Below are 57,671 nucleotides of genomic sequence, written 5' to 3'. Positions count from 1 at the left end.
AATCACTGCGCCCATATTCATATTTTGTTGACCAATGATCTGTTTATAAACATCCAAAGCCATCATATTAAATGAGCCACCAATGACTTTGGGAATACCAAAATCGGTAATGACATAAGTAAATGCCACCAAACAGGCACTGACCAAACCATAACGGATCGCAGGTAAAGTCACTGCCCTATGCGTTTGCCACGTATTTTTGCCTAAAGAATGCGATGCCTCAATTAAACGCTGATCAATATTACGAAATGCGCCCATCATTAACATGACCATGGCAGGAAATAACCAAAAGCAATAGCTGATTAAAATACCAAGCGGACCATAAATTTCGACATCACCTAAAATACCTTTCAAAACACCTTGTTGCCCAAATAAATAGACTAATGCCAAAGATGGCAAAATAGAGGGTGCAAGAATTGGTAAAAATGCCACGGTTTTAAAAAAAGCTTTGCCGCGAATATTACAATTGGTCAATGCAAAAGCATAAACACTTGCCAAACTGACTGTGATCAACATCGCCGTCAAGGACACCCATATTGAATTAAAAATGGATGACATTAAGGCAGGATTGGCAAAATATTGAATAAAATTTTCTAAGCCTACAAATTGTCGTTGTTCATTTAAAAATGCGCTTTGCATCAGCATGAATAACGGTGCAATTAAACTTAAAGTCAATAAAATAGCAGCAACCGCAAGCACCAGACTTGAACGCAAGGAATAACGAGAACGCTGTGCTGTTTGACTTTTTAACAAAGCATCTGCCGCAGACTGATTTAACATCTTGCATGCCCTCGTGAATCAAACACATGTAAAGCATGCATAGGCACATATAAATACATATCATCTGCGATCGCTGCCATGTGCTGATGATCAATATCAACCTGAATGACAGTCGCTTTTTCTTGTAAATTTTGGTTTTTTAACTCACAAAATAAACGACGCTTTGCCCCTAAAAATTCCATATTTAATATACGAATGGGCATTTTTAAACCTGTCGCTTGTTGCTGCAAATCAGTCAGATCATGCTATGTAAATAACTTTATATTTTCAGGTCGAAATGCTATTTCAAAATGTTCACCTTGAACACATGTTAAATGTGGAAATTCCAGTACATCTTGCGCTGCAATTTTTAAACAATGTGCATCTACTGCTACTGCCTGCATAAAATTCATACTGCCAATAAACTGCGCCACGAAACGCGTTTGTGGTTTGTAATAAATATTATGTGGCGTATCCAGTTGTTCAATCACACCTTTATTCATCACTGCAACACGGTCAGAAATACTTAAAGCCTCCTCTTGATCATGCGTGACCATAATGGCAGGCAAATTTAACTGTCGTTGAATATTTCGAATTTTTTGACGTAAGTTTAAACGTACCAAGGCATCCAAAGCAGACAAAGGCTCATCCAACAATAACAAATCAGGTTTTGGTGCAATCGCGCGCGCTAAAGCAACACGCTGTTGCTGCCCACCTGACAATTGGTTGGGATATTTCTCAGCGATGTTTGGCAACTCAATCAAATCGAGCAGCTCAGTGATCCGTGCCTGAATTTGCGGTTTAGACCATTGTTTTTTATGCAAACCAAATGCAATATTTTCCGCAACTGTTAAATTTGGAAATAACGCATAATTTTGAAAAACAATGCCACATTTACGTTTTGCCGTATTAAAATGAGTAATGTCAATCTCTTGCTTAATGACTTTGCCATAATCTGGCTGTTCTAGCCCCGCAATAATGCGTAATAGTGTGGTTTTGCCACAGCCCGAAGGTCCTAAAAAACTAACAAACTCACCTGCTTTTAAATCTAAATTAATATGTTCTAAAACTCTGGTTTTCCCAAAAGATTTTTGAATATCAACCGCTTCAAGCACTGTTTTTGATTCTGTCATTTTAAATGTTCTAAGCGTTGCAAGCAGATGTCCTGCTGTGTTTGGCATGACATTCCCTGTTTGACTCTTTTGTAAATGCGATGGGATTTGCATATTGCACCTAAGACTGAAGACCTTATTTTGTATCAATGGCTCAACTACTTTTCAAATTGTGCTGACCATTGTTTTAGAATGGATTCACGTTGCTCGGCTGCCCAATAAAAATCATTTTTCACCAACTGCTGAGCAAGATTTTTAGGGAAATCTTGGTTTTGACTTTGCACATTTTGATGCGCAACCATGGAGAAATTTTGTGCATAAGCTTCATTTGCTGCTTGGCTCACTGTCCAATCAATAAATTTTTCTGCACTGCTGCGGTTTTTCGTCCCTTTCACAATCGCTGAAGCTTCCATTTCCCAACCTAAACCTTCTGTAGGATAAATAATTGCTAAAGGTGCGCCGCGTGATTTCAGCTTAAAGCCCGGATAACCAAATGAAATTCCGATGACTGCTTCACCTTGTGCAGCCATTTTGCAAGGCTTAGAGCCTGAATGTACGTATTGGGAGATATTTTTATCGAGCGCTTGCATATAGTGCCACGCTTGTTTTTCACCGAAAATTTGCATCCATGCAGTTACATCTAAATAACCTGTCCCACTTGATGCAGGATTTGGCATGACGATTAAACCTTTATAGATCGGTTTGGTTAAATCTTGCCATGTATATGGAATTGGTAATTTTTTCTTGGCAAGCTCAACAGTATTGACACATACTGCTGACTCCCAAGCGGTCATTCCTGTCCATGTTGGAATCTCTTTTTGACTATAAAAATCTGTTTTTAATTGTTCGACATTTTTAGGACGATAAGGCTGTAATAAGTCATTTTTTTCCATAACCAATAAACTGGTCAATGCCAAACCCATGACCACATCAGCTTGCGGATTTTTCTGCTCGGCTAATAATTTAGCCGTAATAACACCTGTAGAATCGCGCACCCATTTTACTTTTAATTCGGGATGCGCTTTGCGTAATTCCCATTGATAACGCTTAAGCTGATCCGCTTCCACTGCGGTATAAACGGTAATTTGCTCAACATCATTTGAGCTTGATGAGGTGGTACAAGCAACCGACAAACACGCTGCTGTAAGACTCATCGTTAAGCTAAAAAACTTTTTTTGATGCTGTTTGAAATACTGAATCATGTGACATTCCTAACGAATGCTGCTTCTTGATAAAGCGTATTTCAACAAAAGTTTGTGACAGTTTAATTAATCTGGTTTAAACCAGATTAATTATTTTTATACATTATTCTGATGCTTCAAAATGCAAATCAAGCACATCATGTAACCAATATTCTTGATCGACATCCGTAATTACACCATTTTGATCACAATTGGTACGGCAAATATATAAGCCCATACTGCCAACATTGACATGCAAAGCTTTTGCTTGCTGCTCTGAAAATGCAGTTGGATATAGGTTAATATGCGCACGTGTTAATTGACGCTGATAATGTTCAGCCATCAAGATGGTGATTGAATTTTCTAATGATTGTGTTAAAAAATCAGGAAATAAACGTGCATTTACACGCAAATGCTCCACAACAACAGGACGACCATTGATACTACGTCGACGCCAAATGGAATAGATCTCATCACCGACTGCAATATTTAAATGTGTTGCATCCCACTGTGTTGCTGGTAGTAACTCTGCTGAAATCAACTCAGTACTTGGTATGCCGCCTTGCTCTGTCACATATTGGTTAAAACTTTTAGTTGATTGTGGACGATAAATAATTCGTGGCGCACGTACAAACCAACCACGGCGGTCTAAACGATAGATTAAACCATCCATTTCTAAAGCTAAAAGTGCTTCCCGAACTGCAACACGTGTCGTTACAAACTGTTCAGAAAGCGCACGCTCAGAAGTGAGTTTAGTATTAGCAGTTAATTGCCCAGACTCAATTTCATGGGCAATCGCATCTCGAATGGCAATGTACTTAGGAATACGTGCAGCAGTGTTTTCACGAACAGGCATAAACATTTATTTTTTGAAAATTTCTTCTAATATACTCAAATATCATGTCCAAGCGATGAAATTTTCAAAATATTTATTTTAGATTTTAAGGCTATAGTGAATACAAAAATTAATACATCCCCATTGTGAGATAATCGTTTTTAAAACTTTGGTTAAATACATCTACAATCCGTTGTAGTTGCAATTCATCTTGCGTTGGCACCACCAACCAATACGGATTTTCTCGAAAAATAACCAGTAATGACAATTGTTTTTGCTCAGCAAAAAGCTTGATTTGATCAAATAAGATTTCTTCAACTTTTTGTTGTTGGCACACGATATCATTTGCATCGTCATCTTCATCATCATATTCAAATGACTCAAATAAGCGATCTATCTCATTGTCAATCGCTTGATTTAATGCCTCTGTATCCAGTTGTTTTTGTTTAAATATCGTACTTTCATCAATACCATTGGCATCATATTCTTTGATTTCAACATATTGAATAAAAGAATACTGTTGATTCAACCAATCTCTAAAAACGGTAAATTCTGTTAAATCATTAGGTAAATCTTGCTGTTTTAATTCAGGAATAATCTCTTGAAAAATTTCATAAATATTTTGGGTCATCATTTTTTTCTTTTAAATCAATAGATAAATAAAAAGTAAGTCTTAATTAAACAAACTTACATGAAAGAAAACAGTCATCTTTTTGTAAAAACTTTAATTTAAGTAGAGCGACTACATTGATACTTTTCATAATGCTCAATTTTAATCTCTTGATGCTTAAATTGCTTGCTAAATGCTTTACAAAATTTTTCTATTTTTGCTTCATCATCAGGGACAAGTAACCAATAATAATCTTCAGCATAAATCAGCAGCAATTCAAATTTGTACTGTTGTGCCAAATCTAAAATTTCTTCTAAAACAATATCTAATACTTGATCATGAACATTATAATAACGTCCAATCACATTTTTATGTTGCTCATAGTGCTCTAAAATAGGCTGAGCTTTGGCGATAATTTTTTGTTTTAAGCACTCAATGTCTACTCGCTCATCTTGAAAAATAGTCGATTTTTCAAGTTCATTATCAAAAAAATGATCAGGTTTCATTTTCATTAAATAACACTGATTTCCAAAAACAGCAGCATCCATCCACTGCAAAAAAGTTTCAAAACTTTGACGATCTTTTTTCTTCGGAACTTCTGCATTGCGAAGCAAAGGAAACCAATGCTGTAAAATTTTATAAATTTTTTTATCATCCATTTTAATGTACTCTTCTTCTGACTTTCTAGCGCTCTCTAGCCTAACCAAACTAACAAAAAATGTTTTAAATCTGATGACATTTAAATGATCCGAAGCACAAATAAGCTTTAAAATTGCAGGATGATTGTGTATAAACGACTTAATCTAATAAGAAAAACTTAAAAATAATATTAAAAAAAATAAATTCAATCAATTGATATTTATCTATTTTTTATTTAAATATCAATATCAGATTTAGGTGTTTACTGCTTTATCATGATCTATACATTGGCTGAACTTGGCTTTAAATATAAAATAGCCTGTGAAAATAGAAAATTGTCGATATTTTAAAAATCCATTTTATTCATTATTCTCAATAATTGATCTGCAATGGTAAGGATAGGTTAAATTATGGCACTGTTTGCGGTCATTGGTTTAGGTAGTTTTGGTGGCACAGTTGCGCTCGAACTTACTCAGTTAAATCATGATGTGATTGGCATTGATACACTGAAAAAAAATGTCGAAAATATTGCAGATCAACTTAGTCATGCGGTTATTGCTGATGCAACTGATGAACATGTACTTGCCGAACTGAATATTAAAAATTGTGATGCTGTTGTCGTTGCCATTGGTGATGATATTGAAGCCAGTATTTTATGTGTACTGCATCTGAAAAACTTAGGTATCAAGCAAATTTTAGTGAAAGCTAAATCTAAAGCGCATCATATGATTTTATCTCATTTAGGAATTGAGCAAATCATTCATCCTGAAGAAGATATGGGAATACGAATTGCGCAATCATTAAGCTACCCTATGGTTCGTCGTTATATGGCACTCAATAATGAACGTTACATTGTCAAAATTGAAATTGCTTCAAATTTACAAGGTGCTCAATTTCAAACGTTGATGGATGATAGCAATAATGAAATTCATACGTTATTGTTACAACGTGGTTCTCATGTATTGTATCAGATTGCACCAGGGACAATTTTACAGGAAAAAGACATTTTAATTGTCGAAGGTCCTGTAGAACAGTTAAGACAACTTTCAAATCGTTTCTTATAAAATGAAATTTTATAAAAAAGAACTTATTAATAAAAAGCACAATCAAATTAACTTAAGCCCACCAAGTTTACTTGCACTTGGTTTTTTAAGTTTTATTTTGATTGGGACACTTTTACTTAAATTACCATTTGCGCATCATGGTGATTTGCCGTGGATTAAAGCTTTATTTACAGCAACTTCTGCCGTCACGATTACAGGACTTTCTGTGGTCAATATCGGAGATACGTTCACTCTATTTGGGCAAATTGTGGTTATGCTGCTCATCCAATGTGGTGGCTTAGGCTTTATGACTTTTGCGATTTTGGCAGCACTGAGTCTTTCACCGAAAATTGGGCTGAAACAGCAAATCATGGCACAAGAAACCATTGGGCAAACCAGTCTTGCAAAAGCAACGTTTACAGTAAAAGGTGTACTGATCTATTCATTATTTTTTGAATTGATTGGAACTATTATTTTAACCATTGCTTGGACAGGACAATATGAGTTTAAACATGCATTATTTTATGCTGTTTTTTATAGTATTTCAGCCTTTAACAATGGTGGATTTTCCTTATTTCCCAATAGTTTAATGAGCTTTTCCAACCAATATATGGTCACTTTTACCATTAGTATGCTTTATATTATTGGAGGAATAGGCTTTTTAGTCTTAATGGATATTAAACGTGCAAAACGTTGGAAAAAACTCAGTCCCAATAGCAAGTTAATTCTTTCGACTATCGCAATTTTAAATCTTTTTGCTTTTATTGTGATTTGGTTATTAGAAGCACGTAATCCGCTGACTCTTGCTTCAATGTCGATCGGTGATCAAGCATTAAATGCATGGTTCCATGCTACCGTTCCGCGCTCCTCTGGCTTTAATAGCCTTGAAGTTGGCAATATGAGTAATGCTTCTGCCTTAGTGACAATGGTCTTAATGTTTATTGGTGGAGGATCTTTAAGTACGGCTGGTGGTATTAAAGTTGGAACTTTTGCCATTATGGTTTTAAGTGTTATTACCTTTCTAAGACGCTCCGATGAGCTAACAATTTTTAAACACTCTGTGTCCTATCAAGCGACATTTAAAGCCTTAGCAGTCATTGCGATTACTTCGATGCTCATTTTAATTGGCTTTTTTACACTTCTTATTTTAGAACCCAATAAACGCTTTTTAGATTTATTATTTGAAGCAGTATCTGCCGCCTGTACAGTGGGATTATCACGTGGTATTACCGAAGATTTACATGCAGGCAGCCAAATTGCTTTAATGTGTCTCATGTTTGCAGGTCGTTTAGGTCCTTTAACTCTTGCTTATTTAATCGCAACACCCAAGAAAAGTCGTGTTAGCCATCCAACCGCTGAAATTCAGGTGGGCTAAAATGGCAATAAAAAACCACTCTTTTGAGTGGTTTTTTATCATGCTGATCATCAATAAGCATTCATGAGCGATACACCTAAACCAACATAGGTTGCACGATGATTATAATCAATCAAGCTCTCACCATAACCATCAAAGAGTTGGAAATGCCCACGCAGTTTACCTTTAATTGGAAATGCCCAATCAAACTGTGCTGCACCATGTGAGTCATCACCACCTTTTAAAGAATGTCGTAACATCAAAGAAAATTCATTCTCTTTCCAACGATAAAATGCGGTTACATCGCCACGTCCAACATAATCTTTGATATCAGGATTATTATCATCTTTTGCATCTTCATCTAAGCGATACCAAGGACGCACCATTAGGGCAAAATTGTCCTTTTCAAAGCCAAGATTTAACATGACACGATTCCAACTTCGAGATAATGGATCAGAACGACCATTAGATTGATGATTAAATGTCAATCCAAGCAAACGTCCATGCAAACCTAAAATATCGTAATTGGTTCTAAAAATTAAACTGGCTTCTGGTTCATAATTTGTTTCACGGAAAGGACGTGACTCATCTTCGTTATACACTTGCCAACGTGAAGATTGTGTATAACCTAACCATAGATCACCATTATCACCAATTAAGTTTTCAACTGCTTTGGTTTTTAAAGAAATCTGAAATTTTGCTTCAGTTGACTTGAGGTCTTGAGCTTCATCAACAGTATTTTGTGGATTTGGGCTGTGTGGAAATTCATTTTTATTACTTGACCAATAGGCTGGTAGTAAATATACAGGTTGATGCGCACGAATATTCCATGTACCCAGTTTACTGTCTGGCGATAGTTCCCATCGTTTATCTAATAATGAGCTGTTAGGATCAATTTTTGCACCATGTACTGAAAATAAGTTTTCGACCTTATCTTCAATTTTAGCTTTAAGTCCCTGTGGTTCTTCTTTTACAACTTGTAATTCTTTTGCTGCTCGCTGCTCAGATACAACCACAGGTGCCTGTGCAGATGAAGCAGTATCTACCTTAAAAATTGCATCATAACAAGCTAAACGATCTGCATTTGATTCTAATGCGACACAAGCTTGAGTACTTGCAGGATTAATGGATGCCGTATCATCGGCACAAGCGGATGCCACCCAACCAAAACTGAGCATCATAAAGATGCTCAGATTCAATGGTGTGCGTTCAAAATTTTTGAACGACATAAAATTCTCCAAAAAATATTGGTTTTAATTCACTTTTTTGATTTCAAAACCTAATTGCTCTAAAGCCTCTTTTTTGGCGAATGGCGCAACCACTGCTTTTGTTGGCTTTTGACCGATTAAGTAAGTTTGTGCAACACGTTTTAAATCATCCAACGTCACACGCAATAAACGTTCACGCATTTGACGTCTAAAAGCAGGTGTACGACCATGCAATAAGGCATAACATGCTGTAATTGCCTCACCTGCTGGTGAACCAGGTTTATCCATACTCGACACTAAGCCTAAAATCGCTTCTTCAAGTTGATGCGGTTGCTGTTCAGTATTGATCAACCAATCTAAACTCGCTTCAAAGTCTGCAAATGTTTCTGCTAAACGTGGATCGCGGTAACTATAAAAACGGAAAGCACAGGCATTGCCATCATAACTTGCACCGCCACCATATGCACCACCTTTCTCACGAATGGCACTATGTAAGAAACCATTACGTAAATAACCTGCAAGCACCATTAATGGTGCAGCATCTGGATGTGCAACTTCCACCGTTTGATATGCAGAGGCACAAAATTGTACATTGGCTTGAATCAACCATGCTTCATCATTGTCACTCGATGACGGCTCAACTTCTGTTAATAAAACCGTTGAACGATCTACATCTAATTTATCCCAAACCGTTTGAATCTCTTCCAATAAACGATCAGATTGTTGCTCTTCACATACCAATAAAAACTGTTTTGGTGCAAGCATTAAGCCACGATGAATTGCTTTCAATTCTGCAATAAAGTCATTAAATGCAGCTTCATCTTTTTCAATACGTGTAACTAAGTCTACCAACCAGTTTAATGCACCTAGTCCTGTATTATCATAATCACGTTTTGCCAAAGCACTCATATTTCGTGATGCAATTTGCATCGCATAGCTATGACCTGAACCTGATAAACGCGCTGCCCAACGTGTTTTACGCTGTTGTAATAACTCTAAAATACGATCTTTTTCATCAAAACGTAATTTTTCAAATGCCAACTTGAGTAATTGAATTGCATCTAATTTATGAGCTAAAGATTTGGTTGTTAAAGTTAACCATGCTGTGATTTTGCCTTTATCATCGGCTTTAGAACGTAATGAAGCCCCCATTCCCAAACCACCACTGACCGCAGTTTGTAATTGTTGCAGCTCTAAATAGTCATATTGACCCGCACCAACCTCACCCATCAAAACGGACAACAAGTTAAAATAGGGTGATTTTACAATTTGGTCAGGAATTTGAATCAACACTTGTTGATAATAAATACCATTGGTTCCTGCATGATATAAATTTAATGGTGTATCAACTTGATTACAAATAATTTCACGAAGTTGACCTTGCACAATCGTCAAATCTGCGGGTACATCTTCTAAACCGACTTTTGGCAATAAATCTAAATCATCAGGGGTTTCTTGACGGATTTTTAATGCTTCTGTTTGTGCAATAATTTCTGCTTTTTCAGCCTCTGTTAATGCTGCACCGATTTTTGCTAAACGTGCTTTTTCTTCTTCAACATCTTGTACAGATTTATGTGCATCAGGCACTAAAGTCAGTTGTACACGGTGTGGATTATCCAAAAGATAAGTTTGAATCAAGTTTGACAACCACATTGGGTCTTTGAGTTCTTCTTTCACTTCAGCAATTGCAGTATCTACATCCCAAACATGTACTGGATCATTATGGTGTATTGCACTTGCTAAACCATTGAGAATCAACGACAACCCATAAGGGGTACCATCTCCGCCAATTTCTCGCTGATGCAATTCGATTTGATGCAAAATTGCTTCAACAATCTCAGGATCAGCAGGTTTAGACGCAGCTTCTTGTAAAATACTCAATACGCCATTTTTAAATGTTTCTGTATGTTCAGGATTTGAACCTTGTACTGCACAATAGAAAGTCATTTCAAAATTTGAGTCATCTACACCCATAAATGGACCTGTAGACTGTGCATAACCACACGTTTCCAAATAATGACGTAAAGGTGATGCTGAATTTTCTAACAAGACACCTTCGACTAAACGCATACCTAAACGAACTTTGATATTGCTCGCCTCAGGTAATAACCATGAAAGTACATGATAAGTCTTATCTTTTAAATCATCACCATCTAAAGCATAACTTTCTTGCACGGTAATTGGTGCTGTTAAACGTTGCTCAGGTTTTGAATATAAAGTTTCACCTTTGCTAAATTTTGCTAAGGCTAATTTTTCAAACTGCTCTTGTAACTCATAAGCAGAATGATTACCAAAGGTCATAAATACAGCATTACTTGGATGATAATGTGATTTATAGAAAGTCACCAATTCATCATAAGTTAAATCTGGAATATCTTTTGGATCACCACCTGAGTTGTAGTGATAGGTGGTTTTTGGAAATAAATGATGTGCCAACTGATGATAAAGCTGATCTGAAGGAGAACTCATTGCTCCTTTCATTTCATTAAAAACAACACCTTTATATACAGGTTCGCCATTTTCTAGCTCAATACGAATGCCTTCTTGTGCAAAATCTAATGGATTCAAATTCGCTGCAAATGCAGCATCCATATACACTTCTAAAAGGTTTTGGAAGTCCTTTTTATTTTGTGTTGCAAATGGATAAGCCGTCCAATCTGATGCGGTAAACGCATTCATAAAAGTATTGAGTGAACGGCGAATCATCAAAAAGAATGGATCACGTACAGGGAATTTTTCAGAACCACATAATGCAGTATGCTCTAAAATATGCGCCTCACCTTTAGAATCCATCGGTTGCGTACGAAACGCAACTAAAAATACATTTTCATCATGTTCAGTTGCTAAGTGAAAATGCACAGCACCTGTCACTTTATGTTTATATTCTGAAACGAAAATATCTAAAGCTTCAACATGGTGTTGACGTACCAACTGAAACGCAGGATGGACAGTTTGGGCTAAGGTTTCAGTGACATCTACAGTCATGTGATCTCCTAAATAATATGAAATATAAGACCTAATATGACATTATACATGCAGATTTCAATCTAATTCATCTAATAAACAACATACCATAGCAAAAATTCCGACTTATTCACTTGGTATTTTAATTTTATTGACCTTTCAAGTTTTCACGAGAATTTTAAAATGGCTAATATCAGAATGGAGATCATCTCTATGATATCCGCAAGTCAAATAAAATTCAGAAGCTCGCTCAGTATCGGTATATAAAGTCAAAACTTTAAAATGATGTATTGCGGTATCTTCGATTATTCGCAGCAATTTTGTTGCAATACCTTGTTTTCTATAATGAGAATGAATATAAAATCTTCGAATTGCCCAATTTCATCCAAAGGAATCATAGACTTAGGGTTACTTAGGCTATTTTCAAATACAGATCTTTGTCGATTTACCCCACCTATCCCTATAAGTTGTTCGTCCTTGAATACTGCAAACAATGCTTTACCAACCTGATCAAAACGATTTTCACACGTTTCAAATTCAGGTCGTATTTCAAAAAGTATGCTAATAGCATTTTATATTAAATACTAAATTCAACCTATAAAATCAAACTTAACGGAATATGCTATCGCAGGCGACATGGATGTCACCGTTGGGTAAGGGTGATAGGGACATCCCCTTTACCCAACAAAGGATTTTTGTTACTTTTTATCCTTAAAAAGTAAGACATTGCCTACGCAAATGAGTTTGAATTTTGCAATATAAATGAGGCAATGCAAAATAATATTATTCTACTGATTTCTTCAAGGATCAAATCAGCATACATTTTAGAACACTACCCAAATTCGGATTTTAAGCGTGCTAGAAAACGAAAACCTTCTTTTTGAGCGCACAGTATGAGTTCTTCTAATTGAGTAGGTAGCTGAGTAATTTGAATTATTTTTAACATATCGAGCTTCTCACTTTGGAAAGCTCGATCATAACAAAACTTTAAACACAATATTAAGAATGCTGTATTTGAGCCTGATTGAATTTTTTTGATAAGAAAATACAGAATAAAATCGCAACTAACAGCACCGCAGATGCAGCAAAACGGCTTAAATCCAAACCGCCATGATCTAATGGTTTATCTAAGAAATCGCCAACAACTGCGCCTAAAGGACGTGTAAGTACAAAAGCTGCCCAAAACAATAAAGTCCGTGATACTTTCGTCCAAAAATATAAAGCCACGATCACTGCCAATAAACCCACATATAAGAAAATACCGCCTGTATATCCTAATCCTGCTGTATCTGATGACCAATCTCCTAAGGCTGTGCCTAAAGTCTGTGAAAAAGTAATAGTCAACCAATAAAATAGTTCTGTACGAGGACGATCAATCGAATGCGGAGAAATTGTCCCTTCAACTTTGTACCAGCTATATAATGAAATCAGCACTAAACTGAGTAATAAAGTACTGCCTCCCAAATAACCAATGCCCAATGAACGATCAACAAAGTCCGCTAAAGTCGTCCCCACCGTCGTACTGGCAATAATGGTAAACCAATACAAATATGGCTGATAAGTTTTTGCACGGACTTGAAAAAATACAAAAGCAATGAAAATAAATGCAAAAATAAAAGTACTGACCAAGTAGCCCAAATTCATGGACATCGACACAGCATCACCTGCTGTTTCACCAAATGTTGTGGCAAATATTTTAGTGATCCAAAACAGCAAAGTGACTTGAGGAACTTTTGAAATAAGTTCGGATTTGAGATTTTCCATGACAGTATGCTAAACATCGAAGAAAGTCTCATCATTCGCTGAACACCTTAATCTGAGCTTAAGGCTTTCACAGCGTAAACATTTTTATTTTTAGCGTAATACACGCATCAAGATACCATCTATTATTCAACACCCCCTCATCCTACGCTTTTCCCTGCACCATAATGCTCGTTGCAAACTTTCTACAAATAAAATATCGATCATTTATTTTTTGAGTTGCGGTTTAACTGCAAAATTTAAGCTTTTAGATCAAACTGATCATTTCATAAATCAATAAACCACCTGAACAATGGCGATTGAGCTGAATTTTCTTCAACAAACTATGGTAAAACTGAGCATTCGTGTAAACTTTAGCTTTTTAAAACCCTAGATGTGATGAATAACATGGCTACAGTTGATCTTTTTGCAATTGGTAATGCACTCATTGACCAAGAATTTACAGTATCTGATACATTTTTAGCTGAACAAAATTTGCAAAAAGGCACCATGCAACTCACCGATGGTGAAACCCAAACTCAACTTTATAATAATTTAAAAGCCAGTCAAGTTTATAAAGGTCAAGCTTCAGGTGGTTCTGCTGCCAATACAACTGTGGCATTTAGTGCCTTAGGTGCTTCTGCATTTTATGCATGCCGTGTTGGAAATGATGAACTCGGTGCGATTTACTTAAATGGTTTAAATGAAGCAGATATTCAAACCTCAGAAAAGTCTATCAGCGAAGGTGTAACAGGAACCTGCATGGTTTTAGTGAGCGAAGACTCTGAACGCACCATGCATACCTATTTAGGCATCACGGCTGAATTATCAGATGTGCAAATGGATTTTGAACCCTTAAAAACAGCAAAATGGTTGTATATTGAAGGTTATTTATCAACAAGTGACTCTGCACGTGCAGCAGTCAAAATTGCTCGACAAATTGCCCGTGAAAATGGTGTTAAAATCGCACTCACATTATCTGATCCAGCTATGGTGCAATATGCACGTACAGGCTTAAACGAATTAATTGATGATGGTGTAGACCTCATTTTCTGTAATGAACAAGAAGCAATGATGTATACAGAAACTGATTCTGTTGATGCAGCTATGGCAAAATTGAAATTACTAAGTCATGACGTTGTCATTACATTGAGTGCTAAAGGTGCATTGGTTGCTAATCAAGAACAACAACTCCATGTTCAAGGTCGTAAAGTTGTTGCTGTCGATGCCAACGGTGCTGGTGATGCTTTTGCAGGTGCATTTTTGTATGCTTTAAATGCTGGAGAATCACTACAAAATGCAGCGCAATTAGCAATTTTGATTTCAAGTGAAGTGGTATCACGTTTTGGACCACGTTTAGACCTTGCAGATTACACGCTCTTGTTAGAAAATTTCAAAAAGGAATGTGCATAAAATGTCAGAAAAAATTGCTATGACGGAAGAAATTCCAGAACGTGAAGCACGTGCATTTGATACCATGACAGGTCATACTATTTTTATCACTCAACGTGATGGTGCATTTTACGCCTATCAAAATGTATGCCCTCACCTACAAACTGAGCTTGAGTTTTTAGAAAATCAGTTTTTAGATCGCGATGGTGAATACATTGAATGTTCAACACATGGTGCTTTGTTTGATGTTGAAACAGGTGAATGTATTTCTGGACCTTGCTTAGGTGATACACTTGAAAAGGTCAATATCAAAGTACATTCTGACGGTGGTATTTACATCGTAGAAGCATAATTTACGACTAGGGACAGCCATGCTTGCGTTTTTTTTAGAATATGACTTAATGCCTTTTCATTTAAGTGTTCTAGCGCTAATTTTATTAAGCATGGCTGAAACCATTGGTTATTATTTTGGGTTAAGACCCAGTACTTTTCTTAAAAGAATTTCTCCTGACTGGCTAGCCAATGCCCCATTACTACAAGTTAAATTTGCTAAAGTTCTTATTTTTGTATTTTTGCTGATTAATTTCAGTTTTGCAGGCTATTTTTTACAACTGTGTATTTTTGCAAGTCAGCAACAATTTTTTCCTTGGTATTATGTCATTTTACCTGCGTCAGTCATCGCGATTTTTTTTACTGTATTTATGATTCATTGCTTAGACCAAGTCATTAAACCTAAATTTACCCCAACAACTGTAAATTTATTAGGACGTTTAGCGACTGTTTCTAGTGGTAACGCACGCCCAGGATTTTCAGCACAAGCACGTGTTCGTGATGAATTTGGTCAACTACACTATGTACAAGTCGAGCCTGAATTTGGTGAACTCGAGTTCCAAGCACAAATTATTTTGATCCGCTTTCGTAAGTCACATTACATTGCCAAAAAAATCTCAGTATCTAATGATTTATTCAGTTCAGAGTAAGTCTTTTTTAAAGCCGATATGACTGAAAATATCATTTTTCATTGCTCAAAATACAAAAACACCTGATCTTTAGATCTGCTCAAATCTCGAATGTATGCTGTCTATAACTAAAAAATAAGAATATTGTTTAAGTCAAAAGAAATAGCGTAGGTCTTTAAAAATTTTCGAGATAAAAGACATAATTTGGCAAATTTAAAAATTTTTCATCTAAAAAATGCATCGTCATTTAGCGATGCACTCATACCGTTTAATAAAAAACTCGCGGTCAATTTTTATCTTTCCTCTACTTAATTTTTATTTAAATTAAAAATCAATTTAAGAATTATTTAGATTATTTATAAATTAAAAAATACAATCCAAAGGATTTTAGTTGGTTTTAAAAATATAATTCAAAGCATTTTACTCGACTTTAAAATATTATATACAAGTGTTTTAGTCAGATTTATTTTATTAAATCAAAGTATTTTAATCAACTTTAAGTAATGATAAATTTTAGTATATTTTTTAATTAAATTAATTATAAGTATTTGTTTTATATTAAAAAAACAATATATTTTTATTTTAATTGTTTTATCTATTTATTTTATGTTTATTTTTGGTTAATAATATAAAAAGAGTTTTCAAATAGGCATATGTAATGAGCTCAAAACCTAAAGATATAAACCAAAAATTAGTTAGAGAAATCACCATTATCTTAATCGTGAAAATCATTCTTTTATTAATTATTAAGAATATCTGGTTTGATGCACCAACAATTCCTAAAAATTTTGATAACCAAGTTGCTGAGCGTATTGCTGGCAGTCCTTCCCAAACTCAGGAGACACGTTGATGATTTCTGAAAGCGTGGTCGATCTTTCGCGGTTCCAATTTGCAATGACCGCGTTGTATCACTTTATTTTTGTGCCTTTAACACTCGGTTTAGCTTTTATTCTTGCCATTATGGAAACCACCTATGTGATTTCTGGTAAAGAAATTTATAAGGATATGACTAAATTCTGGGGAAAACTCTTTGGTATTAACTTTGCCTTAGGTGTCACAACTGGCTTAACCATGGAGTTCCAATTTGGTACAAACTGGGCGTATTACTCACATTATGTTGGTGATATTTTCGGTGCACCACTTGCTATTGAAGGATTAATGGCATTCTTTCTAGAATCAACTTTTATTGGTTTATTCTTTTTTGGCTGGGATCGCCTTTCAAAAGTACAGCATTTAGGCGTCACATGGTTGGTTGCACTGGGTTCAAACATGTCGGCATTATGGATTTTGGTTGCCAACGGCTGGATGCAAAACCCTGTCGGTGCAGAATTCAACTTTGAAACGATGCGTATGGAGCTTGTCGATTTTGGCGCGCTCATTTTCAACCCAGTTGCTCAAGTAAAATTTGTGCATACAGTGTCTTCTGGCTATGTCACAGGTGCAATTTTTGTTTTAGCCATTTCAAGCTATTACATGTTGAAAAAACGTGATTTACCTTTTGCACGTCGCTCATTTGCTATTGCTGCTATTTTTGGTCTAGCGTCAACATTGTCAGTCATTTTACTGGGCGATGAGTCAGGTTATGAATTAGGTGATGTTCAAAAAACTAAACTTGCAGCCATTGAAGCAGAATGGGAAACTCACCCTGCACCTGCACCATTTACTTTATTTGGCATCCCAAATCAGGAAGAACAACGTACCGATTATGCTGTTCGTATTCCTTATGTTATGGGAATTATTGCTACGCGTTCCTTAGATAAAGAAGTTACGGGGATCAAAGACCTGATGGTGCAACATGAAGCACGTATTCGTAATGGTATGGTCGCTTATAGTGAACTTGAAAAACTTCGTGCAGGTGATCGTTCTCCTGAATTAATCTCATCATTTAAAGAAAATCAAAAAGATTTAGGCTATGGCTTACTTCTTAAAAAATACACACCTCATGTTGTAGATGCCTCTGAAGCTCATATTCAAGCAGCAACAAAAGATACGATTCCTAATGTCACAGCATTGTTCTTCTCATTCCGTGCAATGGTGGCATCTGGTTTCTTAATGCTCTTATTGTTTATTTTAGCAACTTATGCTGTCGCAAAACGCAATGCTGAAAATAAACCGTGGCTCTTAAAATTTGCTTTATTTGGCTTACCTTTACCTTGGATTGCAACACAAACAGGTTGGTATGTCGCTGAAGGCGGTCGCCAACCGTGGACGATTGGTGAAGTTTTACCTACACATTTATCTGCATCGAGTTTAAGTACAGCAGATGTTTGGGGTTCTATCATTGCCTTGGCTGCATTTTATACAGTCTTGTTGATTATCGAGATGTATCTCATGATTAAATTCTCTCGTTTAGGACCAAGTTCATTACATACAGGCAAATATCATTTCGAAAAACTTGCTGCCAAAGAAGTACAAGTGAGTGAGGTTCAATCATGATCGAATATGAACTTTTAAAAATCATTTGGTGGGTACTTGTCGGTGTTTTACTGATTGGCTTTGCCCTCACCGATGGCTTCGATATGGGTGCAATGGCAATCATGCCTTTTGTAGGTAAAACAGATGATGAGCGTCGTGCAGCAATCAACACCATTGCACCACATTGGGACGGAAATCAAGTCTGGTTTATTACCGCAGGTGGTGCGTTATTTGCGGCATGGCCAATGGTTTATGCTACAGCATTTTCAGGGATGTATTGGGCGTTACTCCTTGTTCTCTTTGCCCTGTTTTTACGACCTGTCGGTTTTGACTACCGCTCTAAACTTGAAAATACGCAATGGCGTACATCATGGGATTGGGGTTTAGCAATCGGTGGGGCTGTACCTGCGTTGGTGTTTGGTGTGGCTTTTGGCAATATGTTTTTGGGTGTGCCTTTTAGTTTAGATGAAACTGTACGTTCAACCTATACAGGAAGCTTTTTTGCACTTCTTAGTCCATTTGCTTTAATTTGTGGTTTGGTCAGCCTTTCTATGCTCAATGCACATGGTGGAGCTTGGCTCATGTTACGTACAGATGGTGCTTTGCACCAACGTTCTGCAAAAGCAACACAATTCATGGCAATCATATTTCTGGTGTGCTTTTTAGGTGCAGGTGCATGGTTATATTTTGGTAGCATCGAAGGCTATACACTGGCGCAACCCTTTGATACCAATGGCGTTGCCAATCCATTAGCAAAAGAAGTGATTACCAATAACAATCATGGTTGGATGAATAATTACTCAAATTATCCCATCACAATGATTGCACCAATTATGGCAATTTTCGGTAGCTTAATCGTGATTGCTTCTGCGGCTAAGGCGAAGGCAGGTTTGAGCTTTCTAGGAACCTCAATGATGATTGTAGGCGCAATCTTAACCGCAGGTTTTGCATTGTTCCCATTCCTTATGCCTTCAAGCATTAACCCCGTTGCAAGTTTGACCATGTGGGATGCCGTTTCAAGTAAAAACACACTCACTGTAATGACGATTGCTGCATGTATCTTTGTACCTATTATTTTGTGTTACACCACTTGGTGTTATTACAAAATGTGGGGTGTGATCACGAGCAAGCACATTCAAGAAAATTCACACAGCCTATACTAAGGCTGTGTCATTGACACGAGGAATAACGTAATGTGGTATTTTGCTTGGATTTTAGGCATTTTGATGGCATGTTTTGCAGGTGTACTGAGTGCCTTATATATCGAACATCATCAAGATTTAGATGAGGAATAAGACCATGACAGAAATCGCAATGACAACTGAAGAACGGAAGCCTAACAAATTTGCTATGGCAATTTCATTTTTAATGGCATTGCCTTTGGCTACGGTTTTACTGCTCCATCCTGCAATGATGCTTGATGCCAATGGTCACTATAATCATACGGTTTTAATGTTGGTCATGATCGGGATCTCAGGTGGATTTATTTATGGCGTAGGATTTCTGCCACGGTTTTGGTTATGGAAATGGTTATTTAGTCCTTATGTGGCATGTCCTCTCATGTTGTGGGGTTATTACACTTGGTTCTTAACCTAATAACTTAAAAAGAAAACCCTGAATCAATCAGGGTTTTTTAACTTATATCTTTAATCTCGTGATATAGCGATGCAGTCAACTCGCCAATACATCTTTTACCCTCTAATACCTTAAAAACTAAGGCTCTAAATAACTAAATAGAAATTCTGATTTTGTTGATATATCTCATTTAATATCTCAATAAATCGCGCTAAAAGACTATTCTGATTTTGATCTATCGTCTTATGCTGTAATTCTGCTAATTTTTCTAAAACCAATGGAATCTCAGCATTGAAAAAAGTCAATGTTGATTCCTCTTCATCTACATAAAATTCTACTTGAATAAAATGATTATCTTTCAGAAGAATATTATGAATAAATAGTTGCTCATATATTTCTTGTTCTAATTCAAATTGTAATACAAGGTCATATTTTTCAAATGGATCTGTACCACTATAAATTGAATACATTTTCAAGCCTCATGAAGCTGTTTTTCGCATTTCAAGCAAACATAAATCGACCTGTGGAATTCCAACATCCGCATCCAATGGATAATCCTCCATCACACCTGTTTGCACATACCCTCGTCTTGCATAAAATGCGATTAATTCTGTACGCACATTGAGTACCCACATCACATATGTTTTCAAATCAGACTGAACATCTGTCGCATATTTTTCAGCATAGTCTAAAACTAATTTTCCCAAACCCTGATTTTGCCAATCAGGTGAAATCGCAAAAGTGCCTATTTCCACTGATAACGCGTCAAAAGTTAACCCAATACACGCCACAACTTGATTGTTTTGCTCAGCAACAAGTAAATGAAAATGACTATTTTGCAACTGTTGTAAAAGCTGAGAAGATGAAATACGCGCGCCTAAAACTAAGTCAGCTTCAGTTGTCCATGTATTCTCATTTTTTTGACGATAAGCTGCATTAATCAAATCAACCAAAGACGAAATATTCGTGAGATCAGCACGATAAAAACCCAATTTATTTAAATCATTCATTTTTTTAAAACTTTATGTATAAACCAAAATAGTATTTCATACAACACAACGTAACAACCTAAAATCGCTAAATAAATCAGTTCTCCATTTTGAGTTGCGTGACATCTTTGCCCTGTAAAACACTTAAAAGCGACATGAAAATAAGTACTGCCCCACAACCATACATACACACTGGTTAAAATGATAAAAATGACCTTCGCCCACACAGGATGAGCACTTTTCAGCATTTTGATACACTGATAAGTACGGATTTGAGCTAAAGCAAATCCCCACAGCCCACAAAATGCTAAACTGAATATCAAAATTAAAACAAAATCTACTTTCATGATCCATCTCTTAAATATAGAGCGTAATTTCGATGAAATTTTGACAAAATAATGCTTTGATCAAGATGTCATGTTTATAACCCCGCATTTTGTTTTCAATTTAACTATTTTGATCTGGTTTATTTTGACCAATTTGTCTAACAAAAACTCGCTTATTTATTACAATCAAGACTTAACACAAGCCTCAGTTCTGCTATGCTTAAGCTCATATATTGACTAAGCACGGATGAATCGCATGAGCGTAACTATTGGCACTCCTCTCCAATCTTCTGCTTTTAAAGTTCTACTTTTAGGCTCTGGTGAACTGGGTAAAGAAGTTGTTATTTCCTTACAACGTTTAGGTGTTGAAGTACATGCCGCAGATCGTTATGAAAATGCACCTGCAATGCAAGTTGCTCATTTTTCTTATGCCTTAAATATGGCAGACCCTGAACAATTAAAAGCATTGATTGAACAAGTCAAACCCAATTTAATTGTGCCTGAAATTGAAGCCATTGCAACGCAAGTTTTAGTTGAAATTGAAGAACAAAATATTGCAACGGTTATTCCTTCTGCAAAAGCAGTAAATTTGACCATGAACCGCGAAGGAATCCGTCGTTTAGCTGCTGAAGAACTCGGTTTACCAACGTCTGCTTATCGTTTTGCAAATAGTTTAGAAAGCTTCCGTGCAGCATGTGACGATATTGGTTATCCAAACTTCGTTAAACCTGTCATGTCTTCATCAGGTAAAGGTCAATCACGCGTTAAAGAGTTTGCTGAAGTTGATGCGGCTTGGGAATATGCGCAAACAGGTGGTCGTGTTAACCAAGGTACTGTCATTGTTGAATCACAGATTGATTTTGACTTTGAAATTACCCTACTGACTGTACGTGCTAAAAACCCAGAAACAGGCGAAGTTGAAACGCATTTCTGTGATGCGATTGGACACCGTCAAGATGCGGGTGACTATGTTGAAAGCTGGCAACCACAAGCCATGACAAATGCAGCTTTAGCAGAAGCACAACGAATTGCCAATAAAGTGACTGTGGCTTTAGGCGGTTGTGGTATTTTCGGAGTAGAACTATTTGTCAAAGGTGATAAAGTGTGGTTTAGTGAAGTTTCTCCTCGTCCACACGACACAGGTTTAGTCACGCTTGCCTCACAATTTCAAAGTGAGTTTGAGTTACATGCACGTGCGATTTTAGGTTTACCTGTAAATACCGAACGTCATAGTACTGCAGCAAGTGCCGTGATTTACGCAGGCGTAGATGCCACAAATTTATCATTTTCTGGCTTAAATCTTGCATTACAAAATCCTGCTACAGATTTACGAATTTTTGGCAAACCTGAAGGATTTAAACGTCGTCGTATGGGTGTGGCAACTGCACGTGCAGAAACAACAGACCAAGCACGTACATTAGCATATGAAGCAGCGTCAAAAGTCACTGTTCAATTGAATAAATAGTTTTAAAACTTGCGGACAATAATTTTATGATCAACACCTCTCCTCTGTTGAACTACGTCAGTAGTCTCCACGATATTAAAGCGATTAATCAATGGCGTACTGATGTCGAACAACAGCTACAAGAGGCATTTGATCAGGGTCAGCCGATCCGAGATATTATTCATTGTCGTTCAAACTTTATTGATGAAGCCCTCATTTTCCTTTGGGAACATGTTGGGCTGCATCAAACTGATCTCAGTTTATTTGCCGTTGGCGGTTATGGTCGCCGTGAAATGCTGCCTTATTCTGATGTTGACATTATGATCTTGTCTGAGTCTGAATTGAATACAGAACAAGAACAGATGGTTTCAAGTTTTATTTCTTCACTTTGGGATGTTGGTAATTTCAAACCGGGCGTCAGTGTTCGTACGATTCAAAGTTGTTTTGAACAAGCAACCAATGACTTAACTGTAGCTACAGCCTTGATTGAAGCTCGCTTGATTACAGGCAATACCCAATTGACCAAATGGCCACGCCGCGTGGTCTCACAAACATGGACAGATAAAACCTTTTTTGATGCAAAAATGGACGAACAAGCTCGCCGTTATGCACAACATAATCATACTGAAAGCAACCTAGAGCCAGACATTAAAAATGCACCCGGAGGCATCCGAGATATTAATCAAATCGGTTGGATTGCTAAACGACATTTTCGAGTCAATCGTATTTATGACCTAGTACATTTGGGTTTTATTTCTGAGTTTGAACTCGCAGTTTTAGAAAATGCAGAAAATTTTCTTTGGGAAATTCGCCATCATTTACATCGTTTAACCAAACGAGATGAAAACCGCTTATTATTTGACTATCAACGTGAAATAGCCAACATTTTTGGTTATAAAAAACAAGAAGGTAAACACATCAATTACCCGATTGAACAATTTATGAAACGTTATTATCGTACAGCTCAACAAGTGTCTACACTGAATGAAATGTTGTTGTCGTATTTTAATGAGTCAGTCATTACCCCACGCTTACCAAACTACGAACGTAAAATTGAAAATATTAATGAGAATTTTAAACTGGTGGATGGCAAACTTGCTGTACAACACCATAAAATTTTTGCAGAGAAACCAAGTGCAATTTTAGAAATTTTCTATTTATTGGCAAATCGTCCTGAAATCGAAGGCATACGTGCCCGTACCTTACGCTTACTGACTTTAGCAGCAAAACGTATTAATCAAAATTTCCGTGATAACCCTGCACACCAAGCCTTATTTATGGCAATTATTCGTTCACCACATCGTCTTTATGACACCATGGTGGCAATGAAACGTTATGGTGTACTAGGTAATTACATTCCTGCATTTGGTCAAATCATGGGCTTAATGCAATATGACTTATTTCACATCTATACCGTTGATGCACATACACTTTTACTCATCCGCAATTTAAATCGTTTTAAAGCACCAGAGTTTGCAAAAGACTATCCTGTGGTCAGTTCTGTATTTCAGCGTTTAGTACGCCGAGATATTGTTTTCCTTGCTGCTTTGTTCCATGACATCGCGAAAGGTCGTGGTGGTGATCACAGTGAATTAGGTGCTGAAGATGCGATTGTATTCTGTCGTGCACATGGTTTTACGGAACGCGAATGTAATTTAGTTGCTTGGCTGATTCAAAATCATTTATTGATGTCCATCACGGCACAGAAAAAAGATATTTCCGACCCTGATGTAGTGAAAGAGTTTGCTGAAAAACTGGGCGACATGGAGCATTTAGATTATCTCTACACACTCACTGTCGCTGATATTAACGCAACCAATCCTAAACTTTGGAATACTTGGCGCGCGTCTCTGATGCGTCAATTGTATACGCATGCACGTGATGTGATTCGTTCTGGTTTAGGAAGACCCGTTGACTATCAAATGCTGATTGAGGACACAAAGTTTTCAGCCAGTGAAGTATTGGTTGATGAATTCCCACTCGATCAAGTTGAACAAGTCTGGCAAGAACTTGGGGATGAATATTTCTTAAAAGAATCAGCCGATGAAATTGCATGGCACACGCGCGCTATTTTGCAGCATGGTGACAACCCTGCACCATTAGTGCTCATGCGTGCGCACCGTAAAGCAGCACAAGATGCTGTGCAAATCTTTATTTATACCCAAGATAAGCCGAACTTATTTGCAACGACAGTCGCTATTTTGGATCGTATGAATTTAGATGTTCAAGATGCTCGTATTATCACTGCAACCAAAGCATTTAGTTTGGATACTTACGTTGTTCTTGACCGTTTCGGTACACTGCTTACAGATCCTGAACGTGAAGAAACTGTAAAACAGGCATTGATCAATGCACTCAGTAATTCAGATAAATATCCGGGCTTAATGCAACGTCGCATTCCTCGTCAACTGCGTCATTTTGATATTGAAAATACTGTAGATATCACTTTGAATGAAGCTTTACAGCAAAACATGGTTGAGATTTCTACACTCGATCAACCTGGTTTATTGGCACGTGTGGGTGGTCTATTTATGATGCAAGGCTTAGATATTCATTCTGCACGTATCGCTACATTAGGTGAAAAAGCAGAAGATATTTTCTTTGTGACTAAAAAAGATGGTACGCCTTTAAATGATGCAGAATCAGAAATTTTTGTCGCGCAACTCAAAGCTGCTTTGGATGAAGCTTCAAATCAAATTTCCATTCAACATTAATACTTTGTTTTAACTTAATTTTTATATCATGGTAATTGTTTCATGAACTCTAGTTTGTCTTTATTACATCCATATCCGTTTGAGAAGTTAGCTCAACTTTTTAAGGATGTAAAACCTGCTGATTTCCCTTTAATTCCACTATCCATTGGGGAACCCAAGCATCCTGCACCAGAGTTTGTGAAACAAGCAATCATTGATAATTTTCAGCACTTATCAACTTATCCAAACAGTAAAGGTCTGCCTGAACTGCGCCAAAGTATCGCAAATTGGTTAACACAACGCTTTCAACTCAACACCATCAGCGCAGAAGAACAGGTTTTACCTGTGACGGGCACACGAGAAGGTATTTTCTCTTTTGTTCAAGCCTTGATTAATCGTGATGATGCACCTTATGTCGTCATGCCAAACCCTTTTTATCAAATTTATGAGGGTGCAACATTACTGGCAGGCGCAAAACCTTACTTTATCAATTGCACTGAAGAAAATGGCTATCTTGGTGATTTTGATGCAGTTCCTGCCGAAGTCTGGGAAAAAACGGCATTACTTTTTGTTTGTACACCAGGCAACCCTACGGGTACGGTTTTATCTAAAGAACAATTTAAAAAACTGATTGCCCTTTCGGATCAATATAATTTCGTCATTGCCTCAGATGAATGTTACTCAGAACTTTGGTTCGATGAAGCACCTGTCGGATTACTCGAAGTTTGTGCCGAAATGGGACGTGATGATTACAAAAATTGTGTCGTATTCCATTCTCTTTCAAAACGTTCAAACTTACCGGGTATGCGTTCTGGCTTTGTTGCTGGTGACGCCAACTTACTCAAACCGTATTTAAAATTCCGTACTTATCATGGCGCTGCCATGCCTGTACAACACCAATTGGCTTCAATCGCCGCTTGGAATGACGAAAGTCACGTTGAAGAAAATCGTAAATTATATCGTGCCAAATTTGAATTATTTCAAAGTGAATTAGGTCATCTTCTCCCTTTACAAAAACCAGATGCAGGTTTTTATTACTGGTTAAAGGTAGATCATGATGAAGAATTTGCCAAAATGTTAATGGAAAAAGCACACATTAAAGTACTACCAGGACGATATTTATCTCGTGATACTGCGCAAGGTAATCCCGGTGCAGGACATGTTCGTATGGCATTGGTTGCAGATATTTCACAATGTGAACAAGCAATTCAACGCTTAAAAGCGATTCTCTAAATTGTAACGCAGTTAATTCCGTTATTTTTCTTCAAAATAACCTGCAATAACTATCGCAATATATTGAATCCAATAAAAAGCCCATGCTGACTGTATGGGCTTTATTTTATGGAAAATAACTTGGGAATGTATTTTCTATCTTGCCAATGATTGTTGGCTTAGACATACTGAATCATCTCAAGGAATTTATAAATAAAAATGAAATCGCATGACCCTTTGCAGCGTAAAAGCTTCATTTCAAAATACTGGTTTATCATTGCTGCCATATTAATAATTTTGGTTGTCGCTTTTTTATTGTTTAAGACTGTAACGAAAAAAGAAAAAGTTACACAAGAAAAAACCTCAACAACTGAAACAAAAGCTGCTCTTACCGTGAGTGTGATCCAACCTGAACGACAAAATTGGAAGCAAACACTTACAGCAAATGGAAATATCGCAGCATGGCAAGAAGTCGTTATCGGCAGTGAACTTTCAGGACAACGGATCAGCAAAGTTTATGTCAATGTTGGTGACAGCGTAAAACGCGGGCAAGTACTGGCTGAAATTAACAATGAGAGTATTCGCGCAGATTTGGCTTCTGCCCAAGCCAATTATGCTGAAGCACAAGCCACACTGGCTGAGGCAAGCAGTAATAACAAACGTTTCCAACAACTAAAAGACACAGGTGCAATCTCTGCGCGTGAGGTGATGCAGTATCAAACTTCACAAAATACTGCACAAGCACGTTTAGATGCAGCAGAAGCCCAGATTGAAAGTAATCAATTACGACTAACACAAACGCATGTGGTCGCACCTGATCATGGGGTAATTTCAGCACGTACTGCAACAGTCGGTTCTCTCGCACAAACAGGACAAGAACTGTTCCGTATGATTCGTGATGATCGTTTAGAGTGGCGTGCCGAAATCACAGCCACCGACTTATATAAACTTAAACAAGGTATGACCGCACAAATTACCTCACCCGATCCTAGTCAGGCGAAGATTGTTGGAACAGTGCGTATGATTGCACCTGTGATCGACCCACAAACACGTTATGGCTTAGTTTATGTTGATTTACCAAATACAGATGCAGTTCGTATGGGTATGTTTGTTAAAGGTGAATTTGATTTAGGTGAAAAACCTGCTCTCACTGTGCCTCAGTCTGCTGTGTTACTCCGTGATGGTTTTGCTTATGTCTTTATTGTTGATCAAAATAATCGTGTCATGCAGAAAAAAATCACCACAGCACGTCGTTTGAATGATCGCATCGAAGTTCTAGATTTAGCTGATAATGTCAAATTGGTTGCTTCAGGAACAAGTTTCTTAGCTGATGGTGATTTAGTCAAAATTGGACAAGCGATTCCTGATACACCGCTTACACAACAACTCATGCCAAATCAGGAGAAATAAGATGAATTTCTCCGCATGGTCGATCCGCAATCCGATTCCCAGTATTTTATTATTTATCATGTTGGGTTTAGCTGGGTTTCTCTGTTTTCACTGGATGAAAGTTCAACAATTTCCTGATATTGAACTGCCTATGGTGACTGTGACTGCATCTCTCCCAGGAGCTGCTCCACCTCAGCTTGAAACAGAAGTTGCACGCAAAATTGAAAACTCGATTGCCAATATTCAAGGTTTAAAAAATCAATATGCAAGTATCCGTGATGGTGTCGTCACGGTTACCGCAGAGTTTCAACTAGAAAAACCGCTACAAGAAGCCGTCGATGATGTACGTAATGCAGTTTCACAAATTCGTTCCGATCTGCCTGCGGACTTACGTGATCCGATTGTCAGTAAAATCAATCTTTCTGGTTCTCCTATTCTGACCTATACCATTCAATCACCAAAAATGGATGAAGAGGCATTGTCATGGTTTGTTGACTATGACATTAGCCGTGCCATGTTACAGGTCAAAGGCGTCGGCGCTGTTTCACGTGTCGGCGGTGTAACACGCCAAATTGATGTGGAACTCGACCCTGAAAAGCTCTTGGCACTCAATGCAACTGCTACAGATATTACTCGTCAACTGCGTTTAACCCAACAAGAAGCATCTGGTGGTCAAACCAAAATTGGTGGTAGTGAACAATCTATTCGAACCATTGCTACAGTACAAACGGCTGCTGAAATTGCAGCGATGGATATCGCACTAAGTGATGGTCGCCATATTCGCCTCGACCAAGTTGCTACAATTCATGATGGAATCGCTGAGCGACGTTCAGCCGCTTTGCTCAATGGACAATCGGTAATTGGTTTTGAAATTACCCGTAGCAAAGGTGCCAGTGAAGTTGATGTAGAAAAAGGTGTCATACAAGCTTTAGATAAACTCAAAGCCAATCATCCTGATATCAAAATTACCGAAGCATTTAACTTTGTTAAACCTGTAGAAGAAAACTATAAAGGTTCAATGTCTTTGCTATATGAAGGTGCCATTTTAGCTATTTTAGTGGTCTGGCTATTTTTACGCGACTGGCGAGCAACGCTGATTGCAGCGACTGCACTTCCTTTATCGATCTTACCTGCTTTGATTGGGATGTACTATCTGGGTTTCACCTTAAATATGGTCACCCTGCTTGCACTCTCTTTAGTGGTCGGGATTTTAGTCGATGATGCAATTGTTGAAATTGAAAATATCATACGGCATCTCAGGATGGGGAAAACACCGTATGAAGCTGCGATGGAAGCTGCCGATGAAATTGGTTTAGCAGTGATCGCCACAACCTTTACGCTGATTGCAGTTTTTCTTCCCACTGCGTTTATGAGCGGTATTGCTGGAAAATTTTTCGTACAATTTGGTTGGACAGCAGCGCTTGCTATTTTTGCATCACTTTTGGTCGCACGATTACTCACACCAATGATGTCTGCTTATATACTCAAACCTTGGGTTGGCAAAATTGAAACCCATGCACATCTTGCAGATACACCACAACAAGATGGTGGTGATCAGGCATTAGCACAAGACCGTGCCCAAGATGGACGTGTCATGCAGCTTTATATGCGTATGGTCACTTGGTGTTTAAATCATCGTTGGATAACTATTTCGAGTGCTATTGTCTTTTTCATTGGCTCTCTGATGCTCATTCCCTTACTTCCTACAGGTTTTGTACCTCCCCCTGATACTGGGCAAACACAAGTACGTTTAGAACTTGCACCTGGTTCACAATTTATTGAAACTTTAAAAACAGCCGAATACGCACGCCTATTAATTAAAGACAATCCTGATATTAAAAGTGTCTATACCACCATTGGTGGCGGTGCAGCAGGAAGTGATCCTTTTGCAGGTTCAGCCTCTGAACCTCGTAAAGCAACTTTAACCATTCAAACGACAGCGCGTGCTGATCGTGATACAAGCCTACAAGATATTGAACTTGATATACGTAAACGCCTAGAACCTTTAGCAGGAGCGCGCGTTCAGGTTGGTATTGCGGGTAATAATAGCCAATATCAAATTGCACTATCAGGTGATGACCCTGAGACTTTAGTCAGTACAGCACGTCAACTCGAACGTGAAATTCGTACCATTCCAAATATTGGCAGTATTACATCTAGTGCAGCACTGGTACGTCCTGAATTGGTGATTCGTCCTGACTTTGCCAAAGCTGCAGACTTAGGCATTACCACACAAAATATTGCTGAAACTGTTCGCATTGCAACAGCAGGTGATTTTGATCAAAACTTGGCAAAACTCAATTTATCACAACGTCAAATTCCGATTGTCATTCAGCTACCACTTTCTGCACGTCAAGACCAAGACTTGATTAAACGCTTAATGATCACAGGTAGCAAAGGTCCTGTCATGTTGGGCAATATCGCCGATGTCAATATTGAAAGTGGTCCATCACAAATTGATCGTTTCAACCGCTTGCGTAATATCAACTTCAACATTGAGTTGAACAATCAACCCTTGGGGGATATTGCAGCAGCAGTTGACCAACTCCCTACGATGAAAAATCTACCACCTACAGTGAAACGTACCAATATTGGTGATGCAGAAGTCATGCAGGAACTTTTTGCAAGCTTTGGTTTAGCGATGCTGACTGGTATCCTGTGTATCTATGTAGTTTTAGTATTGTTATTTAAAGACTTTTTACAACCCATTACGATTCTGGTTGCACTTCCTCTAGCTTTAGGTGGCGCATTTGTATTACTTCTTTTAGCCAACAGCAGTTTTTCTATGCCAAGTTTAATTGGCTTAATTATGCTGATGGGAATCGCCAGTAAAAACTCTATCTTGTTGGTGGACTATGCCATTATTGCCAAAGATGAAAAGTCCTATTCAAGAATCAATGCCCTTTTGGATGCTTGTCATAAACGCGCACGCCCAATCATCATGACAACCTTGGCAATGGGTGCAGGTATGTTACCGATTGCTTTGGGTATCGGCACGGATCCAAGTTTTAGAGCGCCTATGGCGATTTCGGTCATTGGAGGATTAATTACCAGTACATTCTTATCTTTACTGGTAGTTCCTGTTGTTTATACCTTTATTGACGATATCAATCGTAAAATTCGAGGTCTAAAAAGATAAAAACTATCTGTAATAAACATTAAAAATCATGTTTATAAGATCACTCATCATCACTGCTGTCCCATAGTTTGATTTAAATAAAAAAGCCTGAGTCCAAATTGTTAAAATATAAGTGCCAACCAACACTTTAACGATAAGGACACGGGCTTTGTCACATCAGAATACTGTATTTCATCAATTACTCAAACCCATTTTAAGACAAGATTTTGAACGCCTTGCAAAACAACATCATCAAGGACAAAAACTAAGATCTGCGACTCGATGGGATCAATTTATTGCTCTATTAATGTCCCAACTATCATGTCGTCAAAGCTTGAGAGACATTGAATCCAATCTCGAATCACAACAGGAAAAGCTTGATCACTTAGGTGCCAAAAGAATTGCACGAAGTACGCTAGCTAGATTGAATGAAGAACAGCCTAGCAGCTTATATCAGCAATTGTTTAATCAGCTGCTCAAGCATTGTGAAAATTCAAAGGTTGCACATAAATTTCGGTTTAAAAATCCACTATATTCACTTGATGCAAGCCATATTGATCTTTCATTGTCATTATGTGAATGGGCAAAAGTACATGAATCCAAAGCCAGTATAAAACTGACTATTGGATTAAATCATAGTAATACCATTCCTGAATTTGTTGCACTTGGAGACGGGATTGAAAATGATATGGTGCAAGGCAGACGACTCAAATTTCCGTCTGGAAGTGTTGTAGTATTTGATAAGGGATATGTTGATTATCAGTGGTTTGCAGAGATGAGCAAAGAAAAGGTTAGCTTTGTGACACGCTTGAGACCAAAGACTGTTTATACGGTAAAGTCCAAACAAGATGTATTAGCTTGCAAAGGTATTCTTGCGGATGAATATATTGAGTTGAGTAGTGACTATGCAAAAAAGCGTGGTGCACCAAGACGACTAAGACGAATAGAATTCTATGATGCAGATAAGAAAAGGACATTTGAGTTTCTAAGCAATAACTTTCATTTGGCTGCATCGACCATTGCAGCAATTTACAAAGATCGCTGGAAAGTGGAGCTATTTTTCAAAGCAATTAAGCAAAACCTAAAATTAAAATCGTTTCTGGGTCGAAGCCGTAATGCAATACAAACACAAATATGGATCGCCTTAATTGCTTATTTACTGGTAAGTTTTGCACAACATATGGCACAGGAGGGATGGAGTGTTCAAAGATTATTAAGGATTATTCAAGTGAATTTATTTGAAAGAAAACTTTTAAAAGCTCTGTTTTTACCTGAAAAAAAGTGGAATAAACAACAAGAACCTCAATTGAGGTTCTTATTTTAATAATTGTGGGACAGCAGTGACTCATCATCGCCTTAAAGAGAAGTTCGCTTCTCTTTTTTTCTTACAGATTGCATTTTTTAACTTTGTTTTATTTTCAAAAACTAAACTCGACTCAATAAACCACTACAATTAAAAACATTATATTCTTTAATCACAAAGCTTGAATGTAAAGCCACGACAAACTCTATTTTACCAATACGTTTGAGCAAAATTTCACTATAATTTTCCATATCTTTAGCCACAACTTCAACTAAAAAGTCAGCAGACTGACCTGTCACCAAAAAAGCATTGATCACTTCGGGAATATTTTCCAATTCTTCTAAAAATTTTGCAAAAGTATCCGTATCATGTTTACTTAGAGAAACCTGTAAAATAACATGCAGTTTAAAGCCCAGTTTTTCGTAATTAATATCACGTTTTAAATTCGTCATGATATTAGTTTCAATAAGATGCTTAATACGACGATGCACCGAACTCACTGATAAATTGATCCGTTCTGACAACTCATTAAGATTAATATCTTCATGTGTCAAAATTTCAAGAATTTGTTTGTCATAACGGTCAAGCTCCATTATCAGCTCCTCTACAACTATTCAATATTTATAATAAAATCCATAACTTGACCTAAATAGATCAACTCTTTTGCTTATAACACAATAAGCGTTTTAATACGAATTGAAAGACTTCTTTCTCTTTAAGTATAGCGTAGTATATTTGAGAAATTTTTTCTTATTATTTTATTTTTTTGGTAATTTTTTCCAAAATGAATCGTTTTATCGACACCATTTAAACAAAACTGCTTGTACATCATAAACGGTCATTGCACGTGTTAAAGTTTGATCTTTTTGTACTAAATGCTCAAGCAGTTCCATAAAAAACTCGACCATTAATACTTTTTGTTTTTCCAAATCATATTTATTAAGCAAAGTGATATTCAATAGGACATTATAGTTTTCAAAATCTAAATCACGATCATTTTCTAGATGATCTTGATAAGTTAAAAAAAAGTCATAATCAAATTCTTTTAAATTTAAAATACCAAAGTAAGCGTTTTTATTTTCGTTTTCCTTTAAATTTAGCCTCAAAATTTCATTTAAATACCCCACCAATTGCACAAGATGAGTTTCACAATAGAATGCACATTGGTAACTTACAGACATACCTTATATACCACGCCAGTCAACACGAGCATTACGCTCAGAATTATAAATACGCTGCACATATTGTCCAATCGGTAAATTTAACAAACTTTGTTTGTACTGTTTTACCTCATCAGAAACATGTAACTCACTTTCCACTTCCCACGGCGTTCCATTTAAATACAATAAAGGTGCGAGCATTGAACAGACGGCAATATCTGCCAAACCTAAACGATCTCCAACCAAATATCGACACTGATTTTCGATCAATTTTGCATTCAGTTGTTGAATCATTTCATCCATTTTAGACTTAGATTCAGAAACTTTCTCAATATCCAACTGATAACTCTTTGAAACTAAAGTTTTTAAAATTGGTTTAGATATTTTTTCAAATTGGCGTAAATAACCTTTTTCACCCAACATAATCTCTAAAGGCTCGTCACTGGTTGACAATGCTTGTGCCAACCCCCAACGGCGCACATGTGCTCCTAACTCATTAGAAAGTGTATTAATTTCCAAAGCTTGTTGACGCAAATGTGGATCTAAACGCAATAAAGCATGTTCAGGATAAGTATCATCCAAATATAAAGCGATCTCAGTTGAATCGGCGATCCAACGTTCACTATCCTTAAGAATAGGCAGCTTATTTTGCCCTGTTTTCAGTTGAGCAAAAGCACGATGTACGCCAGGGATTAAATTTTGCGCTACAAAATCTAGTTCTTTATGATCAAGTAACCAACGTGCTTTTTCACAATAATGCGATAAAGGAAATTGGTAAAGAATGCGCATATAATCTCCAAATTATTTTTCTAATCAAAGCTTTAGGATAAATCCAAGTGATTACATCTACTTTAACTTTTCACTTTAAAAATTACAATGTACTTTTTGTTCAAAAATTTTGGTAAATAGTCAATTCTGTCTCATTTATTATTGAAGCTCACTTGTATTTTGCTCGATAAATAACGTGATTAAGTTAATAACTAATGTTACGCATTGGATTTAAATTAAATAGCTGAAAAAAGCAAAAGCTAAAAATATTGTGGATTCACAAAAAGATTGATTTGTTCCAGAAGTCCCTTAAAGGTATTTTGAATTGTTTTGAAATCTTACATCTGAGACCTGACTTTACTATGGCTTTCATGTAAAATCATCGGCAATTTTTATATAACACTTTGTGAGTCATTTCATGGGTTTTAATTGCGGTATTGTCGGCTTGCCGAACGTTGGTAAATCTACACTTTTCAATGCATTGACAAAAGCTGCTATTGCTGCGGAAAACTTTCCATTCTGTACCATCGAACCAAATACAGGTATCGTTCCAGTTCCAGACCCACGTTTAGACAAATTAACCGCGATTGTTAAACCACAACGTGTCATTCCAACAACAATGGAATTTGTAGATATTGCAGGTTTAGTTGCAGGCGCATCAAAAGGTGAAGGCTTAGGCAACCAATTCCTTGCAAATATCCGCGAAACTGATGCTATTGCACATGTTGTTCGTTGCTTTGAAGACGAAAATGTCATTCATGTAAATGGTAAAATTGATCCTCTAGACGACATTGCAACGATTAATACCGAACTTGCACTTGCTGATTTAGAAACAGTCACGAAAGCAGTCACACGTTTAGCAAAATCTGCAAAAGGTGGTGACAAAGAAGCTGTTGCAACTAAAGCGGTATTAGACAAAATTTTACCTCTCCTTGATGAAGGTAAACCTGCACGTGCAGCAGATTTAGATGATGATGAGCGTAAACTTGTTCGTGGTTTTGGTTTAATGACTTTAAAACCAACCATGTATATCGCGAACGTTGCAGAAGATGGTTTTGAAAATAACCCACATTTAGAAGCTGTTAAAAAGTTAGCTGCTGAAGAAAATGCGATTGTTGTTCCACTTTGCAACCAAATCGAAGCTGAAATTTCATTACTTGAAGATGAAGACCGTGCTGAATTCCTAGAAGCTTTAGGAATGGAAGAGCCTGGTTTAAATGTAGTGATTCGTGCAGGTTATGGTCTTCTTGGCTTACAAACTTACTTTACAGCAGGTGTGCAAGAAGTACGCGCTTGGACTGTTAAAATTGGTGCTACAGCACCACAAGCTGCTGGTGTGATTCATACTGACTTTGAAAAAGGCTTTATTCGTGCTGAATGTGTTGCTTACAATGACTTTGTACAATACAACGGTGAAAATGGTGCCAAAGAAGCAGGTAAATGGCGTTTAGAAGGTAAAACTTACGTTGTTCAAGATGGTGATGTTTTACATTTCCGCTTTAATGTATAAGCCATTTTTAAACTTTTAATTATTGTTGAGATTAAAGCATCCTTATTTGGATGCTTTAATTTTTTAAAATCTTAATACAAGCTTAAATAACTGTAATCTATAATATTTTTAATATAATCAAACAACACTTTACACCTAACACACTACAATAATTTCTCTTATATTTACTTTAAGGTACTTTCACCTTATTTCATGCAGGTCTAATCATGAAAAAATTCACACAATTTTTTTCCGTCAGTATCCTTTCTATTTTACTCAGTGCCACTGCGTTTGCCTGCCCTATAAGGAACCACTCTCTCTGGGGGCACAGGTCCCAAACATAAAGGAGGAAAATGTATTCTCATTCAAAATAATCACAATCTAAGCAAACAACAAACAACCCATAAAATAACTACAAATCAATCCTCTACACATAAAGTAGAAAGCACGATACCAACGCAAACAAAAAATACGCATGCATCGACTTAACACCTCAACTGAATACCGTAATATTTTCCCCTCAGAAAATCTCTAGCTTTTAACCTTATTTAAATAAAAAACCCCAGTCGCAACTGAGGTTTTTTTATTTAACTTTAAATATGCAATTATTTAATTTTTGCTTTCGATTTTAAATATTGCGTATAGTCTTCTAACAATTGCTGACCACGAAGTTGTTGATATAATCTCGTCAACTCTTGTGCCTGTGTTGGATCTAAACCATCAACAGGTGCTTTTTTCACTTCTGAAACAGCAACCACCACCATTTCATTAGGTAAAGTTGTTGTTGTTACAGACCACATTCCTGCTTTAGGCGCTGTCAAACTAAAAGCTGCACGCTCAATTTCACGCTTTAAACCTTGTGAACGCGTAAATGTTCCCGCAGATTCAAAATGAAATGGATATTTTGCTAAAACTTCTTGTGCAGGTAACTTTTTAAAGTCAGCCAACATATTTTCAATTTTAGCTTTTGCTGCTGTTGCTGCTTTAACTTGAATTAATTGAGCCTTAACACGTGCAGTTGCCTGAGCAAGTGGCTGTACACCTGCGGCATGATATTCACGTACTTTAACCCAAACTGTACTGCCATCTGCGAGTTGAATGCTACTTGATACATTCTTGTCGCCATTTTTAACATCATCACTAAATAGTTTTGCTTTGACACTTGGGTTTGCTAAAACAGGATTTTGAGTTGCAACTGTAACAGCTTTAGCAGACTCAATTTTTGCTGTTTTTACTTCACTTGGAACAATATCCAAAGCGTCATTACTGACAACTTGCTCATTTAAACTATTTACAGTATCTGCAAATAAATTTGCTGACTTCGCCTTTAATACTTCTGCGGTTAAATCTGCTTTTTTGGCTTCAAATGATGGTACATCGCCTGCAACGGTATGAACCTCAATAATATGATATCCATATTGTGTTTTAACTGGTCGTGTAATTTCATCATTTTTTGCAGATTTTACAGCATTATCAAAGTTTTCATCAAATACACCTTCAGTATAAGACTCAACTAAACCGCCCTTCGTTTTTGAAGAAGGATCTTCTGAATACTGAGCAGCTGCTTGCGCAAATGTTACACCACCTTTGATTTTACTATAGACATCATTCGCCAATTTTTCTGCTTGTTCTGCAGTACGATTGTCTGTTGTAATTAAGATATGTTTCACTTCACGTGTTGCATTTTTTTTCTGCTGATCTACAAAAGCGGTATAAGCTTTTTGTAATTCTGCATCTGATACTGCTGCATTTGGCTGTGCCAACATCGCTGGTGTTAAAACCACATAATCAACATCGACAGAAGCAACCTGCTTAAATTTGTTTTGATGTTTATTGTAATAATCCGCAATTTCTTGGCTGCTTACTTTTACATTTTGTTTATATTCATCTAGATTTACGCTTGCTAACTGAAGTGTACGCTGTTCCGTTTGTAAGTTTGCAATTTGTTGTAAATCTTGCTTACTTACTAAAGCATTATCCGTAAAGGTACTCATTAATGTTTTTAAAGCATGATCTTGACGTACATTCGCAATCAAGGCAGCACTTGTCATACCAACTGAACGTAAGTAGTTTTCATATAATTGTTGAGAAAATTTACCATTTTCTTGAAAACTAGGCTGTTGTGCCAACATCTGTTCAATCTGAGCATCACTTAAAGAAATCCCTAGTTTCTCTGCATGTTGGATTAACAAGGCACGAGCCACTAAACCATCTAAAGCAGCATTTTGAATAAATGAATGATTTAATAATGATTCATCACCATTTACCATTGATAGATACTGATCTTTAAATGCTTTTGTTTGCGCTTCTAAATCTTTATTAGAAATGTCTTGACCATTTACAGTCTTCGCCACATCCGCTTTATTTCCCCCACTAAAATAACCTTCAATACCGACCAATGCTAATGGAGTCAAAAATAAAACGAGTAGGACTTTTCCGAGCCAACCTTTTATGACTTTACGAAACGATTCCATAAATCTTCCAATATTTTATTTGCTAGGGAGTTTAACTGATATTCATATATGAATGAATGCGCTAAGCGTGATTTATTCGTTATTTCCATAAAAAAACGCGCCCTACAGGCGCGTTTTTGACTGTTAAAGATTAAGCGACAGAATCTTTAAGTCCTTTACCTGCTTTAAAGCTAGGTACTTTACTTGCTTTAATTTGAAGCTCTTCACCAGTTTTAGGGTTACGACCAGTGCGTGCAGCACGCTCTTTAACGCTAAATGTACCAAAACCAACTAAAGTTACAGTATCACCACCCTTTAACGCTTCACCAATTGAAGCAATAGTCGCATCCAATGCTTTACCAGCATCAGTCTTAGACAATCCCCCTTTTTCTGCAATTGCGTCAATTAATTCTGATTTATTCATGAAGATTACGTCCTCTTATATCGTTCGTTTAAGATCCAAGGCTGTGGTTTGAAAGGCCATGCTGACTTTATAGCAATGCTTTGGGGGAAAACGCAAGACTACAATAATGCTTTTCACAAAAATAACCTGCAAAAAACAAAAAATAAGTTTATTCGACATCTTGACTGCTTATTTTTTGTAGTTGAATAGCGAGATTCTTATTCTCTTCTACCAAGCTGTCTACCTTCTGATGTAATTGCAAGATCAAAGTCTCTAAATGTTGCACATCTTTTACTGTCACTAAACCAATTCGATTAAGCGAGTGGTTAACATGTTGATCTAGCGTTTTCTCTAACTTCTCTTTGGTTTCGATTGCAGTTTCTTTCGTTTTTTCAGTTACTGTTTTCGTTGTTTGTTCAACATCTACATCTTCGACACTTTTAGACTCTAGCTCTTCACCCACTTTCACCAGAGAATCAAATAATTTATTACCTTCTTCTTCTGCACGTGAAAATGCGCCTAAACCAGCCAACCAAATTTGCTTTGTATACTTTCTAAAATCAAGAGAAGATTTACGTGAAAACTTTGCTTTAGCATTCGGTATTTCTTTTTTTGGTTGTTCTATTATACCATCCTTAGATATTGGGTAATCTTGATCCATCTGTACTCTCTCCTGCATATTTTATATACAACTTTATCATTAAAATGTGAAATAACGTTATAATAACAAATAAACCACTTGAACCTTTTGCAAAACTGTTCTACAAAGCAAAGTAATTTATTTTATTTAAATGTGAACCAGTTCTCCATACATATAACACGAGATCGGATTCTTTGTGTGAACTATAGGAATTTTTTTATGAGCGAATCGCAACAAAAGCAGGGTCAAAGTCGTTTGTTGCTCAATACTCTAATGATCATTTTGGAAACATTTTACTCATTTGTATTAAAACACGACCGTGTTGTTCGCTTGCAAGCTAAAAACTTTGTTGCCAAGCAAATCACTATAAAAATAAATAGTTACATTCCTTATGTCGACTTTTATATTCAATTTACAGACAAAGGTATTTTATTTGACCTAAAAGAACCTGAAAAACCTGTTGATTTAACCGTCAGTAGCACTGTACTTGATTTAATTCAAATTTTTGTGTTCGGCAACCGTCGTAGCATGAAAAAAATGAGAGTCGAAGGTGAAGACTTACTTAAAGATCAATTCCGTGATTTGGTTTTACCCTTCACTATTCCAAGATTACTTTCTGATTGGAAACAATGGCTTACCAATCCAGAACATGATCAGGATGGACTTGGCTCAAAAAAACGTATTGCGCCATTATTGGAAAAAATTGATCAGCAACGCTCAAAAATCAACACATTACAAGTTGAAGTCAAGCAATACCAAAATCGTATCCGCCGCATGCAGCAGCAACAAAAGACCATAAAGGTGATTTTATGCGTGATTTCGATTCTCTTTATTGCGTTAATTGTGTATAATTCTTGGCAAATATTTTTCCAATAAATTGGATTTAACTCACAACAATAACGTGATTAAAAAATACTTGACTAAATTAGTCAGAATTCAGCCGAAAATACTTGACTATTTTAGTCAGGATTCATAAAATCATGTTATCTAGTCTAATAACATGTGTATCGAATCATGCGCCTTACTACTCGCGGTCGCTACGCAGTGACTGCTCTACTTGATCTAGCTTTGCAGCCAACTGAACAAACGATCACGCTTGCTGAAATCGCAGCTCGCCAAACTATTTCTGTCGCTTATCTTGAGCAATTATTTGCTAAACTTAAACGCCATGGTCTAGTTTCAAGTGTTCGTGGAGCCAACGGTGGTTATCATCTTGCGCGCAGTGCTGATGAAATTACAGTATTAGAAATTATTGAAGCCGTAAACGAAACTGTCGATGCAACACGTTGTGACCACAAAGGCAATTGCCAAAATGGTGCAATGTGCTTAACGCATGATCTTTGGCAGGAACTCTCCCATCATATTGCCGATTATTTAGCTAAAATTACGCTTGCTGATCTCGTCGCACGAGACAACGTTCAAACTGTTGCTCTACGCCAAAATACACCAAGTTTTGATTCAGCCCTTTTATCGGTTACAGGTATCTGACATGAAACGTCCTATTTATCTTGACTATGCAGCAACTACTCCTGTCGACCCTCAAGTTGCTGAACGTATGATGGAATGCTTAACCTTTGATGGTATCTTTGGTAATGCAGCATCTCGTTCACATGCTTATGGATGGCAAGCGGAAGAAAAAGTTGAATATGCACGTGAACAAGTCGCAAATTTAATTAAAGCTGATCCACGTGAAATCGTATGGACATCAGGTGCAACTGAGTCTGATAACCTTGCACTAAAAGGTATTGCTCAGTTCTACGGTTCGAAAGGCAAACATATCATTACAAGTAAAATTGAACATAAAGCAATTTTAGATACTTGTCGTGAATTAGAAGAAGAAGGCTTCGAGATTACTTATCTTGAACCTGAACCACAAACAGGTTTAATTACCCCTGAAATGGTTCAAGCAGCATTACGCCCTGACACTATTCTTGTATCACTCATGATGGTCAACAATGAAATTGGTACTGTAACTGATGTTGCAGCGATTGGTGAGTTAACACGTGCCAATAAAACTTATTTTCATGTTGATGCTGCACAAGCTGCTGGTAAAGTTGAAATCGACCTTTCAACCATGAAAGTTGACTTGATGAGCTTTTCTGGTCATAAAATTTATGGTCCTAAAGGCATTGGTGCATTATATGTACGTCGTCAACCACGTGTTCGCATTAAAGCGCAAATGCATGGTGGCGGTCATGAGCGTGGTATGCGTTCAGGTACACTTGCAACACACCAAATCGTAGGCATGGGTGAAGCATTTGAACTTGCTGGTAAGAATTTACAAGCAGAACAAACTCGTTTACGTGTACTTCGTGACAAACTTTGGAATGGTTTACAAGACCTTGAACAAGTGTTCTTAAATGGTCATCCTGTTTACAATGTTGCTAACTATTTAAATGTTAGTTTCAACTTTGTTGAAGGTGAATCACTCATGATGGCACTTAAAGATGCAGCTGTTTCTTCAGGTTCAGCGTGTACATCTGCAACTTTAGAACCATCTTATGTTCTTCGTGCATTAGGTCTGTCTGATGAATTGGCTCACAGCTCAATTCGTTTCAGCTTTGGTCATTATACGACTGAAGAAGACATCGACCATGTTATTACAATTACCAAAGCAGCAGTTGAGAAATTACGTGAACTTTCTCCGCTTTGGGACATGTATAAAGAAGGAATTGATTTAAATTCAGTTGAATGGGCTGAACATTAATTTCATGAAAGACTTGGCATTTTGTTGAAAATCAATAAAATGCCCTCATATTAACTGTAGCAATACATCTCATCAACGCTGACCCCGAGGTTTGGAGAAGCATCATGGCTTATAGTGAAAAAGTAATTGATCATTACGAAAACCCTCGTAATGTAGGTGTTTTAGATAAAAATGCTGAAAATGTTGGTACAGGTATGGTCGGTGCACCTGCTTGTGGTGACGTTATGCGCCTTCAAATCCAAGTGGATGACAATGGTGTAATTGAAGAAGCACGTTTTAAAACTTATGGTTGTGGTTCTGCAATTGCTTCAAGTTCATTGGTAACTGAATGGCTCAAAGGTAAAACTTTAGACGAAGCTCAAGCAATCAAAAATATTGATATTGCAACTGAACTTGCACTTCCTCCTGTAAAAGTACACTGCTCTGTACTTGCAGAAGATGCAATTAAAGCTGCTGTTGAAGATTACCGTAGCAAAAAAGCTAAAGCCTAATATCTGTTGGTTTATTTTACAGATCATTTCATAACGGAGTTTTCATGATCAATTTAACTGAAAATGCAGCAACCCATATTCGCAATTATCTAACCAATCGCGGTAAGGGTGAAGGTATTCGTCTTGGCGTGAAAACTTCAGGCTGTTCAGGCTTAGCTTATGTACTTGAATTTGTAGATGATATGGATACACACGACCAAATGTTTGAACAATTTGGTGTGAAAGTTTTTGTAGATCCAAAAAGTTTGGTTTATCTTGATGGCATGGAAATGGACTATGTAAAAAATGGTCTAAATGAAGGCTTTGAGTTTAATAATCCAAATAAAAAAGGTGAATGTGGTTGTGGTGAGTCTTTCACAGTTTAAGCCATTTTCAACTTTTACATATTAAAACAGTGTTTTACACTGTTTTAATCGTATTTATCTTCATCAAATTAACAACATCGTTTTCTTGCAAAACATCGTGGACGAGTATCTCCCATGAGTCATTTTGAGCTGTTTAATCTCCCAGAAGCACTCGATATTGATCAAGCAAGTTTAAAATCTCAATTTTTAAAGTTGCAACAACAATATCACCCAGACAAAGCTGAAGATAAAGATCAAGCTTTGATTAAATCCAGTGACATTAATCAAGCCTATAAAGTCTTATCTCATGTTGATAGTCGTGCAGCTTATTTATTATCACTCAAAAAGCAAGATCATCATCTCGATCAATCTATTAATGATTTTGAGTTTTTACAATCTGCTTTAGAGATTCGTGAACAACTTGACGAAGCAACAAATAACGAACAACTTAACTCCCTCAAAACCGAAGTAAAACAATGGATTGATGGTTTAGTTCGTGAGTTTAAAATCGATTATGACGATGCTGATTGGTCAGAAGCACGTGATACTGTACGTAAATTACGCTTCTTTCAAAAAGTCATGAATGATATCGAAAAAGCAGAAGATCAGCTTCTTGATGATGAAGACTTTGACCTAGATGATGATTTTTAGTTTTTTAGTTGTGAATTTAATTTTGTATTTTAGAAAGGATGTAATCAATGGCACTCTTGCAAATTGCTGAACCTGGTCAATCAAGTGCGCCACATGAACACCGCATTGCAATCGGTATCGACTTAGGCACTACACATTCTTTAGTTGCGACTGTTCTCTCTGGACAGGCAAAAGTATTAAATGATGAGCAAGGACGTGTCTTACTGCCTTCTATAGTACATTACGCTCAAGATTCCACTCAATATGGTGATGCAGCTAAACCTTTTATTACTCAAGATCCTAAAAATACGATTGTTTCTGTAAAACGTTTTATGGGACGCTCACAAGCAGATATTAAGTTTCAACATCCTTATACTTTAGTGGGTGAAATCAATGAAATGCCTGCTTTTGAAACAGCACAAGGACGAAAAACACCTGTTGAAATCTCAGCAGAAATTTTACAACAACTTAAAGAACGTGCCGAACAAAGTTTAAAAAATCCTGTGAATGGTGCTGTCATTACTGTGCCTGCTTATTTTGATGAAGCACAACGCCAAGCAACGCGTGATGCTGCTCAACTTGCAGGTTTAAATGTTTTACGTTTACTCAATGAACCGACTGCTGCGGCTGTTGCCTATGGTTTAGATCAAGAGACTAATCTTGCAACAGATCGTAATTACGTGATTTATGACTTGGGTGGCGGTACTTTTGACGTTTCAATTTTACGCTTTGCCCAAGGTGTGTTTGAAGTTTTAGCCACTGGTGGTCACACTGCCTTAGGTGGTGATGATTTAGATCGTTTAATTGTAAAATGGGCAAAAAAACAACTCAATATCGACAACTTAGATGATATTGAGTACGCACATTTTGTTATTGCTGCTCGTAAAGCCAAAGAAGCTTTAACAGAGCAAGAATCTGTAGAATTAAAACTTTTAGATCAGACGCTTACCTTAGATCGTGCAAATTTTGAAGAAATTATTAAAGTCGCTTTAGACAAAACCATCAGTGTATGTAAACGCGTATTGCGCGATGCAAAACTTGAACTCAATGACATTCAAAATGTCGTTTTAGTGGGTGGTTCTACTCGTTCATATGCTGTACAAAAAGCCGTTCGTGAAGTCTTTAATCAAGAGCCTCTTTGCACGATTAATCCTGATGAAGTTGTCGCAATTGGCGCTGCAATTACAGCGAATCAACTGATTGGCAACTCTAAAGATGGTTCATTATTACTCGATGTTACTCCACTCTCTTTAGGTTTAGAGACCATGGGAGGACTCGTTGAACGCTTAATTTCACGCAATACTGCTATTCCTGTTGCACGTCGCCAAGAATTTACCACTTATCAAGACGGTCAAACAGCAATGTTGATCCATGTTGTTCAAGGTGAACGCGATTTAGTTGAACATTGCCGTAGTTTGGGTCGCTTTGTCTTACGTGGTATTCCACCAATGACAGCAGGTCAAGCACGTATTGAAGTGACGTTCCAAGTGGATGCTGATGGCTTATTAACTGTCTCTGCTAAAGAAACCACTTCAGGTGTACATGCTCAAATCGATATCAAACCTTCTTATGGTTTATCTGAAACCGATACTGAACGTTTGTTACTTGATGGTTATAAATTTGCAGAAATTGATAAAGACTTGCGTCATCTCAATGAAACTAAAGTTGAAGCACGTCGTGAACTAGAAGCATTGGAACAAGCCTTAAAAGTAGATGCTAAACTTCTAGCTGATGAACAATTGAATGCATTGAATCAAGCTGCGCTTGATCTCAAAGCTCAACTTGAAACAGATGATATTAAAGCAATTGAATATGCTGTTGAGCAATTGAAAACTCACAGTGATGCTTTTGCTGCTGAACGGATGAATCAACACATTGATCACGCCCTCAAAGGCACCAAACTAGATGACTGGTCAAACTCAAACTAATTTATAGGTCAAGACTATGCCACGTATTAAAGTACTTCCTCATGCAACAATTTGCCCAAATGGTGCTGAGTTTGAAGTTGAAGCAAATACTAATCTTTGTCAAAGTTTACTTGATAATGGTATTAAAATTGAACATGCTTGCGATATGTCAAAAGCATGCACAACTTGTCATGTCGTTGTGCGTAAAGGTTTTGATAACTTAGATGAAATGGATGATATTGAAGCAGACTTACTTGACCGTGCTTGGGGCTTAGAAGCAGACTCACGTTTGTCTTGCCAAGTCAAAATTGTGGATGAAGATATGGAAATCGAGATTCCAAAATACACGCTCAACCATGCTTCAGAAAACCATTAATCTTTAATTTTCCATAAAAAAACCACTTTCATAGAAGTGGTTTTTTTATCTAATCTTTAGTTCATTCTCAGTGATATTTTAAGATGTGCTCGTAATTTCATCTTCCACTCTTAACTTTACAACACCTGAAGAGTTGGTTAACTTTTGTTGTAATTTAATACGCTCAATCATTTTTTCTAAAACATCTACCAATTCTGAATATTCAAAATTTTGTACTTCCTGCATATTTAAAACCAAATGAAAACCTTTATATTCATAGTCAAACCACTGCTGACTTTCATTTTTAATATTGGAATATTTTTCCATTACTTGCCAAGTTTTAACTAAGTCTTGAATCCCTTTTAATTCCATCGGCTCTTTAGGTGCACACAAATAGTTATTTTTAATTAGTTTATACGTATCATCAGAAATAAGAATTTCATCAATTTCAGCAGCACCTTGTAAACGTGCAGCTAAATTTGCATCACGACCTACAATTGTGTATGCCATACGATGAACAGCGCCATAATTTCCAACGTGACAATATCCTGTACTAATTCCCATACGAATGTGTAGCGGTGCATACCCCATTTTTTCCCAACGCGCACGTAAAAACTTCATTTGTTGTCGCATCGCAATCGCCATATCTAAGCAATTTTTAGCATCTTGCTCAACGCCTTGCGAGTCAGGGTCACCAAAGAAAATTAAAATAGCATCACCCATGAATTTATCAATGGTCGCGCCATATTGTTTTGCAATTTCGGTCATATGACTCAAATAATCGTTGAGCACAAAAGCCAAATCATCAGGAATTAGAGTTTCTGAAAGCTCTGTAAAGCCTTGAATATCAGAAAAAAATACTGTAATTTTTTTACGCTTATATTCTAGTTTTGCCTCAGTTTCCCCTCGCATAATAGATTGCCAAAGCTGTAATGGCGCATAACGACTGAGTTGATTAGAAAGCTGAATATAACGATTCATTTCATTAAAATAATTTTGACGCTGTGTATCTACACGCTTGATGCGTCGAATTTGATAATAATTAGAGATATTAATAAAAATAATTAAGCCAACAAAACTTAAAACGGTTAATTCAGATGAAGTCTGTTGAAAGTAATCATCAAAACCAAAAATAAAAATAATATTAAAATAAAAAACAATAATACTAATCAGTATAGAAAATGAACTGAGCATCATTGAGATTTTATTATTTACTGCAACATAAATAATAATAAATAATAAAATAAATGTAATAACTAAACTTAAATGTAATGCAGCTAAGACTGTTGAAATAACAACAACATCTATTAAAAAATAAATATTTTTTCGGACTTGTGATCCGTATTGATATTCAAGCCATCTAGATAACCTTGGGCTAATGAGAATAATAAATAAAATAAAAAAAGGCACATAAATTTGATTATGTGCATGAGGAGAAGTGAAATAATAAATAATCAACAATAATGCAACCATTAAATATCCCATAAAACGCTGAAATATTTCAAATTGCTTAGGTTGTTTATCCAACACACGATCTAGTGGCAAATTATTACCTCGAATGTCATTTATTATTCACTCATCCGTGTGTCGTAAATAATTAGTCCATACGCCAATCAAATGGCATATCACCTTGACCACGTAATGCCAACATTAAAGTTTGACGCATATGTGCTAATACATCATTACTATAAGGTACAGCAGGTGTGCCCCATACTGGTTTCGGCCATGCGACATCATTCTGATAACGTACAACATGATGAAAATGGAGTTGTGGCACCATATTTCCAAGTGCAGCAACATTCATTTTATCAGCACGAAAAACACGCGCAAGCTGACTTGATAACCAACTTGATTCACGTAAAAACTGTTCTTGATCTGCCTGACTTAATTCATAAAGCTCAGTAATACCAGGCACACGTGGAATTAAGATTAACCACGGAAATTGCATATCATTCATTAAACGACATGTTGAAAGCGGGAAATCGCCGACAAAAAAAGTATCTTGAGCAAGTTGTGGATGCAAACTAAACATATCTTTATAAATGACGCAAAATTAAAAGGATGCTTAATACTAACACATCGGTTTTCATGTGAATATTGCTTATCTTGTGTTTCGGTACAAATTAATGAAAATTGCTTTGAACCTGATCACACTTATACTTTAAACTGTCGTAGATTTTTTACAAGAGGAGAAATTGAATTTTTTACAGCATTCAATTTCTTTTCTTGATGATTTATCACTTCAATTTTTAGCTTTTTTAAAGTCTTTTATCTCAGCTCTAAAAGTAATTGGTTGAGTAAATCTTGAATAAATTGAATACGTTTTTCATACTCTTCCAACATCACCATCACTTTCAAGCGTTGCCCACCTTCCATACGAAACCATGTTGGGTGCTTTTGCATCATTTGAATAATGCTCATCGCTTGCACTGGTGTATCTGGTGAGAATTCAATTGCACCACCATTTGCACCAATATCTATTTTAGTAATACCCAGTTGTTCAGCTTTAATGCGAATCTGATGAACATGAAATAATTGCTTGACGGGTTGTGGAGGTATACCAAAACGATCAATCAATTCCATTCTGATGTTATCTAATTTTTCCTGTGTATCTGTGTTACTAATGCGTTTATAGAACAATAATCGCTGATGTACATCGCCCAAATAATCATCTGGAATCAAGGCAGGCATGTGTAAAGTAATTTCTGAGGTCAATGATAATGGAGCATCAAAATTCGGGGTTTTACCTTGTTGAATCGCTTTGGTGGCTTTTTCAAGCATTTCCATATACAAGCTATACCCAATTGCCTGCATTGAACCACTCTGCTGTTCACCCAATAACTCACCTGCACCACGAATTTCTAAGTCTTCAGTAGCAAGCATAAATCCCGCACCTAAGTTTGATGCTCTTGAAATCGCATCCAAACGCTTCTCAGCATCACCTTTTAAACCCTTGATAGAAGGTACCATCAAATAGGCATAAGCCTGATGATGCGAACGACCAACTCGACCACGTAATTGATGTAATTGTGCTAAACCGAGTTTATCTGCACGTTCAATAATAATAGTATTGGCATTAGGTACATCAATTCCAGTTTCAATAATCGTTGAACACACCAAGACATTGTATTCTTTGTGGTAAAACTGCTGCATGACTTGCTCAAGTTCACGTTCTCGCATTTGCCCATGCGCCACAGCGACACGTGCTTCTGGAACTAAATTGCGAATATTTTCTGCTGCACGTTCAATCGTATCTACTTCATTATGTAGAATATACACCTGACCACCACGAAGCAATTCACGTAAAATTGCCTCTTTCATGGTTTCATCAGTTTGTTCATTGACAAAAGTTTTGACTGCCAAACGGCGTGCAGGCGGTGTCGCAATAATGGATAAATCACGCATTCCACTAAATGCCATATTTAAAGTTCGTGGAATTGGTGTCGCAGTCAGTGTCAACATATCAACATCTGCACGCATCGCTTTGATCCGTTCTTTGTCACGTACACCGAAACGATGTTCCTCATCTACAATCATTAAACCTAAGTTTTTAAATTGCACATTTTCTTGCAGAATTTTATGCGTTCCGATCACAATATCAACTTTGCCATCAGCTAAATCTTCAATGGTTTTGGTATGTGCTTTACTGGTACCAAAACGTGATAATACTTCGATCCGAATTGGCCAATCTGCAAAACGATCTTTAAAAGACTCATAATGTTGTTGGGCTAATAATGTCGTTGGCACTAAAACAGCGACTTGTTTATTATTTTGTACCGCAACAAAAGCAGCACGCATCGCCACTTCTGTTTTACCAAAACCGACATCACCACAAACCAAACGATCCATCGGTTTAGCTTGCTGCATATCATACAAAGTCGCTTCAATGGCATTTGCTTGATCGAGTGTTTCCTCATAAGCAAACCCACTAGAAAACTGCATATAAGCACTTTGTTCTAGCTCAAAGCTGATCCCCGGTTTAGATTGACGGCGTGCCTGAATGTGTAACAGTTCGGCTGCAACATCATGGATTTGCTCTAAAGCTTTGCGCTTAGCCTTATTCCAAGCATCAGTACCTAATTTATGTAAGGGTGCTAAATCTGGATCTCCACCACTAAAACGGCTAATGAGATGTAAATTCGTCACAGGCACATAAACTTTGGCATCATCAGCATAGTTCAGTTGTAAAAACTCATAATCTTGTTCATCAATATTTAATGTGACTAAGCCTGCATAACGCCCCACGCCATAATCAATATGAACCACAGGTGCACCAATACTTAGCTCAGTTAAGCTACGAATCAGAAATTCTTCAGAAACTTCTTGCTGTCGTTTTTTTCGACGTTGTACGACACGATGTTCATAAAGCTGATTTTCAGAAATCACCGATAAATGATCTGTAACCACTAAACCCCGATCAAGCGGCGCATGAGTAATTGCCACAGAAAAATTAGATTGTTGAAAATTAGCAAAATTATCAACAACAGGAATTTCACCTAAACTCGGACGTAAAGCATCTTTGAGTGTTTCTCGACGTCCTGCACTTTCAGCAACCAATAAAACAGGATGATTTGCTTCATCAATATATTTTTTAACAATCTTAAAGGGTTGTTCTAGTTTTGGATCTACAGGGAGTTTTGCAGGTGGTTCAGCCGTTAAATTGATCGAGCCTGATTTCAATGTATCGACGGCTTCCACAGAAGCAATAATTCTTGGGAATTGATTTAAATATTCAAATAACTGATTAGGCTGAATAAAAATTTCTTCGGGTGCTAATAAAGGTTGATCAACATTATGACGTCGGTCTTCATAACGACGCATGACATCTTTCCAGAAATGAGTTAGACCTTCATCAATAGCTTTATCTGTAATGACAATCGCATTAGGTGGTAAGTAAGAGGTCAAACTGCTTTGTGTTTGCATTGCCTCTTGCGAAAAAAATAGAGGAAAATAAAAATCTAAACCTGGTGAGGCTATTCCCTCTAAAACATCTTGATAAATTGGGTTTTTCTTTGGATTTGCTGTGGGAAAGCTTTCAGCATAACGGTCACGAAAAGTTGATCGAGCCTCTTTTAATGGAAACTCTTTTGCTGGTAAAACAGTAAAATTTTCCAACTTGGTCGTGGTTCTTTGTGTTTCTGGATCGAAAAATTTTAAACTATCAATTTCATCATCAAATAGGTCTATACGAATTGGTGCATTTTGCCCAGATGCATAGATATCCATAATACTACCACGTACAGCAAACTCACCATGATCATATACAGTATCAACCAAATGATAACCTGCTTGAATCAAACGCATTTTTTGTTGTTCTAAATCAAATTTCTGCCCCACTTTAATATCAAAGTGTTCGCCTAATACCCATGAAGTTGGTGCAACCCGCTGTGCCAATGTTGTCGCGGAAACCAATAAAATCCCTTTCTTCGGCATATTGGATAAAATTGATAAGCGTTCAGAAACAATATCTTGATGAGGCGAAAGTCGATCATAGGGTAATATTTCCCAGTCTGGAAATATCGTTGGTTTTATGCCATAAAATTCAAGTTCACTTTCAAGTTGACCTAGATGCTGATTATTTCGAGCAACTAAAACGAATAATTGCTCGGACTGCTCTGCTATTTCCTTAAACAATAATGCAGCAGATGAACCCAACATTGAACCAATCCAACGTTTTTCACCTGCTTTGAGTTGTTTTAAATTTAATTCAGAGATTTCTTGTTTAAACATAATTGCATAAGGTCAAAAAGACATAGCGGTAGTTTAACATGATGACTTTATTCAGTTGAGTGATTTTGTTTTTCTTATTGTGATCAAGGTCGCCGAATACCATTTACCTAAAGAACAATAGTATTGAAAATTTTGAATACTCGTGTTCATTTTTCTCTTTTAAACTCTTTATAATAAGCATTTAACTTATATATCACTTGCTTCAATTGTTTCAAATTTTCCTCATTATTACCCAATCTAACGACATATCGTCCAGAAGCAATTTCTAAATCAATCTTTTCATTAATAAGGATTGCTGTATAAAACAAACTTTTTAAATCATCAAAATTTTGCAGTTTACGATTAGAAAAATAAACTAATCGCTCAGATAATTCATTCACAACAATGCCATCCACAATAAACCCTTGTTCTTCATCAATTTGAATATTCTGTTCTGTTAAAAACGCCTGTTCTGCTGTGTTTTTATTTCCCTGAAAAAATTCTGAAATTTTACGAAACATGATAAACAACCCAAATTTTGGAGCTTCTATATTAACAAACATCGTTCTATTGAACAGTAAAAATTAATTAAAGCATACTACTGCTTAAAAAAATGCTCATTAAGCATGGTAATAAAAATTAAACAATAATGTAGATAAATTTAATTTTGATTATTTATTCACCTATTATTATAAATTTTTATTTTTTATATAAAAACCCTCTATCTATTTTCAAACTGTATAATTTATAATTGACTAAAATACTTGGTATTAATTAAATAATCTTTCAAGCAAATAGATTTTTATAAAAAAGTTGGTTTAAAATGCAGAATTATATTCCCTTCCAATTACGCACACTTGTTACTCAAATTGACCCATTACTTGATATGTATTGGGAAGATAATCTTAGAAATATTTTTGCTAAAATCAATCTGACTGATCAAGAAAATATTTATCAACAAATTTTACAACCTAAAAATATTCGCTGGGATCGTGAACAACAACGTTTTACCCATCATTTAAGAGATGATATCAACTCAATTGTTGAACAAATTCCACACGCAGGTATGAAAACACTTGCTCAAAAAATTGTCATGTCGCTTAATCAATTAAAAGAATATAAAAATGTGACTGAAGTCGCAGATTATTTAGAGAGTATTTTAAATCAAATTGATAAAATTGATGTTGAAGATAATATTGAATTACAACGTTTAAAATTAACTATTCGTAAAGAGTTTATTTATGCAGCAGCAACCATTATTAAACATAAAAATGATTTAAATATTGCCAATAACTTCCGAAATTTAACATTAGACTGTGTAAAATGTTTTATTTTAGAAGTTTATTTAAAACAACAATTGCTTGGTTTTTGGTTTAAAACCTTACGACCACGCCATTTAAAAGGTCAATCCCAAGCATTATTTAATGATTTTTTATTAAAACAACAAAAAATTAGACAGCTAGAAGTCATAAAAACATCTAAATATATTTTTGCGCTTGCTCCAAGTAGAGATCTAGATATTAACCCATTTTCTATTCGTCGATTTTTACTTGAAGAAAAAATTACTTTTTCGAGTAATGTATATCTTAATGGTGCTGCTTTAGATCTCACAACGATGAATCAAGAAACTGTTGTAACAGCATTTGCAGAACATATTAGTCGTATTATCACGGTTGAAAAATTAATTAGCCAACAAATTACAGACCTCATTGATCGCTTTGAATTATATAGCGTTAATCATTTACTTCCTTTACTATTTCAATCACTAGACTCATCTGGCTTATCTGCTGAAAAAGTTGTACAACAACGTCTATGGGACTTTGAACAGTTGTTAAGTATTCATATTTTAGAACCTATGGAAGATGCACTCAGAAACATGTTACAAAACAATGATGAAGCAGAATATCTATTCATTAGTATGCGTCAATTACTTGCTGACATTATTAGCTATTATAAAGATTTTCAGAGCCAACCTGCTATTATGTTTGACCAACAAGCCGATAATTTTGCGGCTCGTCTTACAGCATATTTAACACTAATCGCTAAGCGTAAATATGATATTTTTACTGTATCTTCAAATGAAGATTGGCTAAAAGCACTAGAACTCATTTCTGAACCAATTACTGAACTTAAAGTGATTTGTAAAGATGCTTTGGATAAATCCAAAGTTTTAAATTTAGAAATGAAAGAAAAACAACGAGATATGAAAGAAAAAGAAAACTCTTTTTTTAGTAAACTCCTCAACAAACAAGAAAAGCTGCAATCTCAATTGATTGAGTTAAAGCAACAATCAACTGATTTAAAACAGAATGCTTATCTAGAAATCGTTCGTATTCCTAAAAAATATCCGACTTTTACCGTATATTTAGAATTTGAGTCACTGATTTCCATTAATGACAAAGAACGCCATTATGCTTTTCCAACAGGCAAAAACTGGTTAACTCGTTTACCTATACTCGTGCAACTACCTGAAGACCGTAGTCTATTTAACTTACAGGAATTGTATCGTACGATGGAGTTTGATTTGAGTAAAATGAATCAAAAATGGACTGCTGCTATGAGTGCCTAATCATCTTGAAATTAAATTAAAATTTTCTATTTTATTAAAATACTTTACATTTATTCTTCATAAGAAATGTAAAGTATTTTTAAAGATAAACTTATTTAACATAAATCATTTATATTACAATTCTACAATACTTTTATTTTAATATTTATCTTAACTTCAAATAAGGAACATCCTACTTCTATTCACTAATTTTAATGTTATGGGGGTATTTACTTATGTTAAAAACAATTATTGCAACCTCATGGAAATACAATACAACTTCAAAATACTTAAAAATATTTTATAATAATGGCAGTGGTGAACTTTATTATCCTGTACCTGAGTTTATTTATAATAACCTATTGCGGTGTAATGATAAAACAGCTTTTGTACAAAAATATTTAGAGTATGATTTACATTTTACTCGGCTTACTATACTTTAAATCAAAAAAATCAGGCTAGTCCTGATTTTTTATCGTATATAATCTTTAAACGTAATCATAAATAAACCTGCACCTAAAGATAATGTCGTAGTTAAAAACCTTTGATCATTTTTAACTGCTTGTAGAAAAGTTTTTACTTCAGCAGTATGGGAAATGACATTATCTACAAATAATACACCACCTTGCTTATTCATTATTTCACTTAAATAAGGCCAATATTTAAGATATTGATCACGTTCAGCATCAAGTAAAATAAAGTCATATTTTTCTTGTGTTTGCGCTAAAAAATCAAAAGCATCACCTACCCAAAAATCAACTAAATGATCTAACTTAAAATCTTGAGCATAAGCTTTTGCTTTAATCGTACGCTCTTCATCAATTTCTAATGTGGTAATCCTGCCTTCTGTAACCTGTACTGCATCAGCAAGCCACAATGTAGAATAACCCGTCGAAGTACCTATTTCTAATACTTTTTTAGATTGTTGAATACGGATTTGCATTGCTAAATATTGAGCAGAATCGGGTTCAATATTTCTATAACGCTTTATTCGATCACATTGAGTGGCATCATATTTAATAAAAGATTGGTATAAATGATTTATTTTTTCAACAAAGTTTAAACTCATACTCATCACAATAATCCATTTTTTCTATTTAGTTTTAATATTGCACTTATTTACGTCAAACACATGACATTTAAAATAAATTACAATCTATTCTATTCCCTTTGAACAAGTACGACTATATCACTATTGTATTTATAAAATCGATTCGAATTCATTATAAAATAACGATATAGCACAATTAAAATTAATTTAATTCATTAATAAACTCAAAACGTGGTTGAACTGTGCCATTTTCCAACTCTATAGATTCATTAAACATGTCAAATGGTCTCACCCATATAGAAAAATCACCATATAAACACTGATAAACAACAAGTTTTTCTTGGGTTTCGCTATGCTGTGCCACATGTAAAACTTGATATAACTTTCCTTTATAATGTCGATAGATACCTTGTTTCATTCATTTAAACTTTTAAATTAAAAATTGAGTATAAAATTAAATTTTCTCTTATACAAATATTTAAATATAAAAAAATCCGCTTCAAGAGCGGATTTTTTTATATTTTTCAATTAAGAAAAATCTAATTCTTTTTCAAAGCCTTTTAACTCATGACGAGCCATTGCTAAGTTTGATTTAGCACGATCTAATACTAAATAAAGGAACAAGTTTTCATTTGATTCTAAAGGACGAATTAAATGATACTGTTTACCTAAAGTAATTAGAATATCTTCAATTTGGTCATCTAGTTTTAATGCTTTTGCAACTTTACGTTTAGCACGAACAACTTCTGTATTACCAGCAGCAGCTAATTCTAAATCAATACCTGTACCAGCAGTAGCAAGTGATAAACCACTTTCGCTATCTACTAATGCAGCACAAACAAAACCATCAATATCTGATAAAGGTTCTAAAGTAATACGAGCCATAGGATTCCCCATTGTTTTCTTGTTTAACGTGTTATTCTGTTCTAGTTATATTATGAACTACAACTAAAACAATATTCCCCTCGATGGTTTAAATCGAGTTCTTTTCAAAAATCAATATGAAGTAATTTCAAAGTATTTACTCCCATATTCGACTTTTTATCTCTACCTAACTTTGCACTAATATATCAATATATAACGGTATGTATACAGTTTATTTTGAAATATTTTTATTTTTTTGTACGTCTTTCATTAAGTTGAATATTTAGATAAATTTTCAACCGTTGACTTCGTTTCGTAAAGCATTTGTCCAATTAAAATATCTTTAGATGTTAAAGCCACTAAAACCATTGGATACTGAGGATGAGGCACCGCCGTTAATAATGCCTTACCATTTTCCGCATCAAGGGTAATGGTTTGGCATCCCACTAAGTTAATTTCTGAAATAAAGGCTGTCACCATTGCAAGAATTGAGCTGCTTACAGCCGCAATTTTTCCTGAATTATTGACATTCTTTTTATTTGCTAATGCAATTTCAAAACCATCTGAAGAACATAACATCACAAAATCAATACCAGAAACGCTGTTGAGCAAATTTCTAATTTTTAGTTCGCCATATGCTACAAACTCATCTGGAATTTTTCTTGATAGATTCACATCTAACATAACCCCACCTATAAATAGATTTAAATTAATTTACTTTTCATAGATACGACTCTAATAAAAAGTTATTAATTTTTATATTCGCCCCAAATTATAGTGAAATATATCACACATTTTTAAGTTTAATATACATACAACGCAATATTTTTTGTTATTTTCAGATTATTTTTTGCCTTTTCTGCACTCCTAAAACCTTTATTTAATTAACTTTTCAACTTAAATAAAATTATACTTAAGATGAGCTAAATTAAAATCATCTTGATTTATGCTTTAATATATGTACAAAGTGATTATTTAATAAAATCGAAAAAATAGATCACTAAAATAAAAACAAACTGTTTTACCTATGTTTAAAATTATCTTACTATAAGCTCAATGAATAAATTTACTCCCTTGGAGATTGTTAGCATGTTAGATACAAATACTTCTGCTCAATTAAAAACACTTTTAGAACGCCTTGAAAGCCCGATTGAAATTGTCGCTTCTTTAAATGATTCTGATAAATCTGACAAAATCAAAGAACTTGTGACTGAAGTTGCTGCTCTTTCAGATCAAGTAACTGCTCGTTTTGATGGTCAAAATGACCGTAAACCAAGCTTTGGGATCGCAAAAGTTGGTGAACAACCACGTGTATTCTTCGCTGGCTTACCAATGGGGCATGAATTCACTTCATTGATTCTTGCACTTTTACAAGTGTCTGGTTATGCACCTAAAGTTTCTGATGAAGTTTTGGCACAAATTAAAAGTTTAAATCTGACTGCAAACTTTGATGTATTTGTCTCTTTAAGCTGTCACAACTGTCCAGATGTGGTTCAGGCATTGAACCTGATTGCGATTAATAATCCTGGCACGACTGCAACCATGATTGATGGTGCATTCTTCCAAGATGAAGTTGAAGAACGCAAAATCTTAGCTGTACCAATGGTGTTCCAAAATGGTGAACATATCGGTCAGGGTCGTATGACTTTGGAAGAAATTGTTGCCAAACTAGATACAGGATCGGCAGCTAAAGATGCTGAAAAACTCAATGCCAAAGATGCTTTTGATGTTTTGGTGATTGGTGGTGGACCTACTGGCGCAACTTCTGCGGTCTATGCTGCACGTAAAGGCATCCGTACAGGTATTGTTTCTGAACGCTTTGGTGGTCAGGTCATGGATACTATGGACATCGAAAACTTTATTTCAGTGCAAAAAACCCAAGGTCCTAAGTT

At 36.1% G+C, this 57,671-nt stretch carries 55 protein-coding genes and 2 pseudogenes (1 of these 57 running past the window's edge); 29 read left to right on the top strand and 28 right to left on the bottom strand.

Annotated features, from left to right (window positions below; all coding sequences use genetic code 11):
- The 7 genes and pseudogenes from HX124_RS13940 to HX124_RS13915 form a co-directional block, all read right to left on the bottom strand.
- A protein-coding gene (locus HX124_RS13940) for a putative 2-aminoethylphosphonate ABC transporter permease subunit (RefSeq protein ID WP_286383561.1) crosses the window boundary here: on the bottom strand, positions 1-780 show its 5' portion. The gene continues 933 nt to the left of window position 1, outside the view; the window shows 780 of its 1,713 coding nt (coding positions 1-780); the start codon lies at positions 778-780; the stop codon falls past the left edge of the window.
- On the bottom strand, positions 774-983 hold the full coding sequence (locus tag HX124_RS18200) for a hypothetical protein (protein ID WP_502872832.1): 210 nt from the start codon (positions 981-983) through the stop codon (positions 774-776). The genes HX124_RS13940 and HX124_RS18200 overlap by 7 nt, the downstream gene beginning before the upstream one ends.
- Positions 984-1,153: 170 nt before the next feature.
- A pseudogene (locus HX124_RS13935) lies at positions 1,154-1,985 on the bottom strand (ABC transporter ATP-binding protein); the annotation flags it as partial.
- A 44-nt stretch (positions 1,986-2,029) separates the two neighbouring features.
- Complete coding sequence (locus tag HX124_RS13930) at positions 2,030-3,025, bottom strand: putative 2-aminoethylphosphonate ABC transporter substrate-binding protein (RefSeq protein ID WP_502872833.1); 996 nt, start codon at positions 3,023-3,025, stop codon at positions 2,030-2,032.
- 151 nt (positions 3,026-3,176) lie between these two features.
- Positions 3,177-3,914, bottom strand: coding sequence for a UTRA domain-containing protein (locus HX124_RS13925; RefSeq protein WP_502872831.1), 738 nt, complete (start codon positions 3,912-3,914; stop codon positions 3,177-3,179).
- Positions 3,915-4,017: 103 nt separating this feature from the next.
- On the bottom strand, positions 4,018-4,518 hold the full coding sequence (locus tag HX124_RS13920) for a hypothetical protein (RefSeq protein ID WP_286383558.1): 501 nt from the start codon (positions 4,516-4,518) through the stop codon (positions 4,018-4,020).
- Positions 4,519-4,616: 98 nt separating this feature from the next.
- Positions 4,617-5,156: a hypothetical protein gene (locus HX124_RS13915; protein WP_286377141.1), complete on the bottom strand. Its 540-nt coding sequence runs from the start codon at positions 5,154-5,156 to the stop codon at positions 4,617-4,619.
- A 390-nt stretch (positions 5,157-5,546) separates the two neighbouring features.
- On the opposite strand from HX124_RS13915, the gene HX124_RS13910 reads away from it, so the two are divergent.
- Positions 5,547-6,200 carry a potassium channel family protein gene (locus HX124_RS13910; RefSeq protein ID WP_286383556.1) on the top strand — a complete coding sequence of 218 codons (654 nt, stop codon included), beginning with the start codon at positions 5,547-5,549 and terminating at the stop codon, positions 6,198-6,200.
- Between the two features lies 1 nt (position 6,201).
- Positions 6,202-7,554, top strand: a complete 1,353-nt coding sequence (locus HX124_RS13905; RefSeq protein ID WP_286377140.1) for a TrkH family potassium uptake protein — start codon at positions 6,202-6,204, stop codon at positions 7,552-7,554.
- Positions 7,555-7,604: 50 nt separating this feature from the next.
- On the opposite strand, the gene HX124_RS13900 is transcribed toward HX124_RS13905, so the two are convergent.
- The 4 genes from HX124_RS13900 to HX124_RS13890 all read right to left on the bottom strand — a co-directional run bounded on the left by HX124_RS13900 (position 7,605) and on the right by HX124_RS13890 (position 13,469).
- Entirely contained in the window at positions 7,605-8,762 is a 1,158-nt protein-coding gene (locus tag HX124_RS13900) for a phospholipase A (protein WP_286383554.1), read from the bottom strand.
- Between the two features lie 24 nt (positions 8,763-8,786).
- Complete coding sequence (locus HX124_RS13895) at positions 8,787-11,726, bottom strand: insulinase family protein (RefSeq protein WP_286383553.1); 2,940 nt, start codon at positions 11,724-11,726, stop codon at positions 8,787-8,789.
- Positions 11,727-11,864: 138 nt separating this feature from the next.
- The gene (locus tag HX124_RS18160; protein WP_353619676.1) at positions 11,865-12,077 is read right to left on the bottom strand and encodes a GNAT family N-acetyltransferase; all 213 of its coding nucleotides are present in this window, start codon (positions 12,075-12,077) and stop codon (positions 11,865-11,867) included.
- A gap of 627 nt (positions 12,078-12,704) precedes the next feature.
- Positions 12,705-13,469, bottom strand: a complete 765-nt coding sequence (locus HX124_RS13890) for a COG4705 family protein (protein ID WP_286383552.1) — start codon at positions 13,467-13,469, stop codon at positions 12,705-12,707.
- Between the two features lie 384 nt (positions 13,470-13,853).
- Here HX124_RS13890 and HX124_RS13885 point away from each other — a divergent pair, with 384 nt between their 5' ends.
- From HX124_RS13885 to HX124_RS13850, 8 genes are all read left to right on the top strand, one after another.
- The gene (locus HX124_RS13885; protein ID WP_107008740.1) at positions 13,854-14,858 is read left to right on the top strand and encodes an adenosine kinase; all 1,005 of its coding nucleotides are present in this window, start codon (positions 13,854-13,856) and stop codon (positions 14,856-14,858) included.
- Between the two features lie 19 nt (positions 14,859-14,877).
- Positions 14,878-15,189, top strand: coding sequence for a Rieske (2Fe-2S) protein (locus tag HX124_RS13880; RefSeq protein WP_107008776.1), 312 nt, complete (start codon positions 14,878-14,880; stop codon positions 15,187-15,189).
- A 19-nt stretch (positions 15,190-15,208) separates the two neighbouring features.
- Positions 15,209-15,817: an OB-fold-containig protein gene (locus HX124_RS13875; RefSeq protein ID WP_286383551.1), complete on the top strand. Its 609-nt coding sequence runs from the start codon at positions 15,209-15,211 to the stop codon at positions 15,815-15,817.
- Positions 15,818-16,454: 637 nt separating this feature from the next.
- Complete coding sequence (cydP, locus tag HX124_RS13870; RefSeq protein ID WP_286383548.1) at positions 16,455-16,646, top strand: cytochrome oxidase putative small subunit CydP; 192 nt, start codon at positions 16,455-16,457, stop codon at positions 16,644-16,646.
- Positions 16,646-18,232, top strand: a complete 1,587-nt coding sequence (locus tag HX124_RS13865) for a cytochrome ubiquinol oxidase subunit I (protein WP_286383547.1) — start codon at positions 16,646-16,648, stop codon at positions 18,230-18,232. Before cydP ends, HX124_RS13865 begins: the two co-directional genes overlap by 1 nt.
- Positions 18,229-19,374 (top strand): cytochrome d ubiquinol oxidase subunit II, encoded by a 1,146-nt coding sequence (gene cydB / locus HX124_RS13860; protein WP_107008744.1) that lies wholly within the window; start codon positions 18,229-18,231, stop codon positions 19,372-19,374. Before HX124_RS13865 ends, cydB begins: the two co-directional genes overlap by 4 nt.
- Before the next feature lie 30 nt (positions 19,375-19,404).
- Positions 19,405-19,506, top strand: a complete 102-nt coding sequence (cydX, locus tag HX124_RS13855) for a cytochrome bd-I oxidase subunit CydX (RefSeq protein ID WP_002120988.1) — start codon at positions 19,405-19,407, stop codon at positions 19,504-19,506.
- Between the two features lie 4 nt (positions 19,507-19,510).
- The gene (locus HX124_RS13850) at positions 19,511-19,807 is read left to right on the top strand and encodes a cyd operon YbgE family protein (RefSeq protein ID WP_107008745.1); all 297 of its coding nucleotides are present in this window, start codon (positions 19,511-19,513) and stop codon (positions 19,805-19,807) included.
- A 125-nt stretch (positions 19,808-19,932) separates the two neighbouring features.
- Here HX124_RS13850 and HX124_RS13845 read toward each other — a convergent pair whose 3' ends face one another.
- From HX124_RS13845 to HX124_RS13835, 3 genes are read right to left on the bottom strand one after another with little or no spacing between them, the layout of a single operon-like run.
- Positions 19,933-20,256 (bottom strand): hypothetical protein, encoded by a 324-nt coding sequence (locus HX124_RS13845; protein ID WP_286383546.1) that lies wholly within the window; start codon positions 20,254-20,256, stop codon positions 19,933-19,935.
- 9 nt (positions 20,257-20,265) lie between these two features.
- Positions 20,266-20,796: a GNAT family N-acetyltransferase gene (locus HX124_RS13840; RefSeq protein ID WP_286383545.1), complete on the bottom strand. Its 531-nt coding sequence runs from the start codon at positions 20,794-20,796 to the stop codon at positions 20,266-20,268.
- Entirely contained in the window at positions 20,793-21,122 is a 330-nt protein-coding gene (locus HX124_RS13835) for a hypothetical protein (RefSeq protein WP_286383544.1), read from the bottom strand. The genes HX124_RS13840 and HX124_RS13835 overlap by 4 nt, the downstream gene beginning before the upstream one ends.
- Positions 21,123-21,348: 226 nt before the next feature.
- Between HX124_RS13835 and purT the strand changes: the two genes are divergently transcribed.
- The 6 genes from purT (at position 21,349) to HX124_RS13805 (ending at position 32,281) form a co-directional block, all read left to right on the top strand.
- Complete coding sequence (gene purT / locus HX124_RS13830; protein WP_286377131.1) at positions 21,349-22,566, top strand: formate-dependent phosphoribosylglycinamide formyltransferase; 1,218 nt, start codon at positions 21,349-21,351, stop codon at positions 22,564-22,566.
- 26 nt (positions 22,567-22,592) lie between these two features.
- A complete protein-coding gene (gene glnD, locus HX124_RS13825) occupies positions 22,593-25,259 on the top strand; it encodes a [protein-PII] uridylyltransferase (RefSeq protein ID WP_286377130.1) in 2,667 nt (888 codons plus the stop codon).
- Positions 25,260-25,301: 42 nt separating this feature from the next.
- Complete coding sequence (dapC, locus tag HX124_RS13820; RefSeq protein WP_286383542.1) at positions 25,302-26,471, top strand: succinyldiaminopimelate transaminase; 1,170 nt, start codon at positions 25,302-25,304, stop codon at positions 26,469-26,471.
- A 198-nt stretch (positions 26,472-26,669) separates the two neighbouring features.
- The gene (locus HX124_RS13815) at positions 26,670-27,860 is read left to right on the top strand and encodes an efflux RND transporter periplasmic adaptor subunit (protein ID WP_286383541.1); all 1,191 of its coding nucleotides are present in this window, start codon (positions 26,670-26,672) and stop codon (positions 27,858-27,860) included.
- A gap of 1 nt (position 27,861) precedes the next feature.
- Positions 27,862-30,978, top strand: coding sequence for an efflux RND transporter permease subunit (locus HX124_RS13810; protein WP_286383540.1), 3,117 nt, complete (start codon positions 27,862-27,864; stop codon positions 30,976-30,978).
- Between the two features lie 148 nt (positions 30,979-31,126).
- Positions 31,127-32,281, top strand: a complete 1,155-nt coding sequence (locus HX124_RS13805) for an IS4 family transposase (RefSeq protein WP_286383539.1) — start codon at positions 31,127-31,129, stop codon at positions 32,279-32,281.
- A gap of 101 nt (positions 32,282-32,382) precedes the next feature.
- Here HX124_RS13805 and HX124_RS13800 read toward each other — a convergent pair whose 3' ends face one another.
- From HX124_RS13800 to HX124_RS13790, 3 genes are all read right to left on the bottom strand, one after another.
- Positions 32,383-32,853 (bottom strand): Lrp/AsnC family transcriptional regulator, encoded by a 471-nt coding sequence (locus tag HX124_RS13800; protein ID WP_107008754.1) that lies wholly within the window; start codon positions 32,851-32,853, stop codon positions 32,383-32,385.
- 201 nt (positions 32,854-33,054) lie between these two features.
- A complete protein-coding gene (locus tag HX124_RS13795) occupies positions 33,055-33,441 on the bottom strand; it encodes a hypothetical protein (RefSeq protein WP_286383537.1) in 387 nt (128 codons plus the stop codon).
- 3 nt (positions 33,442-33,444) lie between these two features.
- Positions 33,445-34,209 carry a glutathione S-transferase family protein gene (locus HX124_RS13790; protein ID WP_286383536.1) on the bottom strand — a complete coding sequence of 255 codons (765 nt, stop codon included), beginning with the start codon at positions 34,207-34,209 and terminating at the stop codon, positions 33,445-33,447.
- A gap of 397 nt (positions 34,210-34,606) precedes the next feature.
- Between HX124_RS13790 and ychF the strand changes: the two genes are divergently transcribed.
- Both ychF and HX124_RS18195 read left to right on the top strand, forming a co-directional pair.
- A complete protein-coding gene (ychF, locus tag HX124_RS13785) occupies positions 34,607-35,698 on the top strand; it encodes a redox-regulated ATPase YchF (RefSeq protein ID WP_107008757.1) in 1,092 nt (363 codons plus the stop codon).
- 206 nt (positions 35,699-35,904) lie between these two features.
- A pseudogene (locus HX124_RS18195) lies at positions 35,905-36,038 on the top strand (hypothetical protein); the annotation flags it as partial.
- A gap of 244 nt (positions 36,039-36,282) precedes the next feature.
- Here HX124_RS18195 and HX124_RS13780 read toward each other — a convergent pair.
- The 3 genes from HX124_RS13780 to HX124_RS13770 all read right to left on the bottom strand — a co-directional run bounded on the left by HX124_RS13780 (position 36,283) and on the right by HX124_RS13770 (position 39,194).
- The gene (locus HX124_RS13780; protein ID WP_286383535.1) at positions 36,283-38,151 is read right to left on the bottom strand and encodes a SurA N-terminal domain-containing protein; all 1,869 of its coding nucleotides are present in this window, start codon (positions 38,149-38,151) and stop codon (positions 36,283-36,285) included.
- Positions 38,152-38,281: 130 nt separating this feature from the next.
- Positions 38,282-38,554: a non-specific DNA-binding protein Hbs gene (gene hbs / locus HX124_RS13775; protein WP_065993948.1), complete on the bottom strand. Its 273-nt coding sequence runs from the start codon at positions 38,552-38,554 to the stop codon at positions 38,282-38,284.
- 148 nt (positions 38,555-38,702) lie between these two features.
- Positions 38,703-39,194: a phasin family protein gene (locus HX124_RS13770; protein ID WP_286383534.1), complete on the bottom strand. Its 492-nt coding sequence runs from the start codon at positions 39,192-39,194 to the stop codon at positions 38,703-38,705.
- A 198-nt stretch (positions 39,195-39,392) separates the two neighbouring features.
- Here HX124_RS13770 and HX124_RS13765 point away from each other — a divergent pair, with 198 nt between their 5' ends.
- The 8 genes from HX124_RS13765 (at position 39,393) to fdx (ending at position 45,628) form a co-directional block, all read left to right on the top strand.
- Positions 39,393-40,049 (top strand): hypothetical protein, encoded by a 657-nt coding sequence (locus tag HX124_RS13765; RefSeq protein ID WP_286377121.1) that lies wholly within the window; start codon positions 39,393-39,395, stop codon positions 40,047-40,049.
- Between the two features lie 138 nt (positions 40,050-40,187).
- Positions 40,188-40,661 carry an Rrf2 family transcriptional regulator gene (locus HX124_RS13760; RefSeq protein ID WP_107008762.1) on the top strand — a complete coding sequence of 158 codons (474 nt, stop codon included), beginning with the start codon at positions 40,188-40,190 and terminating at the stop codon, positions 40,659-40,661.
- 1 nt (position 40,662) lies between these two features.
- The gene (locus HX124_RS13755) at positions 40,663-41,880 is read left to right on the top strand and encodes an IscS subfamily cysteine desulfurase (protein ID WP_107008763.1); all 1,218 of its coding nucleotides are present in this window, start codon (positions 40,663-40,665) and stop codon (positions 41,878-41,880) included.
- A 104-nt stretch (positions 41,881-41,984) separates the two neighbouring features.
- Positions 41,985-42,371 (top strand): Fe-S cluster assembly scaffold IscU, encoded by a 387-nt coding sequence (gene iscU, locus HX124_RS13750; RefSeq protein ID WP_107008764.1) that lies wholly within the window; start codon positions 41,985-41,987, stop codon positions 42,369-42,371.
- Positions 42,372-42,415: 44 nt separating this feature from the next.
- Positions 42,416-42,736: an iron-sulfur cluster assembly protein IscA gene (gene iscA, locus HX124_RS13745; RefSeq protein ID WP_107008765.1), complete on the top strand. Its 321-nt coding sequence runs from the start codon at positions 42,416-42,418 to the stop codon at positions 42,734-42,736.
- A gap of 114 nt (positions 42,737-42,850) precedes the next feature.
- A complete protein-coding gene (gene hscB / locus HX124_RS13740) occupies positions 42,851-43,366 on the top strand; it encodes a Fe-S protein assembly co-chaperone HscB (protein ID WP_107008766.1) in 516 nt (171 codons plus the stop codon).
- Between the two features lie 47 nt (positions 43,367-43,413).
- Entirely contained in the window at positions 43,414-45,273 is a 1,860-nt protein-coding gene (gene hscA, locus HX124_RS13735) for a Fe-S protein assembly chaperone HscA (protein WP_107008767.1), read from the top strand.
- Between the two features lie 16 nt (positions 45,274-45,289).
- Positions 45,290-45,628, top strand: a complete 339-nt coding sequence (fdx, locus tag HX124_RS13730; RefSeq protein ID WP_107008768.1) for an ISC system 2Fe-2S type ferredoxin — start codon at positions 45,290-45,292, stop codon at positions 45,626-45,628.
- Between the two features lie 78 nt (positions 45,629-45,706).
- Here the strand turns inward: fdx and HX124_RS13725 are convergent, their stop codons facing one another.
- From HX124_RS13725 to HX124_RS13710, 4 genes are all read right to left on the bottom strand, one after another.
- A complete protein-coding gene (locus HX124_RS13725) occupies positions 45,707-47,152 on the bottom strand; it encodes an adenylate/guanylate cyclase domain-containing protein (RefSeq protein ID WP_286383531.1) in 1,446 nt (481 codons plus the stop codon).
- Between the two features lie 52 nt (positions 47,153-47,204).
- On the bottom strand, positions 47,205-47,639 hold the full coding sequence (locus tag HX124_RS13720; protein ID WP_004989091.1) for an HIT domain-containing protein: 435 nt from the start codon (positions 47,637-47,639) through the stop codon (positions 47,205-47,207).
- Between the two features lie 236 nt (positions 47,640-47,875).
- On the bottom strand, positions 47,876-51,337 hold the full coding sequence (mfd, locus tag HX124_RS13715; RefSeq protein WP_286383529.1) for a transcription-repair coupling factor: 3,462 nt from the start codon (positions 51,335-51,337) through the stop codon (positions 47,876-47,878).
- 146 nt (positions 51,338-51,483) lie between these two features.
- Positions 51,484-51,837 carry a hypothetical protein gene (locus HX124_RS13710; RefSeq protein WP_107008772.1) on the bottom strand — a complete coding sequence of 118 codons (354 nt, stop codon included), beginning with the start codon at positions 51,835-51,837 and terminating at the stop codon, positions 51,484-51,486.
- 302 nt (positions 51,838-52,139) lie between these two features.
- Between HX124_RS13710 and HX124_RS13705 the strand changes: the two genes are divergently transcribed.
- Both HX124_RS13705 and HX124_RS13700 read left to right on the top strand, forming a co-directional pair.
- Entirely contained in the window at positions 52,140-53,885 is a 1,746-nt protein-coding gene (locus HX124_RS13705) for a hypothetical protein (protein ID WP_286383528.1), read from the top strand.
- A gap of 215 nt (positions 53,886-54,100) precedes the next feature.
- On the top strand, positions 54,101-54,307 hold the full coding sequence (locus tag HX124_RS13700) for a KTSC domain-containing protein (RefSeq protein ID WP_286383527.1): 207 nt from the start codon (positions 54,101-54,103) through the stop codon (positions 54,305-54,307).
- Positions 54,308-54,336: 29 nt separating this feature from the next.
- Here the strand turns inward: HX124_RS13700 and HX124_RS13695 are convergent, their stop codons facing one another.
- From HX124_RS13695 to HX124_RS13680, 4 genes are all read right to left on the bottom strand, one after another.
- Positions 54,337-54,939, bottom strand: a complete 603-nt coding sequence (locus HX124_RS13695) for an O-methyltransferase (protein ID WP_107009290.1) — start codon at positions 54,937-54,939, stop codon at positions 54,337-54,339.
- 178 nt (positions 54,940-55,117) lie between these two features.
- Positions 55,118-55,333 (bottom strand): DUF1653 domain-containing protein, encoded by a 216-nt coding sequence (locus HX124_RS13690; protein ID WP_286383526.1) that lies wholly within the window; start codon positions 55,331-55,333, stop codon positions 55,118-55,120.
- 110 nt (positions 55,334-55,443) lie between these two features.
- Positions 55,444-55,800 (bottom strand): roadblock/LC7 domain-containing protein, encoded by a 357-nt coding sequence (locus HX124_RS13685; RefSeq protein ID WP_107009288.1) that lies wholly within the window; start codon positions 55,798-55,800, stop codon positions 55,444-55,446.
- 249 nt (positions 55,801-56,049) lie between these two features.
- The gene (locus HX124_RS13680; protein WP_107009287.1) at positions 56,050-56,463 is read right to left on the bottom strand and encodes a roadblock/LC7 domain-containing protein; all 414 of its coding nucleotides are present in this window, start codon (positions 56,461-56,463) and stop codon (positions 56,050-56,052) included.
- 405 nt (positions 56,464-56,868) lie between these two features.
- Between HX124_RS13680 and HX124_RS13675 the strand changes: the two genes are divergently transcribed.
- On the top strand, positions 56,869-57,671 hold an 803-nt coding region (locus HX124_RS13675), incomplete at its 3' end, for a thioredoxin family protein (protein WP_286383525.1).

Source organism: Acinetobacter sp. 226-1, from assembly GCF_030329325.1.
GTDB classification, from domain to species: Bacteria; Pseudomonadota; Gammaproteobacteria; order Pseudomonadales; family Moraxellaceae; genus Acinetobacter; species Acinetobacter sichuanensis.
Note: the sequence above shows the minus strand (reverse complement) of the source record. Positions and strands in the feature narration are given on the sequence as shown.

Excerpts from the sequence above, each read along its gene's own strand:
- HX124_RS18200 (WP_502872832.1), bottom strand. The coding sequence starts at position 983 with ATGCCCATTCGTATATTAAATATGGAATTTTTAGGGGCAAAGCGTCGT.
- HX124_RS13930 (WP_502872833.1), bottom strand. The coding sequence starts at position 3,025 with ATGAGTCTTACAGCAGCGTGTTTGTCGGTTGCTTGTACCACCTCATCA.
- HX124_RS13925 (WP_502872831.1), bottom strand. The coding sequence starts at position 3,914 with ATGTTTATGCCTGTTCGTGAAAACACTGCTGCACGTATTCCTAAGTAC.
- HX124_RS13920 (WP_286383558.1), bottom strand. The coding sequence starts at position 4,518 with ATGACCCAAAATATTTATGAAATTTTTCAAGAGATTATTCCTGAATTA.
- HX124_RS13915 (WP_286377141.1), bottom strand. The coding sequence starts at position 5,156 with ATGGATGATAAAAAAATTTATAAAATTTTACAGCATTGGTTTCCTTTG.
- HX124_RS13910 (WP_286383556.1), top strand. The coding sequence starts at position 5,547 with ATGGCACTGTTTGCGGTCATTGGTTTAGGTAGTTTTGGTGGCACAGTT.
- HX124_RS13905 (WP_286377140.1), top strand. The coding sequence starts at position 6,202 with ATGAAATTTTATAAAAAAGAACTTATTAATAAAAAGCACAATCAAATT.
- HX124_RS13900 (WP_286383554.1), bottom strand. The coding sequence starts at position 8,762 with ATGTCGTTCAAAAATTTTGAACGCACACCATTGAATCTGAGCATCTTT.
- HX124_RS13895 (WP_286383553.1), bottom strand. The coding sequence starts at position 11,726 with ATGACTGTAGATGTCACTGAAACCTTAGCCCAAACTGTCCATCCTGCG.
- HX124_RS13890 (WP_286383552.1), bottom strand. The coding sequence starts at position 13,469 with ATGGAAAATCTCAAATCCGAACTTATTTCAAAAGTTCCTCAAGTCACT.
- HX124_RS13885 (WP_107008740.1), top strand. The coding sequence starts at position 13,854 with ATGGCTACAGTTGATCTTTTTGCAATTGGTAATGCACTCATTGACCAA.
- HX124_RS13880 (WP_107008776.1), top strand. The coding sequence starts at position 14,878 with ATGACGGAAGAAATTCCAGAACGTGAAGCACGTGCATTTGATACCATG.
- HX124_RS13875 (WP_286383551.1), top strand. The coding sequence starts at position 15,209 with ATGCTTGCGTTTTTTTTAGAATATGACTTAATGCCTTTTCATTTAAGT.
- cydP (WP_286383548.1), top strand. The coding sequence starts at position 16,455 with ATGAGCTCAAAACCTAAAGATATAAACCAAAAATTAGTTAGAGAAATC.
- HX124_RS13865 (WP_286383547.1), top strand. The coding sequence starts at position 16,646 with ATGATTTCTGAAAGCGTGGTCGATCTTTCGCGGTTCCAATTTGCAATG.
- cydB (WP_107008744.1), top strand. The coding sequence starts at position 18,229 with ATGATCGAATATGAACTTTTAAAAATCATTTGGTGGGTACTTGTCGGT.
- cydX (WP_002120988.1), top strand. The coding sequence starts at position 19,405 with ATGTGGTATTTTGCTTGGATTTTAGGCATTTTGATGGCATGTTTTGCA.
- HX124_RS13850 (WP_107008745.1), top strand. The coding sequence starts at position 19,511 with ATGACAGAAATCGCAATGACAACTGAAGAACGGAAGCCTAACAAATTT.
- HX124_RS13845 (WP_286383546.1), bottom strand. The coding sequence starts at position 20,256 with ATGTATTCAATTTATAGTGGTACAGATCCATTTGAAAAATATGACCTT.
- HX124_RS13840 (WP_286383545.1), bottom strand. The coding sequence starts at position 20,796 with ATGAATGATTTAAATAAATTGGGTTTTTATCGTGCTGATCTCACGAAT.
- HX124_RS13835 (WP_286383544.1), bottom strand. The coding sequence starts at position 21,122 with ATGAAAGTAGATTTTGTTTTAATTTTGATATTCAGTTTAGCATTTTGT.
- purT (WP_286377131.1), top strand. The coding sequence starts at position 21,349 with ATGAATCGCATGAGCGTAACTATTGGCACTCCTCTCCAATCTTCTGCT.
- glnD (WP_286377130.1), top strand. The coding sequence starts at position 22,593 with ATGATCAACACCTCTCCTCTGTTGAACTACGTCAGTAGTCTCCACGAT.
- dapC (WP_286383542.1), top strand. The coding sequence starts at position 25,302 with ATGAACTCTAGTTTGTCTTTATTACATCCATATCCGTTTGAGAAGTTA.
- HX124_RS13815 (WP_286383541.1), top strand. The coding sequence starts at position 26,670 with ATGAAATCGCATGACCCTTTGCAGCGTAAAAGCTTCATTTCAAAATAC.
- HX124_RS13810 (WP_286383540.1), top strand. The coding sequence starts at position 27,862 with ATGAATTTCTCCGCATGGTCGATCCGCAATCCGATTCCCAGTATTTTA.
- HX124_RS13800 (WP_107008754.1), bottom strand. The coding sequence starts at position 32,853 with ATGGAGCTTGACCGTTATGACAAACAAATTCTTGAAATTTTGACACAT.
- HX124_RS13795 (WP_286383537.1), bottom strand. The coding sequence starts at position 33,441 with ATGTCTGTAAGTTACCAATGTGCATTCTATTGTGAAACTCATCTTGTG.
- HX124_RS13790 (WP_286383536.1), bottom strand. The coding sequence starts at position 34,209 with ATGCGCATTCTTTACCAATTTCCTTTATCGCATTATTGTGAAAAAGCA.
- ychF (WP_107008757.1), top strand. The coding sequence starts at position 34,607 with ATGGGTTTTAATTGCGGTATTGTCGGCTTGCCGAACGTTGGTAAATCT.
- HX124_RS13780 (WP_286383535.1), bottom strand. The coding sequence starts at position 38,151 with ATGGAATCGTTTCGTAAAGTCATAAAAGGTTGGCTCGGAAAAGTCCTA.
- hbs (WP_065993948.1), bottom strand. The coding sequence starts at position 38,554 with ATGAATAAATCAGAATTAATTGACGCAATTGCAGAAAAAGGGGGATTG.
- HX124_RS13770 (WP_286383534.1), bottom strand. The coding sequence starts at position 39,194 with ATGGATCAAGATTACCCAATATCTAAGGATGGTATAATAGAACAACCA.
- HX124_RS13765 (WP_286377121.1), top strand. The coding sequence starts at position 39,393 with ATGAGCGAATCGCAACAAAAGCAGGGTCAAAGTCGTTTGTTGCTCAAT.
- HX124_RS13760 (WP_107008762.1), top strand. The coding sequence starts at position 40,188 with ATGCGCCTTACTACTCGCGGTCGCTACGCAGTGACTGCTCTACTTGAT.
- HX124_RS13755 (WP_107008763.1), top strand. The coding sequence starts at position 40,663 with ATGAAACGTCCTATTTATCTTGACTATGCAGCAACTACTCCTGTCGAC.
- iscU (WP_107008764.1), top strand. The coding sequence starts at position 41,985 with ATGGCTTATAGTGAAAAAGTAATTGATCATTACGAAAACCCTCGTAAT.
- iscA (WP_107008765.1), top strand. The coding sequence starts at position 42,416 with ATGATCAATTTAACTGAAAATGCAGCAACCCATATTCGCAATTATCTA.
- hscB (WP_107008766.1), top strand. The coding sequence starts at position 42,851 with ATGAGTCATTTTGAGCTGTTTAATCTCCCAGAAGCACTCGATATTGAT.
- hscA (WP_107008767.1), top strand. The coding sequence starts at position 43,414 with ATGGCACTCTTGCAAATTGCTGAACCTGGTCAATCAAGTGCGCCACAT.
- fdx (WP_107008768.1), top strand. The coding sequence starts at position 45,290 with ATGCCACGTATTAAAGTACTTCCTCATGCAACAATTTGCCCAAATGGT.
- HX124_RS13720 (WP_004989091.1), bottom strand. The coding sequence starts at position 47,639 with ATGTTTAGTTTGCATCCACAACTTGCTCAAGATACTTTTTTTGTCGGC.
- mfd (WP_286383529.1), bottom strand. The coding sequence starts at position 51,337 with ATGTTTAAACAAGAAATCTCTGAATTAAATTTAAAACAACTCAAAGCA.
- HX124_RS13710 (WP_107008772.1), bottom strand. The coding sequence starts at position 51,837 with ATGTTTCGTAAAATTTCAGAATTTTTTCAGGGAAATAAAAACACAGCA.
- HX124_RS13705 (WP_286383528.1), top strand. The coding sequence starts at position 52,140 with ATGCAGAATTATATTCCCTTCCAATTACGCACACTTGTTACTCAAATT.
- HX124_RS13700 (WP_286383527.1), top strand. The coding sequence starts at position 54,101 with ATGTTAAAAACAATTATTGCAACCTCATGGAAATACAATACAACTTCA.
- HX124_RS13695 (WP_107009290.1), bottom strand. The coding sequence starts at position 54,939 with ATGAGTATGAGTTTAAACTTTGTTGAAAAAATAAATCATTTATACCAA.
- HX124_RS13690 (WP_286383526.1), bottom strand. The coding sequence starts at position 55,333 with ATGAAACAAGGTATCTATCGACATTATAAAGGAAAGTTATATCAAGTT.
- HX124_RS13685 (WP_107009288.1), bottom strand. The coding sequence starts at position 55,800 with ATGGCTCGTATTACTTTAGAACCTTTATCAGATATTGATGGTTTTGTT.
- HX124_RS13680 (WP_107009287.1), bottom strand. The coding sequence starts at position 56,463 with ATGTTAGATGTGAATCTATCAAGAAAAATTCCAGATGAGTTTGTAGCA.